The organism is Enterococcus sp. C63 (assembly GCF_040887215.1).
Classification (GTDB): Bacteria; Bacillota; Bacilli; order Lactobacillales; family Enterococcaceae; genus Enterococcus_B; species Enterococcus_B hirae.
The window spans coordinates 173,014-213,618 of the sequence record NZ_JBFOFI010000006.1 but is presented as its reverse complement, the minus strand read 5'-3'; the positions used below and the strand labels follow the sequence as shown (position 1 = coordinate 213,618).

At 36.7% G+C, this 40,605-nt stretch carries 37 protein-coding genes, 1 other RNA gene and 2 pseudogenes (1 of these 40 only partly in view); 8 read left to right on the top strand and 32 right to left on the bottom strand.

All coding sequences use genetic code 11. The features are described from left to right. Positions 1 to 511: 511 nt before the first annotated feature. The gene (locus tag AB3H90_RS10580) at positions 512 to 874 is read right to left on the bottom strand and encodes a hypothetical protein (protein WP_010720718.1); all 363 of its coding nucleotides are present in this window, start codon (positions 872 to 874) and stop codon (positions 512 to 514) included. Between the two features lie 73 nt (positions 875 to 947). Beyond that, positions 948 to 1,328, bottom strand: a complete 381-nt coding sequence (locus tag AB3H90_RS10575; protein ID WP_010720719.1) for a CvfD/Ygs/GSP13 family RNA-binding post-transcriptional regulator — start codon at positions 1,326 to 1,328, stop codon at positions 948 to 950. Positions 1,329 to 1,419: 91 nt separating this feature from the next. Here AB3H90_RS10575 and AB3H90_RS10570 point away from each other — a divergent pair, with 91 nt between their 5' ends. After that, positions 1,420 to 2,586, top strand: a complete 1,167-nt coding sequence (locus AB3H90_RS10570) for a MalY/PatB family protein (protein WP_010737204.1) — start codon at positions 1,420 to 1,422, stop codon at positions 2,584 to 2,586. Positions 2,587 to 2,727: 141 nt separating this feature from the next. Here the strand turns inward: AB3H90_RS10570 and AB3H90_RS10565 are convergent, their stop codons facing one another. After that, positions 2,728 to 3,312, bottom strand: coding sequence for a peptidylprolyl isomerase (locus AB3H90_RS10565; RefSeq protein ID WP_010720721.1), 585 nt, complete (start codon positions 3,310 to 3,312; stop codon positions 2,728 to 2,730). 327 nt (positions 3,313 to 3,639) lie between these two features. Between AB3H90_RS10565 and AB3H90_RS10560 the strand changes: the two genes are divergently transcribed. Next, positions 3,640 to 4,638 (top strand): NAD(P)/FAD-dependent oxidoreductase, encoded by a 999-nt coding sequence (locus AB3H90_RS10560; RefSeq protein ID WP_368016694.1) that lies wholly within the window; start codon positions 3,640 to 3,642, stop codon positions 4,636 to 4,638. Positions 4,639 to 4,758: 120 nt separating this feature from the next. Beyond that, the gene (locus tag AB3H90_RS10555; RefSeq protein ID WP_368016693.1) at positions 4,759 to 5,268 is read left to right on the top strand and encodes a phosphatidylglycerophosphatase A; all 510 of its coding nucleotides are present in this window, start codon (positions 4,759 to 4,761) and stop codon (positions 5,266 to 5,268) included. A gap of 332 nt (positions 5,269 to 5,600) precedes the next feature. Here AB3H90_RS10555 and AB3H90_RS10550 read toward each other — a convergent pair whose 3' ends face one another. The 10 genes and pseudogenes from AB3H90_RS10550 to tadA all read right to left on the bottom strand — a co-directional run bounded on the left by AB3H90_RS10550 (position 5,601) and on the right by tadA (position 13,841). Continuing rightward, the gene (locus AB3H90_RS10550; RefSeq protein WP_034700571.1) at positions 5,601 to 6,242 is read right to left on the bottom strand and encodes a TIGR01906 family membrane protein; all 642 of its coding nucleotides are present in this window, start codon (positions 6,240 to 6,242) and stop codon (positions 5,601 to 5,603) included. 1 nt (position 6,243) lies between these two features. Further along, a complete protein-coding gene (locus AB3H90_RS10545; protein WP_368016692.1) occupies positions 6,244 to 7,008 on the bottom strand; it encodes a TIGR01457 family HAD-type hydrolase in 765 nt (254 codons plus the stop codon). Positions 7,009 to 7,010: 2 nt separating this feature from the next. Further along, positions 7,011 to 7,670 carry a YutD family protein gene (locus tag AB3H90_RS10540; RefSeq protein ID WP_010720726.1) on the bottom strand — a complete coding sequence of 220 codons (660 nt, stop codon included), beginning with the start codon at positions 7,668 to 7,670 and terminating at the stop codon, positions 7,011 to 7,013. 36 nt (positions 7,671 to 7,706) lie between these two features. Next, positions 7,707 to 9,092, bottom strand: a complete 1,386-nt coding sequence (locus AB3H90_RS10535) for a bifunctional metallophosphatase/5'-nucleotidase (RefSeq protein WP_240273616.1) — start codon at positions 9,090 to 9,092, stop codon at positions 7,707 to 7,709. A 450-nt stretch (positions 9,093 to 9,542) separates the two neighbouring features. Next, positions 9,543 to 10,010, bottom strand: a pseudogene (locus tag AB3H90_RS10530) (hypothetical protein); the annotation flags it as partial. Between the two features lie 660 nt (positions 10,011 to 10,670). Further along, a pseudogene (locus AB3H90_RS10525) lies at positions 10,671 to 11,474 on the bottom strand (phage tail tip lysozyme); the annotation flags it as partial. A 293-nt stretch (positions 11,475 to 11,767) separates the two neighbouring features. After that, a complete protein-coding gene (locus tag AB3H90_RS10520; RefSeq protein WP_368016691.1) occupies positions 11,768 to 12,139 on the bottom strand; it encodes a phage holin family protein in 372 nt (123 codons plus the stop codon). Positions 12,140 to 12,572: 433 nt separating this feature from the next. After that, positions 12,573 to 13,019, bottom strand: a complete 447-nt coding sequence (locus AB3H90_RS10515; protein ID WP_010720730.1) for a type II toxin-antitoxin system HicB family antitoxin — start codon at positions 13,017 to 13,019, stop codon at positions 12,573 to 12,575. A 205-nt stretch (positions 13,020 to 13,224) separates the two neighbouring features. Next, an RNA gene (gene ffs, locus AB3H90_RS10510) (signal recognition particle sRNA small type) lies at positions 13,225 to 13,309 on the bottom strand. A 40-nt stretch (positions 13,310 to 13,349) separates the two neighbouring features. Beyond that, positions 13,350 to 13,841: a tRNA adenosine(34) deaminase TadA gene (gene tadA / locus AB3H90_RS10505; protein ID WP_249509796.1), complete on the bottom strand. Its 492-nt coding sequence runs from the start codon at positions 13,839 to 13,841 to the stop codon at positions 13,350 to 13,352. A 108-nt stretch (positions 13,842 to 13,949) separates the two neighbouring features. Between tadA and AB3H90_RS10500 the strand changes: the two genes are divergently transcribed. Then, positions 13,950 to 14,810, top strand: a complete 861-nt coding sequence (locus tag AB3H90_RS10500) for a helix-turn-helix domain-containing protein (RefSeq protein ID WP_368016690.1) — start codon at positions 13,950 to 13,952, stop codon at positions 14,808 to 14,810. A gap of 106 nt (positions 14,811 to 14,916) precedes the next feature. On the opposite strand, the gene AB3H90_RS10495 is transcribed toward AB3H90_RS10500, so the two are convergent. Both AB3H90_RS10495 and AB3H90_RS10490 read right to left on the bottom strand, forming a co-directional pair. Beyond that, positions 14,917 to 15,252 carry a hypothetical protein gene (locus AB3H90_RS10495; RefSeq protein WP_368016689.1) on the bottom strand — a complete coding sequence of 112 codons (336 nt, stop codon included), beginning with the start codon at positions 15,250 to 15,252 and terminating at the stop codon, positions 14,917 to 14,919. 159 nt (positions 15,253 to 15,411) lie between these two features. Further along, positions 15,412 to 15,954 carry a TetR/AcrR family transcriptional regulator gene (locus AB3H90_RS10490; protein WP_368016688.1) on the bottom strand — a complete coding sequence of 181 codons (543 nt, stop codon included), beginning with the start codon at positions 15,952 to 15,954 and terminating at the stop codon, positions 15,412 to 15,414. Positions 15,955 to 16,398: 444 nt separating this feature from the next. Between AB3H90_RS10490 and AB3H90_RS10485 the strand changes: the two genes are divergently transcribed. After that, a complete protein-coding gene (locus AB3H90_RS10485) occupies positions 16,399 to 17,862 on the top strand; it encodes a helix-turn-helix domain-containing protein (protein WP_368016687.1) in 1,464 nt (487 codons plus the stop codon). 201 nt (positions 17,863 to 18,063) lie between these two features. On the opposite strand, the gene AB3H90_RS10480 is transcribed toward AB3H90_RS10485, so the two are convergent. From AB3H90_RS10480 to AB3H90_RS10410, 15 genes are all read right to left on the bottom strand, one after another. After that, complete coding sequence (locus AB3H90_RS10480) at positions 18,064 to 18,771, bottom strand: zinc metallopeptidase (RefSeq protein WP_010720736.1); 708 nt, start codon at positions 18,769 to 18,771, stop codon at positions 18,064 to 18,066. Between the two features lie 77 nt (positions 18,772 to 18,848). After that, positions 18,849 to 19,181: a zinc ribbon domain-containing protein YjdM gene (locus tag AB3H90_RS10475; protein WP_010720737.1), complete on the bottom strand. Its 333-nt coding sequence runs from the start codon at positions 19,179 to 19,181 to the stop codon at positions 18,849 to 18,851. A gap of 140 nt (positions 19,182 to 19,321) precedes the next feature. Further along, complete coding sequence (locus AB3H90_RS10470; RefSeq protein WP_010720738.1) at positions 19,322 to 20,272, bottom strand: bifunctional oligoribonuclease/PAP phosphatase NrnA; 951 nt, start codon at positions 20,270 to 20,272, stop codon at positions 19,322 to 19,324. A 14-nt stretch (positions 20,273 to 20,286) separates the two neighbouring features. Continuing rightward, positions 20,287 to 21,618, bottom strand: a complete 1,332-nt coding sequence (locus AB3H90_RS10465) for a DRTGG domain-containing protein (protein ID WP_010737191.1) — start codon at positions 21,616 to 21,618, stop codon at positions 20,287 to 20,289. Positions 21,619 to 21,627: 9 nt separating this feature from the next. Further along, a complete protein-coding gene (locus AB3H90_RS10460; RefSeq protein ID WP_010720740.1) occupies positions 21,628 to 22,308 on the bottom strand; it encodes a metal-dependent hydrolase in 681 nt (226 codons plus the stop codon). Between the two features lie 153 nt (positions 22,309 to 22,461). Continuing rightward, positions 22,462 to 22,935 (bottom strand): YbaK/EbsC family protein, encoded by a 474-nt coding sequence (locus AB3H90_RS10455; protein ID WP_096708778.1) that lies wholly within the window; start codon positions 22,933 to 22,935, stop codon positions 22,462 to 22,464. Positions 22,936 to 23,089: 154 nt separating this feature from the next. Next, positions 23,090 to 24,769: a ribonuclease J gene (locus AB3H90_RS10450; protein WP_010720742.1), complete on the bottom strand. Its 1,680-nt coding sequence runs from the start codon at positions 24,767 to 24,769 to the stop codon at positions 23,090 to 23,092. Positions 24,770 to 25,527: 758 nt separating this feature from the next. Beyond that, positions 25,528 to 25,752, bottom strand: coding sequence for a CsbD family protein (locus tag AB3H90_RS10445; RefSeq protein WP_010720743.1), 225 nt, complete (start codon positions 25,750 to 25,752; stop codon positions 25,528 to 25,530). 96 nt (positions 25,753 to 25,848) lie between these two features. Continuing rightward, entirely contained in the window at positions 25,849 to 27,033 is a 1,185-nt protein-coding gene (iadA, locus tag AB3H90_RS10440) for a beta-aspartyl-peptidase (protein ID WP_368016686.1), read from the bottom strand. 235 nt (positions 27,034 to 27,268) lie between these two features. Further along, complete coding sequence (gene yfcC, locus AB3H90_RS10435; RefSeq protein ID WP_367010554.1) at positions 27,269 to 29,008, bottom strand: putative basic amino acid antiporter YfcC; 1,740 nt, start codon at positions 29,006 to 29,008, stop codon at positions 27,269 to 27,271. A gap of 680 nt (positions 29,009 to 29,688) precedes the next feature. Then, the gene (locus AB3H90_RS10430; protein ID WP_010737187.1) at positions 29,689 to 30,288 is read right to left on the bottom strand and encodes an SIS domain-containing protein; all 600 of its coding nucleotides are present in this window, start codon (positions 30,286 to 30,288) and stop codon (positions 29,689 to 29,691) included. 780 nt (positions 30,289 to 31,068) lie between these two features. Next, positions 31,069 to 31,425, bottom strand: coding sequence for a hypothetical protein (locus AB3H90_RS10425; RefSeq protein ID WP_010720747.1), 357 nt, complete (start codon positions 31,423 to 31,425; stop codon positions 31,069 to 31,071). A 169-nt stretch (positions 31,426 to 31,594) separates the two neighbouring features. After that, positions 31,595 to 32,464, bottom strand: a complete 870-nt coding sequence (gene galU, locus AB3H90_RS10420; protein WP_034700586.1) for a UTP--glucose-1-phosphate uridylyltransferase GalU — start codon at positions 32,462 to 32,464, stop codon at positions 31,595 to 31,597. Between the two features lie 31 nt (positions 32,465 to 32,495). Continuing rightward, entirely contained in the window at positions 32,496 to 33,515 is a 1,020-nt protein-coding gene (locus AB3H90_RS10415; protein WP_161651982.1) for an NAD(P)H-dependent glycerol-3-phosphate dehydrogenase, read from the bottom strand. Between the two features lie 561 nt (positions 33,516 to 34,076). Further along, positions 34,077 to 35,810 (bottom strand): glycosyl hydrolase family 18 protein, encoded by a 1,734-nt coding sequence (locus AB3H90_RS10410; protein ID WP_368016685.1) that lies wholly within the window; start codon positions 35,808 to 35,810, stop codon positions 34,077 to 34,079. Between the two features lie 217 nt (positions 35,811 to 36,027). Here AB3H90_RS10410 and AB3H90_RS10405 point away from each other — a divergent pair, with 217 nt between their 5' ends. The 3 genes from AB3H90_RS10405 to AB3H90_RS10395 all read left to right on the top strand — a co-directional run bounded on the left by AB3H90_RS10405 (position 36,028) and on the right by AB3H90_RS10395 (position 38,680). Continuing rightward, the gene (locus AB3H90_RS10405; protein WP_368016684.1) at positions 36,028 to 36,900 is read left to right on the top strand and encodes a helix-turn-helix domain-containing protein; all 873 of its coding nucleotides are present in this window, start codon (positions 36,028 to 36,030) and stop codon (positions 36,898 to 36,900) included. Between the two features lie 132 nt (positions 36,901 to 37,032). Beyond that, positions 37,033 to 37,692 carry a lytic polysaccharide monooxygenase gene (locus AB3H90_RS10400; protein WP_096708774.1) on the top strand — a complete coding sequence of 220 codons (660 nt, stop codon included), beginning with the start codon at positions 37,033 to 37,035 and terminating at the stop codon, positions 37,690 to 37,692. A gap of 343 nt (positions 37,693 to 38,035) precedes the next feature. Beyond that, the gene (locus tag AB3H90_RS10395) at positions 38,036 to 38,680 is read left to right on the top strand and encodes a lytic polysaccharide monooxygenase (protein ID WP_368016683.1); all 645 of its coding nucleotides are present in this window, start codon (positions 38,036 to 38,038) and stop codon (positions 38,678 to 38,680) included. A 170-nt stretch (positions 38,681 to 38,850) separates the two neighbouring features. On the opposite strand, the gene AB3H90_RS10390 is transcribed toward AB3H90_RS10395, so the two are convergent. Both AB3H90_RS10390 and AB3H90_RS10385 read right to left on the bottom strand, forming a co-directional pair. Beyond that, complete coding sequence (locus tag AB3H90_RS10390; RefSeq protein WP_368016682.1) at positions 38,851 to 39,852, bottom strand: SIS domain-containing protein; 1,002 nt, start codon at positions 39,850 to 39,852, stop codon at positions 38,851 to 38,853. A gap of 12 nt (positions 39,853 to 39,864) precedes the next feature. After that, positions 39,865 to 40,605: the 3' portion of an SIS domain-containing protein gene (locus tag AB3H90_RS10385; protein WP_368016681.1), read on the bottom strand. It continues 309 nt past the right edge of the window; only the last 741 of its 1,050 coding nucleotides appear in the window; its start codon lies beyond the right edge, outside the window; the stop codon is at positions 39,865 to 39,867.

The following is a 40,605-nucleotide window of genomic DNA, read 5'->3' as shown; positions in this document are numbered from 1 at the left end:
CAACTTTTATATCATATCAGAGTGACGTTTGTTTGTCAACTCTTTTTTAAAAGTTTTTTAACTTCGTTTTTCAGAAGTGTTTCAGCAACTCATTTATCATAACTCGTCGTTTGTTATTTGTCAACAACTTTTTTGAAGTTTTTCTCGATAGAATCAAGCTTCGTAAGCTGTCGTTTTTAACGACTTAGTTATCTTATCATGTGTTTTTAGAAACGTCAAGAACTTTTCTGCTATTTTTTTAGAAAGTTTCATTACGCTGTTTCTTAAATCAACGTTAATAAATTTATCACGTAAACCAAGGTACGTCAACAAACATTTTCACTTAATTTTTCAAAAGAATATTCAAGCAAAAGATCATCATTCGCTTTTACTTCAAAAGAAGCATAAAAAAGTTTGCATTATCGAATATAATCCATGATAAACTGAACGTTTCATCCTTTAAAGAGGGCCGGTTACCATAAAAAAAGAAACTTGAATTTTTTTCAAGTTTCTTTTGGTGTCTAATTCTACATTAAAAGAAAGGAACTCCTTCCACTTCGTAAGTGCCAAGGACAGAGCGCATTTGATCTGGGTCTTCCCAAAGATAGCCTTTACCTAAGTCTTCACTTTGACTTTTTTGCTCAGTTTCAAAAACAAACAATGGAACATTTTCGTGATTAATATGTGTATTGGTCAACTCCATCAAATTAATTTTGCTAACATCAATATGAACGATTTCTTTTAAAAAGCTAAGTATGTTTGCTAACCCCGTCTTTTCTTCTGAAAGCTCTGCTAATGCAAACTCCAGCTTGTCATCAATTGAATGGACTAAAAATTTTTTTGATCCATCCTCCAAATGCAACATGATTGTACCAGCTACTTTTTTGCTTGCCAAAATTTCCACCTCGATCAACTTGTTCTGTGGTTTACATAAAAATTCTAGCACATTTTCAGAAAAAATACACTTTTTATTTCTTATTTTCTTTCTGTTCTAGTTCTTCTAGTGCTTCGTCCACCCATTTTGGTAGTTGTTCCGCAATCGTGGCAAACCCGATCTTTTTATTTTTATTCGTAAAGTATCTTTTCCTTCGATAAGGAATAACAGGGCTCTTCTTCTCCAACGTACGTAACGACAAACTAATTTTTTTTGAATATTCATCAATATCAATGATTTGAACAGTTACTGGTTGACCAACTTTTAACAATGTGTGAATACTTTTCGTGTAACCTGATTGTACTTCTGATACGTGAATCAAGCCTTGTGTTTCCTCGTCTAAAGACACAAATGCACCATAAGGCTGTATTCCAGTTATTTTTCCTTTAATTATTTGTCCAATTTTATATGTCATGTACTTCCCTCTCTTTGCATTTATCATTATACTGTAAATGATTTAAAAAAAGAAGTTTTGAAAATACTCAATAGAAAAAGGGGTCCTTTAGATGAGTGAATTTGACAAGAAAGTTTCAAGAAGACATACCGATAGCGTAAAATGGGATTCAATTAAAGAAACCTATCAAAGAGACGACTTATTGCCTTTATGGGTTGCAGACATGGATTTTTTATCACCTGTTGGAGTAAAAAAAGCTTTTGAAAATTATGTTTCTCAAGGTCTTTTTGGTTACTCTACCGTTTCAGAAAAATTATATCACGCAGTCATCAATTGGGAAAAACAACAGCATCAGGTATCTTTAACAAAAGAACACATTGTCTTTACTAGCGGTGTTTTATCTAGTTTAGCTGTTGCAATTCAAACTTTTACTGAACCAGGTGACAGTGTGTTGATCCATGACCCCGTTTACCCACCTTTTTCTGCAATCGTCGAGAGTAATCACCGTCAGCTTATACGGAGTCAATTAATTGAACAAAACAATAAATTCATGATGGACTTTCAAGATATGGAAAAAAAGATCGTTGAACAACAAGTAAAAGTGGTAATCCTTTGTAATCCCCACAATCCAGGGGGGCGTGTTTGGACTAAAGAAGAATTATCACAACTAAGCGAACTATGTTTGAAACACAAAGTGCTGCTTTTTAGTGATGAAATTCATCAAGACTTAGTTTTTTCAACGAACCATTTTAACTCGATGTTAACGATTGATGAAACCCTAAGTCAGTCTTTAATCACGTTTACTTCGGCAACCAAGACCTTTAATTTAGCAGCGATTAAAAACTCAATGGTGTTTATAAAAAATCCTAAATTAAAAGAACAATTTGAACAGCGGTTACTAATGAATCAGCAACAAGATATAAATACTTTTGGTCTAATCGGCACACAAGCTGCTTACGAAACGGGTAGAGAATGGCTTAGTCAACTGCTTCCTTATATAGAAAAAAACGCGGCCACTGCCACTTCTTTTTTTGAAAAACATTTACCTCAACTAGGTGTGATGACGATTGAAGGAACGTATTTGATGTGGTTAGATTTTTCTGCTTATGAAGCGAATGACGAGTTGCTAGAACAAACATTGATTACCAAAGGAAAAGTTGTTTTAAATCCTGGCATCTCATTTGGTCCTGCCGGTCATGCTCATATGCGATTGAATTTAGCTTGTCCGGAAGAAACACTACTAGATGGATTGATGCGGATAAAAAAAGCCTTCACATAAAAAACAAAAGCACTTTTGACGACTTTTAAACGAGGTTCTATTCTAATTAGAAATAAAATAAACCAACTGGGTCAATGATTGAAACCAGTTGGTTTATTTTGTGATTAGTTAATAATTAAAATGTCTTACTATTGCGAGTGATTATTCTGATACTTCAACTTTCTCGATCACTACATCATGTACTGGACGATCTTGTGGACCACGTTGTACGTTAGCAATTTCATCTACGGTAGTCATGCCATCAATCACATGACCAAATACAGTATGACGGAAATCTAGCCAAGGTGTCCCACCACCTTTGTATGCTTCGATGATTTCAGCCGGGAAGCCTGCACCTTCTAATTGATCTAGCATATTCGCTGGTACATTTTCATTATTCACGATAAAGAACTGGCTACCGTTTGTATTTGGTCCAGAGTTAGCCATCGATAACGCCCCACGTAAGTTGAACAACTCACGACTAAATTCATCTTCAAAACTTTCACCATAGATGCTTTCGCCACCCATACCTGTACCAGTTGGATCGCCACCTTGAATCATAAAATCAGGGATGACACGGTGGAAAATTACTCCGTCGTAATATCCTTTTTTAGCAAGTTCAATAAAATTTTTAACTGTTTTAGGCGCTAATTCTGGGAATAATTGGACCGTAATGTCACCACGGTTTGTTTTTATTACTGCCTTTGGTCCTTTTTCATTTTCTAAGCTTAATTGTGGGAATACCATATCTTTTTCCTCCTAAAAATTATTCCTTCATTGGTAATAATAACATATTCTCTCTATTCGCTGTTACATGAAACTTAAGAAAACAAAAAGACTCATCCTTATGTAAAAATGATTATATACTTTTTATCAAATGATAGATACTTTTCTGCGTTTCTCTGACTTAAAAAATAATCCACGAGTATTTTTAAATATGTGAATCAGTAGATTTCACGAGAGATCGTTTTCGCTTCTGCCCCAACCTCCTTAAGAATTAGAAATAAATCATTTGTTTGAGAAGTATTCTCAATTAAATTCTGCTATAGTGTGGGTATGAGGAGGAAGTTTTCTATGGAAATCTATGATATTACAATTATCGGTGCAGGACCAGTAGGGATGTTTGCAGCGTTTTACGCAGGTATGCGTCAAGCAAAAACTAAGATCATTGACAGTTTACCTCAACTAGGTGGGCAATTAGCAACGCTTTACCCAGAAAAATATATTTATGATATTCCCGGCTATCCCGCCGTGAAAGCCAGTGACTTAGTAGCAAATCTGGAAAAACAGTTAACCACATTCAATCACTCTTTTCATTTGAATGAGGAAGTTCTTTCTATTACTAAAGAAGATGAAATAATTGAGATCACAACTACTAAAGGAATCCACTATTCAAAAGCAGTCATTTTGACTTTAGGAAGCGGTTCTTTTCAACCTAGAAAATTAAATGTACCAGAAGCAACAACTTATGAGCATCACGGTCTCGATTATTTTGTGAACGATTTAATGAAATATGCTGGTAAAAAAGTAGCAATTGCAGGTGGTGGTGATTCAGCAATTGATTGGGCGTTGATGCTAGAACCGATTGCGAGTGAAGTTTATCTTATCCATCGCCGGCCAGAATTTAGAGCTCATGAGCATAGTGTAAACTTATTGAAAGCTTCATCAGTCAATCTTTTAACTCCCTATCTCATTGATGAATTATCTGGAGAAAATGGGGAATTGACCGCTGTTCGCTTAAAACAGGTAAAAAGCGAGGAAACAATTGAATTGCTGATTGATTCATTGATTGTTAATTATGGGTTCACCTCAAATCTAGAACATCTTTCAACATGGGGACTTGAAAGTACCAGAAATGCAATTTCAGTAAACTCAGATATGTCAACCTCGATACCAGGCGTTTATGCTGCTGGCGATATCTGTTCTTACAAAGGAAAAGTAAAATTGATCGCTACTGGATTTGGCGAAGCACCTACAGCTGTCAATAATGCATTACACTTTATTAACCCTAAAGAACGCACACAACCTGGACATAGCACCAGTTTATATGATAAAAAAGTTCCTCCGAAATAGGATAGCTTGTATGATTTTTGACCATTTTGTCCAAAGCAGAGGAGACAACATTTGTTTCTTGCTTTTTTATTTGGTAGGCTAACAATATAGTTGATTCACAGAAGCAAAAGGAGGAAGAAAATGGTTATCAAAACTGAAATGCTAGAAGAAAAAGCACGTGAATTGCTCAATGAGCGTGGAGTAACCCTTGAAGACATTGCTGAGCTAGTGATGTTTTTACAAAAAGATTACATTACTGATCTTACTTTAGCAGATTGTATCCAAAGTGTTCACGCTGTCTTAACCAAACGTGAAGTCCATAACGCGATCATAACTGGGGTTCAATTAGATATTTTAGCAGAAGAAAATAAATTGATGTCACCGCTCCAACATATCATTGAAGATGATGAAGGACTGTATGGGATCGATGAAATACTAGCCTTATCAATTGTAAATGTCTATGGGACAATCGGTTTCACTAATTATGGCTATATCGATAAAGTAAAGCCTGGTATTTTACAAAAATTAAATAGCCATGACGGAAAAAATGTGCATACTTTCTTGGATGACATCGTGGGTGCAATCGCTGCCTCTGCTGCCAGTCGTCTTGCTCACCAAGAGCCAGAAAAACGCAGTCGTTTGACTCAATAAGAGGTTGTGAAAGAAGCGATCAGCTCCGAGCGAATAAGAGAGGATTTTTTAAAATAGCTTCTCATATTTTAGAAAATCATCGCTTATTGCTGAGGAGTTGCTTCTTGAACACCGTGAATCAGAGGTTGTGAAAAGAGCGACTTGTCCTGAGTATTAAGGATGAAAATCTCGAAACAGCTTTTCATGTTTTGAGATTTTTTGACTTAATACCGAAGGACAGCTCTTTGAACACCGTTTAAAGCAAAAACCCGAGACAATCTCCTTGTCTCGGGCTTTTTTTATTCTGTTGAAACAAAATAGGCATTATGATTTGTTCTATTCTATGTTTGATTTTAACTTCTTTTTAGCTCTCTTTTTCCAATGATCACAAAAAAAGCAAAAAAGAGTTCAATTAAAATAAAAAATAAAATAAAACTATGCATAAAAAATTGTTCTGGTAAGACGTTAATGATTGGATCGGTTGTCGGATCAAACAGCCAATCGTCGTTGTTAAAAAATGTTTCATGGAACAAGATAAAAAAGCGATCAAATCCTACCAACATAAAAAAACCAAAAACAATCGGTACGAGCATTCCAATCTTAAACGGTTGAACTAAACGCCAAAAACGCTTATGACGTTTCAGATAAAAGAGATAGTAGATACTAGGTATCAACGTCAACAGCAGCACAAAATAGTTAAGTAAAAAAAGTTTTTTGACTTCATAAAAATGATGTGCCCCGCTTGCAGAAATAGGAAAATTTTGCAAACTTAATTCCTTCTGAAAAGGATTATTTAAATAAGCCATTAATTGATCAAAATTTTTCAATAAAGTTTCTTGATCAAGCGTAGTATGATCCAATATGTTGAGATATTTGATGTCTAGTTCGTAGAGAAAGCGAAAATTGATTGTTATCGCGATCGCCAGACTGATCAGCATGAAGAATAGACAAACCAAACCAGCATATTCTCCCCACACCCATTTTGTTTTTCTCATTCTAGAAACTCCACTCATCTAACGAACGGAGAACGTGTGTAGCAGGTACCGGTAATAAAGGTACATCCTCAGCTTTCGTAAATCCTGAGAGCACCAACAACGTATCAATCCCATTTCGAATCCCTGCTTGGATGTCTGTTTCATAGTTGTCTCCAACCATGATGACATCTGCTTTCATTAAACCTAATTTTTCTACCGCCTTATCCATAATGATCGCTTCTGGTTTGCCAATATAAATTGGTGGCGTCTGCGTAGCTGTTTCCACAAACGAAATAACCGATCCTGCACCTGGCAGCAACCCACGCTCAGTTGGAATATTTTTATCTGGATTTGTTCCAATAAATGTTGCCCCTTTTTGGATCGCAAGAGTCGCTTTGACTACTTTTTCATACGTCAGATAATTATCTAGACCGACTACTACATAATCGGGATTTTCTTCGTCCCAGACAAATCCTGCTTCTAAAATCAAATCGATCAAACCAGCTTCACCTATGGCATAAAACGTGTTTCCTTTCCCGGCAGCGTGCATAAAATCGATCGTTGCTAAAGAAGCTGTATAAACAGTTTCTGGGCTAACGTGTATATCAAATTCATCTGCCAAGCGATTTGCTACTGCCTGTGGACTTTTTGTGGTGTTATTCGTAACAAACAGAAAAGGCTGTTTTTTTGCCTGAAGAGCCTCCACAAAACGTTTCCCAGCAGGTATAGGTTCAGTCCCCCGATAAATCGTTCCATCTAAATCAATCAAATATCCTTTATAATCCATCTTTACTCTTCCCTTTGTCTTATCGTAAAATTAGTGTTGGCTTTTGGTTTAGTTGATGTTTTTTCAGTCTTTTTTTGTTCTGTTTTTCTTTTTTTGATGACCGGTTTTTTGTGATTTGAAGAAACGGGTCCTTTTTTCTCATCAATGTACGCACGATGTTGGTTTTGATTTTTCTTTTTTCTTCGGCGAGGAGTATTTTTTTCCTTCTTACCTCCGATTTGTTCAATCACAAAATAAGCGCAACCAAAATTACAATACTCATACAAATAATCTTCCAAAGCATCAATTCGTTGGTCGGGATGAGCACGTCTGTTATCTACTCGGAAAAATCCTTTTAATCTTAATTGTTCATAGCCCCAGTCACCAACGATATAGTCATAACGCGACAAGACTTCACTATATCTTTCGCCAAGTTTTTCTGGATTGAACCCCTCTCGATGATCCTTTACTAGGCGATAGTGCTGTTCGCCAATCAAAAAATTCTTCTCATCGATGAAAGTAATGATTTCTCCTTTTACTTTCTCCGGTTTGGGTTCTTCGATAATTTCTTCTAACACGGCGGTGATTTCTTCTGTCACCGTATGGTCCTCGACATTTTTCGCTGTCTGTTTTTCTTTTGTTTTAGCTTCAACGGCGTGTTGCTCTTTTTGTTTTGCCGACATGCTTTCACCACCTATCGTTCCTATTATACCTTGTTTTTATTTTATTGGATAGTGAGCATTTAAGTATTCCCCTACTACGCTACGAATAAATTCCGGAAATAAAAATTCATTTTCACCAGCAATCTCAATCGTTGGAAAGAAAGGTACAAACATAAAATGATCCACTGTTGTAAATGTATATCGACGCTCGTTATCTATCGGCTGATTCAGCCAGTGAACTTGATGATTCACTGCATCATAAGAGATCCCACTATAAACCACTTGTCCAAAAATTTTTCCCCGAAATCCCATACCTCTGATTGGGTAATTGCGTAAAAAGGCACGATTTTTTTCGATTTCTAATACCAATCGAATCAAATCACTTCCTTTAAGTGTGACATTCAGTAAATGCATTGGATGAGGTAATGCCGTATGCAGTTGATCCTGATTGATCAACCCTGCTGGTAATCCAGTTAAAAACAACCCACTATTTAGCATTGCGCCTTGTGTTTGCCCACGATACTTGACTGCTTCTAACGCCTCATAGATAAAAGAATGTTCTGCAAAAATATCTACTGATAAATCATAAGGTAACTTGGCTACTTTTTTTGCCGCTAATAGTTCGTGCCCTTTAGTTAAATAATCTTGGCTTTCCTGCTCATCTTCAATAAACGTCGTCATCGTTTCTGTTGGGATAGCCCGAGCTGATTTTTGGATGATGTTTTTATGCTCATCAACGGTGAGGTGAACCTCTCCAACGTATTGTCCATATTTTCCCGCTGCTGCAAGCTGAACACCATTAACGATTTGACCATCAATCAGCAAATGATGCGTATGTGAGCCTAAGATTACATCGATTGACGGAAGTTCTTGGGCAATCTGACGATCGTCTTGGATACCTAGATGGCTCATCAATACCAAGATGTCTACTTTTGGTCTTAGTTCTTCCACCAATTCAGGTAAAATATCATAAGGGTTTCTGATATCCCAACCATTTGGACTATATGTTAAGGGAAAAGGAGCCGTCAAAGCCAGTAAGCCGATTTTAGTCTGTTGAGGAGTTTCAATGATCTTATACTTTTTTGCCCATTTCGGCGGTTGCAACAGATGTTTATCAAACAAATTATCCAATAAAATATCAAAGTTTGCCTGATCATAAAGATGATTCAATTGATCCTTGGCATTACCCACGCCTTCATTATTACCTATCGTCACAGCATCATAGCCTACGTTATTCATTAGTTCAACATTGGCTTGTCCATCGGTTGCTTCTGATAGCGGGTGCCAGCGATCAACAAAGTCACCTAAATCAACAGTGATGGTCGTGGTATTTTCTTTTTTTTCGTTTTCACGCTTTTTTTGCTCAATAAACCTTCTGATTTTAGGCCAGTTTTCTAGATGCGAGTGTAAATCATTCGTATGTAATAGAACTATTTTTTCCATCTTATTCTTTCGCCTCACTTTTCTTTATCATACCATAGGCTTTTTCTTTGTTCACTTTGAAAGATTTTAAAGAAAATCAAATTCCTCCGCTGTGAATAGACCCCATTCTAAACGTTAGCCTTGTGGATAATATCGGATTAAGCTAATAATCAGTCTATCCCTAACTAGCGATTTAGGGTAGAAAAGTAATGAAAAAATACGTTACAGCAAAACATGATCAATAGACATAATTCTATTGGCATTGCCCATTCATTCGTCAGCTAACTTTCAATCAAATCGACAGAAATAAGCCGTAGAATTTCCAATATACGCAGGACGAATGTCGGAATTCTTCGGCTTATTTCTTAAAACTAACTCTTCTATCACTACTTCTTCAGTAATAATCAAGTAGTAATCAAGTAGCAATCAGTTTCTCATTTTTCTCTTTTCAGACAACTAATTGAAGTTTTTTTAATCAAAAAATTGATTAGATGCAGCTATCCCGATTTGTAGACGATCCAATGGTTCGCCAAACATTCCTGCCCAGCCATCATAGCCAGCGATAGAGGTGCCATCATCACAACATACTCCTAGCCAACCAGCTCGGGCGGTCGTTTGAGAACGGTAGTAGGCTTGCGATAATGTCTTACCTGTAGGTGTTGTATAGTAAAGTTGCACACCATCGATGGCTTCACCAGGATTTCCTGCACATCCATTGACCATATCATTTGGATCACCTTTGCTGACCCAATCTAACCAACCACTTTTTACTGTATGGACTCGATAACGAATCGTTCCCGCATCTACTTTGATATAAAGCATGTCATGTTGATTATTTGGCAATCCTGAAAAACCATTGGAATCTACATCATTGAAATTGGTAATTTCTCCTAACCAACTTCCGCCCAAAACACGTAACCCATAGTGAACATTGGTAGAAAAACTTCCCCCATTATTTACCCCTGGTGAATAAGTAAATAAAGGATTGGATTTCGCAATCCCGATTTGCAGACGGTCTAGCGGTTCGCCAAACATCCCCGTCCAACCATCATAACCGACGATCGATGTTCCATCATCGCAACAAGTTTGTAACCAGTCAGCACGAGCGGTCGTTTGTGAACGGTAATATGCTTGTGAATAAGTTTCTCCAGCAGGTGTTGTGTAATAAATTTGTACACCATCAATCGCTTCTCCAGGATTCCCTGCACATCCATTGACCATGTCATTTGGATCACCTTTACTAACCCAATCTAACCAACCGCTTGTCATCGTGTGTACTCGATAACGTAATGTTCCTTTATCAACCTTGATGTATAGCATATCGTGTTGATGATTCGGTAATCCTGAAAAACCATTAGAATCTGAATTGTTAAAGTTAGTGATTTCTCCTAACCAAGCTCCCCCCAACACTCGTAAACTATAATGAACATTTGTCGAAAATGAAGGTGGCGTTGGGTCATTAGTCATTCCTGTTGAACTTGATTGATTAAAACCGCCAGAAAAACGCCAAACTTCATAATAATGAAACCCATTTGCAACGATATAATTTTTATCAAAACGTAATTCTTGAATCGCAGTATTTTTTTCTCCTTGCGTATAGTAACAAGTTGAAGTGATGTTTTTACCACCACCAGTAATCACACCTGTATGTCCAATCGCACCACCTGAATCAGCCATCGAGAACCCACCAGAAAGTAAAACAATATCCTCATCTTTCAGCTGAGAGAGATTGGAAGCGTTTGAATTTCCGACTAAAACTAATATATAACCACATCTTTGGAGATAACCACCAAGGGTAACCGTATTATATAAATAGCTATAAGGAATTCCAGAGCTGTCTTTGACTGCTTGAGTAATACTTCCAGAACAATCTGCCGTTCCATCTGTACCGTTTCTTGAGCCAGTCATGGAATAGGTTATCTGTCCACGATGTTTATTGAACCAATCCACGACTTTTGTTCGGTTTAATTGTTGGTACCAGTATCTAGCTTGTTGCGCTCTTGCTGGTTGGTTTGCATTTGCCGGTCTTTCATAATATTGAATGAAAATATTCGCCAGTTCTTCTGGAGATTTGTTACTTGTCTTAAATTGTTGAAACGTCATAGATATATTATAAAATTGTTGATTGTTTGCTACCTCCCACTCAATACGTTTGCATTGAGAAATGACGTCTTTGTAATTTAATCCATTCGCATTTGCCCAATTGATATATTTAGATGCTGGTGTCCATTGCACTAGTCCGTATCCACCAGACATATTTCCGACAATGTCGCTCTCCCATCGGTCGGCAATAATGCCACTTTCTGATTGCATGTTCCCTAATAATCCAGCAACTGCGGTTTTTGACCAACCTTGACTGACCAAGTAATCCCAAATTGTTTTTGCTGTTTCAAATTGTCCCATAATAGTTGTTCGCTCCTTACTTTCAATCATTTTTTCATATTAGTTGCGCCTTTAAATGTACACAGTTTATTACTTACTGTTATCTTTCATCCTCCTATAAAATTATTTTGATCATTTGATTCGAATCACATAGATATGTGAGCTATTTTAGTGATTTGTGACAGAAAAAATAAAATCTTTCACTTTTTTCTAAAAAGCTGTGCCTAGGTTGCTTTGTTAGTAAATAAAAAAGTCATTATCACGTAGTATCTCGGTAAATTCACTTTGATCCTTCCTAATCGTTCTCTGTTTCGTTATTGTTTTGGTTTCATTTTGTCTTGAATTGATTTTAAAATCCCCTCAAAATAAGTCGTTACTTCTGACTCAGCAATATTGGTCAAAATGCTCCCAATCTCAGTGAAAATCAGGCAAGTCGTAAAAACCTTTACTAACGTAAATTCAAAATGAACGCCGTTTTGGATCAACACAAAATCAACGACTCCCGTCAGGATCAATAACACAAAATGACTGAGTTTTTTCCAAAGTCCTCGCCAACTTAGCGTTGAATACCAAACATGATTGACTTTTGCTTTGAGCCAACCTGTTATGAGATCTAATAGAACCACTAGAAAAAAACTGTGAATTAATGCTTGATCACTAGTAAAGACTTTCGTTAATGCCGTCATACTAACACCTCCTTTTAAACGTAATGACTGCGAAAGAAATGCCCTCCATAACAGACATTAGTTTGCAGTTTTGAGTCCCTTGCTTTTAGCTTTCATCATTTGTTTGATACACTATTCTTCTTTTTACATTGTCAGACCTTCCTTTCACTACTTTGCTAAAGATTTTTGTTTCCATTTAGATATGTTGGAAAATAATAAAATTTGTGACAAAAAAAAGAATCATTTGAGCAAAATCACTCAAATGATTCTTTCAACTTTTCACTGTTCTTAAGTCAATTTATTCGTTCACTATTAAATTTAGAGCTGTCATTTTATCAAGTTCTCTGCTTATTCAAAAAAAGAATTTTACAAAATATTCGTTGTGAATATTTGTAAAATCCATATTTTGGACTAAAGTTAAATTTTATTCCAGGCTTTTTTCTTGTCATTTATTTTAATTATTTTTTACTTCTTCTGCTTTCTTTAAAATCGCATGTGTCAATGTTTCAGAAAAATTGATCTTCAATTCTTTGCCTAATTTATCTGCCCACTTAGGAATAGACACATTTTTACGTTCTCTCTTTTCCATGTCCAGATACTCTTTTATATTAACTGAAACAAGCGTGACAAATGAATCCTCTTTATTGTATGTATTCGTCTGCTCAAAAGGGAAATAGTTTTCTACATTAATATTGTTTACACTTGAGCTAGACGGCAATTTATTTTCTTCCTCAATATAATAAGACAATTGTAGCCCAAGATAGTCACTAGCCATCTGCATACCGTCGTTTATATCATTTGCTTGTGTTCCGTTTCCATCAATATCAGGAAAATGTATAAAATAGTATGGTTCTTTATCATCGGTCATTAAATAAAAAACAGCTGGATACGTTAATACCATCAATATGTACCTCTTTCGATTATTTATTTTTAGGTCATTGGTATGAAACTGTATCTTTCTACCAATAACAATTATACTCTCTATAGCTATTTACTTCTCTATAAAATACAAATAAAGTACCTAAAAAACTAAAGAGGCTCTGGTTCATTAGACAAAAAAAACGTAACAAGTAGTAAAGTACCACCTATCACGCTTTTAAGATTCGTTTTAATCAGACACATGGCGGATCCTGCTTAGTGCTGCTTCCTTCCAGATCTGACACGCTTCACAAGCCCGCCATTGTCCTAGCCTTTCGGCAAATAATAGTATACCTGATTTTTTTTTATTTGGCTAGCCTTTTTTTAATTTCTTTTTTCTTAAGCGCAACTCTCTAAAAAAATCCGTTAAAAGTTGGCCACATTCCGTTTCCAAAACGCCTCCTACTACATGGGATTGGTGGTTAAAGCGTTCATCTGTCAACAAATTCATTAATGTTCCCGCTGTTCCGCCCTTTGGATCATAAGCACCGAAGTATACTTCTTTGACTCGAGATAAAATCATCGCACCGCTACACATAGGACAAGGCTCGAGCGTCACATATAATTGGGCTTCTTCTAAACGCCAACTTCCAACATTTTGACAAGCTTCACGGATCGCAATCATTTCCGCATGCGTGGTTGCGTCTTGCGTGGTTTCTCTTAAATTATAGCCTCTTCCAATTATTTCATCATTTAAAACAACAATAGCCCCAATTGGTACTTCCGCTAATTGTTGGGCTTTCTGAGCTTCTTCAATGGCTAAACGCATCCATTTTTCATGTTTTTCATTATCGATTTCCTTCATTTCCAATCGATCCCCTACTTTTCGTTTTCTTGCTTAACTTTAGCATAAGTCAAAAAGGTTGTAACTAGCTTTTTGTCTTATGGTAAAATAAAACATGAGGTGACTTTGATGGACTTGACAAAACTGATAACACTTTATCCTAATGCACAGAAAAAAAATTCCCCTGCTTCCGATAAAGGAATTCTCTCTTTAGCAATTGATGATTATTTTTTATGGATCGATCAATCGACGATTTCGACACAAGAAACAAATCTTTTGAAAGCGTTATTCCCTGTAGCTACTGTCGAAGAGAATCATCCGTGGTATCATTATCTATTTGAAAATAAACCGCTAGTAGCAGAAGAAAGCTTTCGCATGATTCAATTTCACATTGATCCAAGAGGAGAATTTCTTAAGCGCCAATGGCAAGAAACAATCGGTGAAATGTTTTTCCACTTAGAAGATTTTTTCTTTTATACAGAAACCGATGCTGTACTGATTGAAAAAAAATATCCTAGTTATCTAGAAATTTCTGAGCTAAGAGGTATTTTTCTTTCATTAGATGCAGACTTTGAAATTACTACCCAAGTATTTATTGGCTCATTTCATTTGCCTTCTCCCAATTTTTCAGAACTGTTTTTTGAAGAGCGGAAAATATTTTTTGAAGAAAAAAAGCACTTTGCTTTACATGGTGGCGCAATCTCATTATCGGAGGTGGCTTTACATCATTATACGAAAGGAACAATGAACAACAATCAGTTAATTGCAAGTTATCAGGAGATGGTCAAACGGACAGAAATGGAAGAGATCATTTCAGTGTTATGGAAAAATTTAGGTAATATTAGTTCGACAGCTAAATCACTCTTTCTTCATCGAAATACATTGAAATACAAAATCGAAAAATTCCAAGAACAAACTGGGTTCAACTTAAAAGAAGCAAATGATTTACTGTTTTGTCATTTGCTCTTACTGCAAGAACAAACACATTGAACACAAAAAGCGAAAGTATTCGTTCATGAGACAAACCAATAAGGTTTGTCCCATTTTCTAATACTTTCGCTCTTTTTGTACTTTTAACTTTACTTTTTTTGTTGCATCACATGATTTTATCAACGTAATGGAGTAAACGGTCTTTCACATCTTCCGTTGATCCTTTTAGAGAATCTCCGTAGACAGAAATTTTCTTTTTGCCTGACTTGATCTTCGCCAGGATTCCCATCAAAGAATCTAAATCACTATCCGATAAATGTTCAACGATATCTAGTAGCTTTTCGTTTCCATCAAATGTCTCATTAACGAACTTTTTTACTTTTGCCCGGTTCGTCAAATGATGGATTTTTTCAATGACTTTTCCCGAAACAACTACTGCTGTCGTTACGCTTGCTGCTGCTGCGACACCTAATCCAATTGTTACTTTTGTTGATGTTTTCATCATTATCAGCTCCTTTTATCTATATTAATCATAGCATAGATAAAAAGATAAACGAACTATTTACCCTTTTTCACTTTCAATATCGCCGAAAGATAAAACGCTACCACCAATTTTTCTGATCATCTATATGAAAGGACGCTTCAGCATCGTTTCATCCATTTACTTAGGGGAATATTCAATATTTGTTAATACTTCAGGCAAGTTCTCTTCCAACTCAGCCAATTTATTCCAAATCAATGTCATTGTTTCAAAAAATTCATGAGAAGATCGATCTGAGTTCAAACTGCCTAATGCATTGAGCCAAAGTAATTCTAATAAGTAAGGCTCTTTGATCCCAGTATGTTCTTTGACATATTCTGAAAACGCACGTTTAAATAAGGAAGCCATATCTAACTCAGACTTAATCACTACTCCACGAATGCTTTCATGGATTGAAAAGAACTCTTTTAGTAGATGGACGATACTGAAGAAATCATCAATGACATATTCTGATAAATAGAGATCAAAACAGATCGTTATTTCTTCAAGTATTTTTTCTTTTAATATACGTATTGATTTAAAGTGGGCATAAATCGGATAAGTGGAACAGCCACAAAAAGAAGCTAAACTCCTAGCTGTTATCTTTGATAAGCCATTTTCTTCAGCATATACCATACTTTTAAAGAGTAAATACTCTTTGCTAAAATTTGTTACTCTACTCATACAATTCTTCCTTTCTCACTTTTGATCATTTTTTTTAAAAAGACATTATTTTTAGTCATCTCTAAATTAAAGGCATTATTATTTAGAGGACAGTACTAACCCCCCATTAAAAATAACAACATAACATCAAAAAAATATATTTAGGTACAATTTCAACAAGAAGCTTATTTTATTAATAACTTTCTTCAGTACTCAAAACCCAACATAACAAAATCAGCTAAATAACAATGTTTTTGTTATATAAATTGATTATTTAATCTGTTATAACTTGACAAAATGAGCGAAAAAAACAACAATAGAATAAACGATTGTTATATACCATTTAAATAACAACATGTACATACAACAACTACTACTATGTGAGAATAACATACATTAAAAACTCTTTCCACTCACAGTTTATGTCCTCCCATGGACAAAAAATAAAAGGAAAAGGAGCCACTTATGTTAACGGACGCAAAAAAGAAAGAATTGTTAGTATTCTATACCATTGTTCAAACCAATAAATGTTCCTTACGTGAATTATCTCAGGTTCTATCAATCCCTAAGAGAACGATCAAAGAAATCATCCGCAAATTAAACGGGACTATTTTTCAACAACTAAGTATCCCTAGATTCATTTACTCAACTGCCAAAGGCGAATTGAAATTAGATTCACAACATAAAGATGAAAAAATGGCGATCTTTCATTATATAAAATTGTTTTTCCTACGCGAATCAAATCGTTTTAATTTTTTATTGTTACTTTTTGATTCGCCACACAGCCGTGTTTCAAAAAAAATATTATTGGAAAAGTTGTACATATCTCCTTCTTATTTAGAAAAACTAACTAATCAATTAAACAAATCACTTAAAAAGTTCCATCTGCAAATCATCTCTCGCCAAAATTGTTACATTTTGAAAGGCGATGAATTATCGATTAGAATTTATATGTATTTCTTTTTTTCTGATGCTTTTCAGGGGATTGATTGGCCTTTGACAAATATGAAACTTTCCCAAGTAAAGCATACTCATTTATCCAATGAGCTTTTGATGACCAAGAAAACATCAAAGATACAAGAAAAAGTTTACTTATTAGTGGCAATCTTTTTAATGCGATCTGCTCATCATCAATTACCAGATGCTAGCCTCTTAGAAAGCTATGAAACAATGAAAATTTTAACTTCTACAAAAGATTTTAGCGGCGAATTGAAAAAACAATTGTCCCAATCCTTGCCTGAAAGTCTTGTCCAAAATGAAGTACTATACTTTAATTTTTTACTTTGCTATTTTTTTCCTAACCTCATTCCCGAACAACAAAAAACACTCTTTGGCTATGAGTTTTCTAAAAGTAATCATTCGCTTTATCGACAAGTTTCTTTTCTGATCAAAAAAATAGCTGAGTCATTCCCTTCGATATCTGCTGGTGAAAAGAAATATTATTACCATTATTTGATTATGATGCTGACGACGTTTATTTTTTTATTCCAAGAAAAAATCGATTACTTCCATGCACTTTATTATCCTTCTGAAAATATGAAAATCGATGCCTCGGATCAACGATTAAAAAAAATACAAATGATCATCGCTGACACGTTTACTTCTCAACCAAGCCAAAATTTACTGCACGAACATCTTAGTCGCCTGATCTATACACTTTTAAAATCGGAAGAAAATAAAAAATTAGCGATACATCTACAGATAAGCAAGGTCTTTTCGGGAAACTACCACATCGAAAAATTATTAAAAAATATTTTTAATCATCAGTTTTTACAAATCACCGAAAACCCTGAAGAAGCTGATTTAATCGTCACTGATTGGTTCGATACCCAACAACAAACGGCAGATATCTTTTATCTTGACCCTGAACGTGAAGATGAACTTTGGCTCCATTTATTCCATCTGATACAAAGACTCCACCAAAAATAATCCTTTTGTTTCCTTAAGCTGGAAAATAGCTGAAACAAGCCAAAAAAGTATAGGACAACCTGTTGTCCTATACTTAACTATTATCTTGATAGATAAACCTATCTTATTCAACTCTTCACGTTTGAACCAGGTCAAAGCGGTTTAACGATAATTACTTACGATTTTTCATTGCTAGTAAGGACCTTAATAATGTCCCATGTACTAGTCTCTACGATTACCACCGAATAATAAGATCAAACGAAGCAATTGTAAGAAAGTGGCAAGTGCTGCAGCTACGTATGTCAATGCTGCGGCAAAGAGTACGTGTCTAGCCATTGGTACTTCTTCTGCTGTCAGAAGACCACCTTCGCTTAGAATTTGAATGGCTCGTCTGGATGCATTAAATTCGACTGGTAATGTAACTAGCTGAAACAAAAGCGCAAGTGAAAAAGCAAAAATACCGATGTTGATCAATGTATCATTCCAGCTCAGTAAAACACCAATCAAAATCAATGGAAATGAAATCATCGAACCAAAATTAGCCACTGGAACCAGTGCGGCACGAATCTTTAGTGGCGCATAACCAACAGCATCTTGTACCGCATGCCCACATTCATGGGCAGCAACACCAATTGCAGCTACCGAAGTAGACTGTGCCGTTGCTTGTGATAAGCTCAACATTTTATTTCCTGAATTATAATTATCGGTCAAATCTCCTGCAATTTGTTGGACACCGACATCATTAATTTGTTGACTTTGTAAAATGTATTGCGCTGCTTGAGTACCCGTCACGTTATTCTTACTTCTGATTTTGTCATATTTACGAAAAGTACTGTTCACATAAGCTGAGGCAATACCGGAAATAACTAATCCGATGATCACTAACAAAAATGTAGGATCAAAAAAGCCATACATGCCATATCCATACATGATAAATCCACTCCTTTTTATTTTAACTTATTTTACCATGAGTGATCTAAAAAGAAGGTGAAAATACCTTGAGTGTATTAGAGCTTTTTAACAAATTCTGATTTTAATTTCATCGGTCCAAATCCATCGACTTTACAATCAATGTTATGGTCGCCTTCCACTAGACGAATATTTTTCACTTTTGTTCCTTGTTTGATGGCACCAGATGCACCTTTCACTTTTAAATCTTTGATCACTGTCACACTATCGCCTTCTGCCAAAGGATTACCATTAGCATCAAGAACGATCAAGCCATCTACTTGGTCCTGTTCTTCATTTGTCCATTCATTTGCACATTCAGGACAAATAAATAATCCTCGATCTTCGTAAGTGTATTCAGAGCCACATTGTGGGCAGTTTGGTAATGTCATCTTCTTTCTCCTTTAAAAATAGCGTTGAGCATTATTGTAACGGATAACGTGTCTTTTGAAAAGAGAGACTTGTGATTTTTAAAACAAAGTTTAGTAAAAATCATTTTTACAACGAACACCTCTCTCTTCTAAAATAGTTACTATCTTTGATACGCATGACAAATCTCTTTGATTTCGTCATAAATTTCTGCCACTTCCGCTAAATCTTTCGCACTTGCACCACTTGCAAGCGGGTGGCCACCACCATGATGCTTTTTCGCTAATTCATTAATGATCGGGCCTTTCGAACGTAACCGTACACGGTAATATCCTTCAGGTTGTTGCACAAAGATTCCCCAAGCTAATACCTCATCAATGACACCAGGCAAGGAAACAACAGCTGCTGTTTCAGAATCATCAATTCCGTATTGCGAAAGGAGTTCTTGTGATAAAATCACTTTTCCTGCGCCATTTTCATCAACCTGGATATTTTGGTATAAATAACCTGAAAGTTTAGCAACTTTCATCGGCATTTGTTCAATTTCACGATTCAATGCACTGGCATCAAAAGGATAACGTCTTAAATCTGCTGCAATTTCCAACGTCCTGGCGGTTGTAGCTGGATATAGGAAGCGTCCTGTATCTCCTACAATCCCAGCATAAAGCAAACGCGCTGCACTGGTATTCAACGTTAACTCATTTGGAAACATGAGGGCAAACTCCGTAATCATCTCACTACAACTGCTGGCTTTCGTATCGACCCAGACTAGATCACCATACGGTTCATCATTTGGATGATGATCAATTTTTATCAATTTCTCACCTAACTTAAAACGATCATCACTGATTCTAGGTGCATTTGCTGTATCAGTGACGATGACCAAAGCTCCTTCATACACTTGATCATCAACTATTTGCATTTCTGCTAAAAAGCGCAAGCCCTCCACAGTTTCCCCGACTTGGTAAATTTCTTTTTGAGGAAACGTTGCTCTTAAAATCTCTGCTAAACCTACTTGAGAACCTAAAGCATCTGGGTCAGGACGTTGATGTCGATGGATGATGATTCGATCATATGTTTTTATTTCTGCTAAAATTTCAGATTGGACAGTCATTATTTCCCTGCTTTCTATGAACGTTCCATTACTTGGCAAACAACGATTGCCTTGGAAACGATCGTATTTTCGATATATACTTCAATGTCTAGTTTGGCTGATCTCCGACCAATTTCAAGCACTCTCGGACGAATATCCAATTCGCTTTCAAGTTGGATTAAACGTAGATAATGGAGACTCATCTGTTCGATCATGATATTTCTGCGTTGATTTAATACCATGGTTTTTTGTGCAACATCAGAAAGGATCTCACTTAATACACCAAATGAAATCGTACCGACCCCATTGACCATTTGAGGGGTAACCATAAATTTAAACTTTGGATTTGCCAAAAGATTCCCGTCTCGGTCTCGATCGATCGTTTGGATTCCTCCTGAGATTTGGTCAGAGATCGTATCTGCAATTTGCGGTTGTCGCTGAACTAACTGCATGGCTTTCATCACATCTTGCCGAGTAATCAGCCCTTCAAGTGTCAAATCATCCGAAACGACTGGCATGACTTCTAAACCATCCCAGATCATTTGATGGCTAACAGAAGCAACACTCATGGTTTTTTTCACACTGATCGGGTCTTTTGTCATGACCCGCTCAATTACTTGTGTATCTGCTTTACCAAGTACATCTTTAGCAGTAATAATTCCCATCAAGCGCATGTGACGGTTCACTACTGGAAATCGTGAATGGTGCGTTTCCTCTGATAGTTTTTGATAATCGGCGATCGTATCTGTTTGTAGCAGGTAGTGTGTCTTTTCTGCTGACATATAGATATCACTGACAAGCATAATGTCTTTTTTAATCAATTGATCACTCAAAGCACGGTTGATCATCGTTGCTACGGTAAAGGTATCATAAGTCGTACGAAGAATCGGCATCGCTAATTCGTCTGCTAAGCGAGCAATCTCGGGGGTAGTGTCAAATCCACCAGTAATCAGCACGGCGGCTCCATCTTCTAAAGCTAATTTTTGAACTTCCGAGCGGTTACCGACGATCATCAGTGATCCTGGTGTGATATAGCGTTCCATCGCATGTTTCGTCATCGCACCGATCACAAATTTATTCAATACTTTGTCTAATCCTGTTGCGCCTCCCAATACATCTCCTTCAATGATCCTGACGACTTCCCCAAACGTCAGTCGTTCAATATGTTTTTTCAATTTCCGCTCAATCCGGATTGTTCCGACACGTTGGATCGTTGAAACTAATCCGATATTTTCAGCATCCTTGATGGCACGATAGGCCGTTCCTTCACTTACGTTTAATTCTTTTGCTATACTTCTGACTGAAATACGATTTCCAACCGGTAAGCTTTCGATATATTCTAAAATCAAGTCATGTTTCGTCGCCATATCTTTAACCTACACTTCCAGCGTTTCAGAAACGCTCATTATTTTTCCTTCGTTCCCTGCCAACTTCTCAATAAATAGTTGAGGGTCTTGTTGGATAACAGGAAATGTATTGTAATGGATAGGAACGACTAGCTTAGCGCCAATCCGTTTTGCTGCTCTCGCTGCATCTTCTGGTCCCATTGTAAAATTATCACCAATTGGTAAAAAGGCAACGTCAATGGTAAATTGTTCGGCAAGTAAAGCCAAATCACTAAAATCAGCGGTATCTCCTGCGTGATAGATCGTTTTTCCTTCCGCTTGGATCACAATCCCACTAGGTTCGCCCATATAAAGCGGTGTGCCAGCTACCTCATAACTTGAGCTGTGCTGAGCAGGAACAAATTTTACGATCCCAAATGGAAATTCATATTTTCCACCAATATTCATCCCATGTCCTTTGGCACCTAACTGTTCCGCATAATTTGTAATCTCAACAATGCTGATAATCGTTGCATCATTTTGTTTAGCAATCGGCACCATGTCTCCTACATGATCGTTGTGCCCATGAGTAACTAAAACCCAGTCTACTTCTACCTTATCCACTGTTAAATCTGTTAACGGATTGCCTGTAATAAACGGGTCGATAATCAAGCGTTCACCATTTTTCATTTCGATCGACACACATGAATGTCCGTGATAAGTAATTTTCACTTTTCTCACTCCTTTTACTTTCTTTCATACATTAAATAAACCGATTTCATTTAGAGAATAATCCTAAATAATAGTACAGTACATACGTAATCATTGTAACAGATAATACAGTTTGTACCAAGTGGCAAATCAGCTCAAACCACTCTAAGTACGCTACTCCACTAACTCTGCATACGTAAAAGGAACTATTTTTTCGAAGTCTGTTCTAGCGATCTTAATGCTTCTGCCAATTTCGCCACTTGACATGACCAACATTTGTTTTTCTTTGAAAGATGCATCAACTAAAAAAAGATAATCTGGGTGTTTACGATAAATGCCGATCGGTGTATTTGCACCATGTGGATAACCAGTAGATGCCATCACAAAATCCATTCCGGGAAAACCGACTTTGTGATCACCAGAAATTTTCCTGGTTTTTTTGTAATCTAAATGTTCCGACAATGGAACAACGGCAATGATTACACCTGTTTTATCCCCTTTCAAAACTAATGTTTTACAAACACTGTTTTGATCAATCTGTTTTCGCTTGAGTATTTTTTGAAAATCATTCAATTCTGTCTGATTAAATGTCAGAGCTTCGTAAGAAATTCTTTCTTTTTCTAAATATTCTTCTACTTTTGTTTTCATCTACTATCTTCCTTCCATTTCCATCTCTTTTATTTTACAAAAAAATAGAAAAAAAAGAACGAGCAAGAACTTTGGTTCAACTGATACAAAAAATGGTATGGAAAAGTCGCCTCTTTAAAAGATTACGACCTTTTCCACACCATTATTGTTTCAATTATTTTTTGCCTCTACGTTGTGTTGCTTCCATGATCACTGGTAAAATCACTGGACGACGTTTTGTTTGTTCAAATAGGTAGCGTCCTAATTGATCTCGAATGTCTTGTTTTAATTTACTCCATTCAAAGTCGTTACTTTCCAAGTGTTTTTCCACGATTTCTTCGATCATCGTCCCACTTTCTTTCATCAAATCACGACTAGCTTTGACATAAACGAAACCGCGAGATGTGATTTGTGGTTTTGAGACAATTTTCTTTTCACGGCGACTAATAGTAACTACAGCTACAAAAATACCATCTTCTGACAAGATTTTACGGTCACGTAACACAATATTACCAATATCACCAATTCCTAAACCATCGATCATCACATTTTCAGCACTGATCGTTCCAGCGACACTCATCCGTTTATTTTTATATTCCAACACATCACCACGTCCTGTGATGTAAATGTTTTTGTAAGGGATCCCGACGGCATGAGCTAAATCAGCATGAGCAGCTAATTCACGATATTCACCTTGAACAGGAATAAAATAAGTTGGTCTCATCAAATTAAGCATCAACTGAAGATCGTTAGGGTTCGCATGTCCAGACACTCGCATGTTCTCAGAGATCAATTTGACCGTACCACCTGCACGATAAATGATATCTTCTGTTTTAGCTACCATCGTTTCCATCGCAATACTTGGAGTAGTTGTGATATAGACTAAGTCGCCTTCTTCGATTTTGATATTACGGTGGGTTTTATTGGCCATTTTTTGCAATGACTTAATTGGTTCACCCATCCGTCCAGTTTCTAAAATGATGATTTCTTCTGGTTTGTATTTCTTCATGTCCTTCAAGGTCACAAGCAAATCTTCACTCGGAAGTTGTAGTTTTTCCAGACGCATTGCTGTTCGGATGATCCGTTCAAAATCTTGCCCTGTCAATACTACTTTTCTTTGTGCCTTTTCGGCTGCATCCAAGACTTGTTGAACCCGCTGTAGATTACTTGCCACACAAGCAACGATGATTCTACCTTCCCAATACTTGATCGTATCGAAGACTTCATCCGCAATCTGTAGCTCTGATGCTACAGGAACTGAGTTTTCAGCGTTCGCTGATTCACTAAGTAATGCCAATACGCCTTCTTTACCGATTTCTGCCAAACGAGCATAATCAGTTTGATACATTGGAATAGCTGTCTGATCGAATTTAAAATCGCCTGTGTAAACGATACTGCCCTCTTTGGTTTTCAAGTTGATCCCGACTGAGTCTGGAATCGTGTGGGTGGTTCGGAAAAAGCTGACGATCGTCTCGCCAAAATCAATCTCCGTGTGTTCATCGACTACATGGAAATCTTTGAACCCTTTCGCTGCATCATTTCGTCCCACACTCAATTTAGCAAGCTCGATCGTTAACTCGGTTCCAAATACTGGTACAGAGAGCTTAGAAAGTAAATAAGGTAACGCTCCGATCGCATCTGCATGTCCATGTGTCAAAAAGACTCCCGCTACCCGATCAATGTTTTCTTCCAGATACGTAAAGTCAGGAATGACTACATCAATACCTAACAATTCGTTTTCAGGATATTTTAAACCACAGTCTAAAACAAAAATATCTTCTCCCACTTCAGCGATGTACATATTTTTTCCATTTTCACGTACGCCGCCTAAAGGGATAATTTTAATGGTACTCACAAATTTCACCTCTTCTTATGATGTCCAAGTTTAAAGACATCGATTCTCTTCTTTAACTAAATAGATGATTCATCTCAATGAGCAACTCACAAAATTTTAGCTGACTTCTTCTATTGCTTAGCAAGAAAAAGCAGCTGATTGACAGTCCTCTTGTTTATCTTCTGCCATTTTTGAATAAGTTTCATTAAAGCGATGAATCGATTATTTTTAACACAAAAGTCGAAAGCAATGGATTCGACTACTCCCCATCATTATACAACAAATTAGATAAATCGCTAGCATCTGCTATTTTCAAGAAAAAAAGCCTGGTTTTATAAAGCACAACCAATCTTGCCTCAAGTCGTTGATTAAAACAGTCTCAATTTAACAAACTGTCTACTTTTATCCGTTCTTCTGTTACAAACATACTCCGTCTATTTTACCATATTTTTAGGAATAACTATAGTAGGATTTTCGATCTCAATAAAAGCTTTCTTACTACCAATCACTTCAAAGCTCTATTAAGTTCATTGACTTATAATTATACTTATCATAATTCGAGAGAGTACATCGATAGATTTGCTGGAACGCATACTAAAAAAAGACGGTAGAATTGGTATCGTGGCGCACCTCAAAAGTTCGTTTACTAACTATAAGAGGTGCAAAACACAATAAACCAAATCTATCGTCTTTTACAATCAATCTTCCTTAAGAACTCGCTTTGGACAAAACCAGAGGATCATTCTCAAAGTTTTAACCAAACTTCTCTTTTGGAGAAACTATTTTTTATCATCTTTTTTGGAGAATTTTTCTTTGACATCTTCAAAGCCTTCTTTGATATCATCGCCTAAATTACGAGCTTTTTCTTTGATATCAGCACCAAGTGATTGTGCTTTCCCTTCAGCTTCTTTGCTTTTATCATCTGTTGCTTTACCGTAAGCTTCTTTTCCTTTACCAACTACTTTGTCTTTTGCATCTTCAGAACGTCCTTTTAAATCTGCCATCTTAATTCCTCCCTTAAATTTCTCATTTCTAACTATCTAACTATCTAACTATTATCAGGGTATCATCAACTTGAAAAACAGACAAACAGTATGCTCTTAGATCGTTTTTTCAAAGGTTCCCCACACTTTAACTTCTTTGTTTTCAACCATTACTTGTCCTTTGGCGATCACTGTTTCGATGGCTAAAGTTTCTTTGTCAAGTATACATAAATCAGCATCGTTCCCTACTTTGATTGTTCCTTTTTGCTCCAGCTTTAACACACGAGCGGGATTGACTGTGATTGCTCGCAAGGCTACTTCAAGTGGAATCTCTTCTTTTTCTACCGCTTCTTTGATACCTACCAGTAGTGATTTTGCGCTTCCGACACCCATACCAAGAAAGTGATTTTTTTCATCAAAGTAAGGTAAACTTCCTTGTCCATCAGATGACATTGTAAAATGATCAAGGGAAACGCCAGCTTCGATCAACTGTTTTAAAGCTTTACTAAAGCGGACTTCCCCATCTGTTCGTTCCCAAAAATCAGGATCTTCGCTCGCTGTGAAGTCAATTGTCCCACCTTTTTTCGCAAACTCGATACAAGCTGTTAAAAGTTCTGGCGTGCGGTTGGCATGGGTAGGTAAAAATTGCGTAATCGGAATCTCGGTTTCCTCAACTACCCTTGTTAATAACTCTAGTTTACGTTTTCCTCCACCTAAATGGACATTGACGATACCAGCTTTACCAGACAACATACCTCCTACTCGGGCATCAGCAGTTGCTCGAGAAAATTCTTCAAATGTAGGCTGAGATGATCGATGGTCAGAAACAGCAATTTCGCCAATTCCGATGATTTTATCAATTGTCAAAAAATCTTTGATGATTGAATCCGTAACCGTTTTGAGTGGTAACCGATAAGAACCTTCATAGACGTAAGTTGAGATTCCTTCTGCTTCTAAGCCTTTTGCCTTACTGATAAGTGCAGTCATGTCACGACCTTCACCATCTGTTCCCAAACACCCAACAACTGTTGTTACACCCGCTGTCGTCAATTGACTTAAAGTTACTTCTGGCGTACGATTTTGAAAACCGCCCTCTCCACCTCCACCTAAAAGGTGAAAATGGCAATCAATAAAGCCCGGTGTCAACACTTTCCCACTACCGGAAATTTCTTCCACTTCTAACTCAGCATAGCCACCGGTCAACGCTTCTTCAAGCGCAATAATTTTATCTCCGGCAATCAATACATCCATGACCCCTAAATAATCTGGTGCATAGACCTCAATTTGACGAATGATTTTCATTTGACTTCATCCTTTCTGATACCGATATTTTGATTTTCTTTGTTTCAAAAGTAACTATTTTTATTATAAAAAAGCCGAAGAATAATGAAAATAAGACAAACTATTTTCAGTCTCTTCGGCTTGCTTTCTATAAGTCAACTTTTTGGCTAGTAAGTTTGAAAAAGCATCTAGTTCCTCTGTCATCAGAAAAAACACGATTCGTGGATTCTTCACTAGCCTTAACTTTATTGCTTCGCTATTGTAAGCCGATTGCTATCGCAATCATGATAAAGATAGTACCTAGGACAAAAAAGAAGCCTTGCATTTTGATTTGGAATCTTGCCCATTTTGCCCACTCGATACGTGCAACACCTAAGACACCAATCAAACTAGCTGATACAGGGGTAAAGGCATCCATAAATCCAGCGCCTAATTGATAAGCTAATACAGCTACTTGACGAGAGACCCCTACTAAGTCAGCAAGTGGTGCCATGATTGGCATCGTTAACGCCGCTTGACCAGAATTGGATGTCACGACTAAATTAAACAGGCTTTGGAAAATATACATTGCCCACGCTCCGATAGCCGCTGGTACTCCTGCTAAAGCTGTACCGATGCCATGTAAAATGGTGTTTAAAGCAGAAGGAACAGAAGCATCTGAGCCACCTAATACTAATAAGATCCCTTTTGCCATCCCTACAACGATTGCTGTTCCAGCTAGATCAGCAGCACCCGATTGGAAAGAAGAGGCAATATCATTGATCCGCATGCCATCCAATTTGAAGATTACTGCAATGATCCCTGCGACTAATCCCATAACAAAAAATTGTGAAGCAATTTCTGGGATATAATACCCTTCTTGCGTAACACCCCAAACGATCCAAACCAATACGATGAGCATTTCAATTAAAATCAATTTGTGTCCCAACATAAACGCTTTTTTCTCGTCGGTTGTTTTTTTCAAATGACTTCTGAAATAATCATCTGATTTATACGTCAATGAGCTTTCAGGGTTTTTACGGATTTTCTCCCCATAAATCATCAAATAGCCAGCAGATAACGCTGTGATAACGACCCACATGATCAATCGGAACGTCGCACCCGATAACACTGGAATGCCAGCGATCCCTTGAGCAACTGCTACACTAAACGGACTCATCCAGGAAGTCGCATTTCCGACTTGAGAGGCGACATACGTGACTGTTACTGCAACGATCGAGTCATAACCAAGAGCTATCACAAATGGGACCATCACCATAGAAAAAGGAATGACTTCCTCTGCCATGCCGAATGTCGCGCCACCGAATGAAAAAGCAAAAAATAATAGCGGTAAGGCTAAACGCTCCAGTCCCCTTGTCTTACTGATGAAAGCATAGATCCCTGCATCAATTGCCCCGGTGCGCATGATAATTCCAAAAGCACCACCAACAACTAAAATAAGTGCAGCGATTCCGACAGCCGATCCATACTTGTCTCCTGAAACTAACCCTTCAAAGACAAAATTCAAAAATCCGAAACCACCAAAATCATCGGTCCCCCATACTCGAGCCGTTTTATGGAGTTTTTTTGAAGTATCATAAATGCGTTCGCCAAATTGGTCATAAAGTACATCATCTGTTAAAGAGATTTCATCTAACTTTTCTTGCGTTAATTTCTTTTCACCTTCAGAAATCACTTCTTCTAACCCTTTTTCAGGGACTTTTAATTTCTCTCTTTCCGTCGGATCATTTTGTAACTTCTCTAATTGATCAAATACATAGGAGCGATCCAAGGCATAAGCATAACGAAATGAATCTTGGCGTAATACAGTTCGCGTACTTGTTTCTCCATTTGCATCTTGGTATTCGATATCTTGTGTACTAAATTTTCCTGCTGGTACAATAAATGTCAGCAACCAAGCAAGGATGACCACTCCAAAAATGATGACATAAGTATGGGGTGTCGTCATTTTTGTGAGATCCCGTTTGGATTTCCCCGAAGACACTTGCTTCTTCACTATGAAGTCTTCCTTTCTATCTTTAAATTTTTATGAATAAAACAATCAATATCAGATTAGATTATACAGCAAAAAAACGCTAAACACATTAATTATCTATTAAAGCAATCTTTTTTATTTTTGTTAAAAGCAACCAAAAAAAGTTAAATAATTCTCTTGTATTTTGTGATGCAAGGATATAATCAATTAGTTTCATATGATATCTTTACTTGTTTTATTATTTATGAAGAAAAACCAATTATATTTTATCATTTTTAAAATATGTATATTTTTTCAACATTCGATATAAATAGAATTTTTTATTCATTATTTATCCGAAAAAAAACGAATAAAAAAACAGATAGTCTATTAGAAAAAATAGCTGCTTCAGACTTTTTTTAATCTATAAACAATCTTCATTGCAATAATCATAACTAATGTACTATAATTGCAATGTAAAGAGTTTTGGGGAAGACTCTTTCATCAACGTGTATTAAGAGACAAAAAAGAATTCAAGTGAATTCTTTTTTGTCTCTTCTTTGTGATATTTTGCTTGTTTAACTATTGAAAAAAAGAGGTTACCTTGCTCTACTTTTTACACTAACACTTAGAAATCGCCGAATGTTCCTAGTTTTATTCAAAGGTGTCCCTTTTTCATCTACTTCAAGGCAATGTTTCCATTCATTCTATTTTTACGTTCCCTAACGAATCAGCTGGCAGACTGTAAAATATAGGGTTTGCTGCAATAGTAATATGGTAGCGATAGAGGAACTATCACAAAGAGCAAGCTCAACTTCTGACAATGATAAAGCGGTATCATTCATTTGTGCATGGTTATCCAATACTAGGTCAGCAAATTCAAACAGTCGCAACCCATTACTGTGTTGTGATTTGATACTTCGCGAGAGATCAAATCCAGTAACAATAATCAGTAAATGACCATTTGACTTTATCCATTGAGCTAACTCCACAATACTTGGATCCCTGCCTTCATTGGAAAGAAGTAGAAAAATATCTGCTTGTTTGACAGAGAGCTGATCAATGATCGCTTTTCCTGTTCCTTCCAAAGTTTCATATATCCCATTTGCCGGATTTTCAATTAACTTGCCCGGTATCATTTCAGGTAAATGCTCCCAAAACTCAAATGCTATCCCGCTTAGTGTACGACTAGCAAAGATTTGTAAACGTCCACCTAATGAAACTTGACGAGCAATTAAAGAAGCAGCTTGAACCATCAAGGGTTCTTCGATTCTTAATTTCTTTTCTAGTTGCTGATAATAATCAAAATAGCGTAAACTCATTTATTTCTCCACCTTTAATTTCACAACAAAAACAGCAAGTGCGCTAAAACATAAAAAAAGAAATCAATTAAGACGTATCAACCTTTTGCTTGAAAATGAAAGATAAAAAAAGGCATTGAGCATACTGCCCAATACCTTGACATAGTAAATAAACGAGCTACCGACCATCGAAAAACCGACACAAGGGTAGAAATCTCCCCAGAAATTAGGTACAATAAATACGGTCGATGCCTTGCATTGACTATGGCAAATGATCGGTCAGGGTGTATACGTGTGACTGGTCATTCCCTGATAGTTAGTTGCCGCTAACTATTAGGGAGCCTTTTTTTATTCTGCTGTTTCTATCTTCAATCATTTTAAGTAATCTATCAGACAAGTGCAAGTCCGAAAAAATAAAAAAACCATGGTCTGTTTTCTTGACATATAAATCAACTTTTTTAACTGAACAAGAATCCTATCACGATAGGATTCTTGTTTTTAGATTTATTTTTTGTCAATGATAACAGCCAATATCTACTTAAATAAATAAATTTGCCATCCACAATTAAACATGTCATGATCATTTTTTTGTTTAGCCTACCAAGATGACTCTCCCCTACTGCTTTTCGCTAACTCCCATTCCTTAAATGGCATACTCAGACCCTAAAACCAGACAAAAAAGCAACCGCTCATCCAAATAAAATGGATTTAATCAGCGGTTGCTTTGTTCTAACGAAAAACTCAAGCGAGCAATAACCGTAGTTGCAAGCTACATGGATCAACTTTCTTAACTCACTGCTTTTAGCGTTTATCTGATCGTTTTGTTCTGCGATGAGAAGCCGTGTGTCTGCCTTTTTTGCCGATATGGACGCCTCTAAAAAAATAAGGGATAAAGATGATGAAATAACCTATGATAAATATCAAAGCAAAAATCATAGCTTCCCACGCACCTAAAGCAAGTTCAAGCATAACACTTAAAATAGAAATTGTTGCTAAATACCAGATAAAAATCAATAATTTCTCTTTTTTTCTAGCCATTTGAATGAAAACATATCCACAAATTAGCACCAATGGAGTCAAAAACAACCAGTTATTTCCTTCCATCAGCCATTTCAATCCATCAAGAAGTGTTTGACCGATTGTAATCAATTTTCCCATACAAAGCTACACACCTTTTCTGTATTTAAAAGTCAATTTTGCCATAACTCTTTTATATTACTACATAATAAGAAAAATGACGTTTATTTTAATAGCTAACAAAAAGTATTTTACTAAAATTTAAGCAACAAACTAGATAAGACCAAGTAAAAGTACCTTAGTTTAGAAATTATAACTCTTTACTAAGTTGTATCAGATACTCTTTAAGGGCAGCGCCGATTTCTGGATGTTGTAACCCATAATCAATATTGGTTCGCATGTAACCATATTTATCACCAACATCATATCGTCTCCCTTTAAAATTTCTTGCATAGACTTTTTGATGGCGATTTAATGTATCAATCGCATCCGTTAATTGGATTTCATTGCCCGCACCTGGTGTTTGCGTTTCGAGTATTGGAAAAATGTCTGGTGTTAATAAATAGCGTCCAATAATGGCAAGGTTACTAGGCGCCTCTTGAGGAGTAGGTTTTTCTACCATTTTTCTTACTCGATATAACCCAGTTTTTTCTTCCTCTCCAGGATCAATGATTCCATATTTTCCTGTATCTTCTGGCAAAACTTCCATCACTGCAATCGTTGATGAATGAGTTTCCTCGAAGTCCATCATTAGCTGTTTTGTCAAAGGGACTTGATCCACCATCAAGTCGTCCCCTAACATGACAACAAATGGTTCATCTCCTACAAATGCTTTGGCCTGAAGAACTGCATGCCCTAATCCTTTAGGGTAAGATTGTCGGATAAAATGAAGATTAACAGCTTCCGTTTCCTTGATGGTACTTAATAAATCGAGTTTTCCCTTCTCACGCAGATTTAATTCCAATTCAAGGTTAGCATCAAAATGATCTTCGATAGGACGTTTTTCTTTCCCAGTAACAATTAAAATATCTTCAATCCCAGATTTTAACGCTTCTTCAACAATGAATTGGATCGTTGGTTTGTCAACAATAGGAAGCATTTCTTTAGCCATTGCTTTTGTCGCAGGTAAAAAACGCGTGCCTAAACCACCTGCAGGTATGATTGCTTTCTTAACTTTCATACACCCCGTCCTTTCATTTCAATATAAGCCCTTAGCTTAATGAAAATTCATTCTCTATTTTACCATCTCGCAACATGATTTCTTTGGCTGCTTGTTTGATGTCTTCTCCATTATATAATACATTGTAGATTGTCTGTGTGATCGGCATCTCTACCCCTAGTTGTTCCGCTAATTCAACCGCAGCTTTAGTGGTAGAGACTCCTTCAACCACCATTCCCATATTCTCAAGTACTTCTTCTAATTTATGTCCTTGACCAAGCAAATTTCCTGCTCGCCAGTTACGAGAATGAACACTTGTACAAGTCACGATCAAGTCACCTACACCACTCAAGCCAATAAATGTCAATGGATTGGCACCCATTGCCACTCCTAGACGGCTAATCTCCGCTAATCCTCGAGTCATGATCGCCGCTTTTGCATCATCACCAAAACCTAATCCATGGATGGCACCAGCACCGATAGCAATGATATTTTTTAAAGCCGCACCCGTTTCAACTCCGATGACATCATTATTCGTATAAATTCTAAAATAATCATTCATGAACAGATTTTGCACATAGATTGCCGCTTGCTGATCAATGCTTGCAGCAGTAATGGTCGTAATATCATGAACAGCAACTTCTTCCGCGTGGCTTGGTCCAGAAAGCACGACGATTGCCTTTCTTTTTTCCTCTGGAATCTCTTCAGCAATAACTTCAGAAATGCGTTTATGTGTTCCTTGCTCTAACCCTTTACTTGCATGAATGATGATTGGTTTAGTATTCATTTTCTCAATCAATTCTTGAGCAACTGAACGAATGGCTTTCGTTGGTACAACGAATAAAACCGCATCGACATCCTTCACTGCTTCTGCTAATTCTTTATAACCGATAATCGTTTCGGAAATTTTTAGGTTAGGTAAAAATTGTTTATTTGTATGATACTGATTAATTTCATCGATTTGTTCAGGAACATTTCCCCAAATACGAACATCATGTCCGTTTTCTGCTAAGGTTTGCGCTAAAGCAGTCCCCCAAGAGCCTGGGCCTAAAACTGCAATTTTTTGTTTCATTGATATTCCTCCAAATAGTTGATAGTAACTATTATAGTATAGATACTCTAAATGTTGAAAACTATTTTTCCCGTTTTAACAGTTTGTTTAACACTTGACATTGTTGTATTAAGATACATTTTAATTTTATGTCATTCAAAGCGTTATAATTATCGTATAAATAATCATTGAATCAACTAGAAAGGGGGGCTAGAATATGTGGTCTGTTACACCGCCATTTTAATTAATGTTTCAGTTATTTTTATTCCAGCGATATGGGTTGCATCGTTTGTCCCATCACTTTTGTACGATCGTTACTAAATGATAAAAGAAGAAAACACCACAATTCAGATTGAACTGTGTGTTTTCTTCTTTTGTTTATTCTCTCATCCTGAACAACTGAAAATAACTATTTAGATCAGAGCATGTAAAATGGTTGCGTGGCTTATCTTATATTTTGATTCTGACAATTTTATGTAAAAAAATCAGAGTGCGCTTTATATGTGTATGTCCTCATTACATCCTCATTGTAATAGCCCTGACATACTGCACTCTGACTCTTTTTTTATTTTGTTAACTTTATTAACTGATCTTCAGCCATAATGCTAAAGCCACATCAGGTTCCCAACCGATTTGTCCCATGTGGATGTTACGACAACGGTAAAGATTTCCTTTATAGGTCACAATATCACCAATATTATATAATTTCCCAATTTTCCATTCTTCTGCTTGATTATCTGCTGTCGTTTTCGCTGTCACTTGTTGACTTTTCTTAGAAATACCAGAAGAATTGACTGCTGCGATTTGATAAGTGTATGTCGTATCAGACATTAATCCCTTGTCTATAAAATCTGGTGTCATCGAGGTTGTTAATAGAACGCCATTTCGATAGATTTCATAGCCGATGACCTCTTCTTTCGGATCATTTGCAGACCAACCGAGTGTCACAGAGTTTTGCGATACACCTTTTACTACTAGACCAGTTGGCATCGAAGGGGCTGGTAATTGTGAACCAGCTTGTGTTCTGATCGTTAATACATCAGACGATGTTGAGCGATTTCCTGATGTATCGACTGCTTCAACCGTAAATGAATAGGTTGTGTCTGGGGATAAATTGCTCACCGTATAATTGGTTATGTTACTAGTGCCAATGAGTTGTTTGTTTTGATAAATATTATAATGAGAAACACGCACATTATCAGTAGAAGCTGACCAGCTTAATGAAATGCTTGATTGCGTTGAAGTTCCTTTTAAATTTTCTGGTTTAGAAGGTTTCTCAGTATCTGGTACTTGCTCTTTGAACAATCCTTGATAAGCATTCGCAAACGACTGATTATAGGCAATCCCAGCTTTATTTCTGCCCTCGTCCCAATTGACACTCCATGTCATGATTCCTTTTAATGGCGTTTGATCTTTTGTCATTTGTTCAAACACTTGATAGACCTTTGAAGGATCTTTAACATAGCCATTCGCTGCGGCATCTTCGTTAGCTGGGATCCCTAATGCTAGTTTACTTGCAGGAATTTGGATAAAGCCACCGCTTCCTTCATTAAATGATTTTGAAATCCCGTACAAAAATTCATACTTTTTATTGTCATTGTTTTGGGCAATCCATTCCGTCCCAACACTGATCCCATCGCCTGCTTGATTATACAATTGAGGGGCAATAAAGTCATATTCATTTTGTAAAGCTGTAATGTATGGTACATATGCCCCATTTGTTCTTAAGTATGGAAATTCAGGCGCCATTGAGATAATAAAATGTTTGTTTTCTTTCTTGTAATGCTCACGAACGATTTTTAATGCCGCCGGAATGACTGTTTGATTATCCCCAGCAGCCACCGCAGTTTGTTCCAAATCAATATCTAATCCATCAAAGCCATATACTTCTACTAACCGAATGATTTCATTCGCAAAAGCTTGTTCCTGGCCACGATGTAATTCAATATGTGAATCTGCTCCTCCTAGAGAAATAATGACTGCTCGCCCTTGCGCATTCAATGTTGCTACTTTTTCACGAAAGGCCTGATCCGTCATATTATAAGGTTTAAAAGTAGGAATCCCTTCTCCTTTCATAAACGAAACCGTCACTACATTGTAAAAAGGATTTATTTTGGCCAAATCAATGTCGGCTGGACGACCTCCTTGATAGCCTGCGCCTTGTTCCGCTTGCCAGTTATGATAGTATCCGACTGCAATTTGTTTATTCGTGAGGTCAGGCATCGTGTCTGCTGCATCAGCTGCAAAAACCGTCGTACCTCCACTTACTATTGCACTAAACACGCCTACAGAAAATAATACTAGTTTTTTCTTCATCAAACCGCCTCCATTATTCTTTATTACATAACATATTACACCACCAATTAAAACGATTACAATTATTTGCATAGTATTGCAACACCCAAATAATCGATTACGCACTTTTTCTTTAAAAGCGCGCAAAAATGACGCTTTATTTAAATTTTATTACATTTGTGATATATTTAAAAAAACATCTACAATATATATAAAAAAACACTAGGAGGATAAAAACATGACTAACCATTCGTCTCTGATTCGTAAGTTAAGAAAAGAACGTGGCTTAACACAAGAACAGTTGACACGAGGTATCTCACAACGAGGAACCCTTGCTGCGTTTGAATCAAGAGGAACAAAGATCAGTTTTGAACTATTAGTTAACTACCTTGAACGAATGAACATTACTTTAGAAGAGTATCAATTTCTTCTTAATAGCAATTCACTTACGAATAAACAAAAATTAACCAACTATCTCATCTCATCCAAAAAAATCACTCACGAACAAGAATTAGAACTACTAAACGAATACGAAAAAACAGGCAGCATCTACTATCGTTTGATTTATGCCCAACGAAAATTGATTATGAACTACCTCTACGACCATACTGATACCACTTTGAAAATAGAAGAAGAAATTTTTGTGATCAAAAATTATCTTGAAAAAATTGAAACCTGGGGACATTTTGAACTAACGATTTTTTCAAACTGTTTGTTTATTTTTGATGATCAATACATCATCCATCTCTTTCAAACCAGTGTATCAAAAATGAAAACGTACATAGACGCTACCTACTATTCAGAACTTTTCTCTAATTTTATTCTAAATGGTTTACGCCTCTCATTTAACCGTCATTCTGCGATTCTTAGAAAACTTTTTCTATGCGAACTGAAAAGATTAACGCAAAATCACAAACAGTCAATTGATCTTGCCCAGTATAAATTATTTGCGGCTTTGGATCGATTAGCAGATGGCGATCATTCAGCCATCCCGGAAATCGAAAAGGGTCTTCGTTTTTTTGAGTGGTTAGATTTGACTAATGCTAAAGAATATTTTAGTAATCTCAAAAATTCATTGATTGAAAGCAGTTTACAAAACAAAGCTAATTAACAATTACGAACCGGAAGATGTTATTTTTGTTGTAATGCTAGACAAACAATCTAAGCTTATTGTTCTCCCCGTTATACTAAATCCATGAAAAGAAAATCTTTTCATAAAAATTATTTGGAGGAAAGTTATAATATGAAAAAAAGTTCTTTATTAGGGTTAGGTTTGGTTTTAGCAACGACAGGATTGACAACATTATCTTCCGTCAATGTTTCAGCACATGGTTATGTTATCTCGCCAATTAGCCGTGCCTATCAAGGTCAATTGGATAAAGAAAACATTGGCTATGATTTCGCAGTTCAAAAATATGGTCCGATCATTAATGAACCACAATCACTAGAAGCTCCTCAGGGATTCCCTAAAGGTGGACCAGCAGATGGAAAAATCGCTTCTGCAAATGGTGCAAGAGGATTTGAATTAGATAAGCAAACTTCTAGTCTATGGACGAAACAAAATTTAACAGGGGGAGCGACAAAATTCACTTGGAAGTATACGCAATCACACCCAACTAGTAAATGGCATTACTATATCACTAAACCAGGTTGGAATCAGAATAAACCACTTTCTCGCAATGAACTTCAATTGATCGGCGAAGTCCAAGGAAAAGGTGCGCAAGCTAGCACGAGTCCAACTCACACCATTACGATCCCAAATGACCGGATAGGGTATCATGTGATTTTAGCAGTTTGGGATGTAAGTGATACATCAAATGCCTTCTACAATGTCATTGATGCGAATATCCAACCTCGTAGTATCTTAAATGATTTAAATGAATCCTTAAATGAATCCATGTGATTCTCTTTAACTGAACAATCAATCATTCTTCATTTTCTTTACTGTTTATTGAAAACATTTGCTCATTCTTTCCCACGATGGGTAGTTCTAGTATTGCTAGGCTCAACATCGTGGGATCTTTTTCGTTTCACTTTTGCCACTCATCAATAATAAGAGCGTATCAGAAAGAAGTTATCTTTTATCGAATGCTTTTTCATGATATCGAACTGAGTTTACTTTTTTAGGAACCATACTTTTTTTGTTGCAATAACAAACAATATTTAACCCTCTTCTCCTATCGTTTTATACTATTTTTGTGAAAAAATTTATTTCACATAATAAGCAATTGATGGAGGGAATCAAGATGAAAAAAAGTTTAGTCGTAGGATTAGGTCTCGTTTTAGCAACAACTGGTTTAACTGCCTTATCGACAGTTAATGTGGATGCTCACGGTTATGTGGAGAAACCTATCAGTCGTGCCTATCAAGGAGAATTAGACAGTAGGCAGAATTGGCATGCAGCTCTTGAAAAATACGGTGAAATAATTACTGAGCCACAATCACTAGAAGCACCTAAAGGATTCCCAAATGGTGGACCTGCAGATGGAAAAATTGCTTCCGCAAATGGTGCCAAAGGATTTGAATTAGACAAACAAACTGCTACTATTTGGACAAAACAAAACCTTTCAACTGGTCCAACGAAATTCACTTGGTCTTATACTGCCGCGCATAAAACAGCTAAATGGCATTACTATATCACGAAAAATAATTGGAATCCAAACAAACCATTATCCCGCGATGAATTTCAATTTATAGGTGAGGTAGACGGTCACGGGAAAGATGCCGACACAAATCTAACACACACGATCACTATTCCAGGTGATCATCTCGGTTATCATGTCATCTTAGCCGTTTGGGATGTGAATGATACTTCAAATGCCTTTTACAATGTGATTGATGCGAATATCCAACCTCGTAATCTCTTAACTGACTTATCAAACAATTCATAAAAATTCTTCTATCAACATATCAATACACGGATCAAATCGCTCACTTGATCCATGTCATAACAAAAAAACATACCAGCATGAACCGTTTATTTCACTGACAGACGATTCATATTGGTATGTTTTATTTTATTGTTTTACGAAATCGTTCCTCTTAGAACTGAATGTGTCGCTTAATACTCAAATTGACGGTAATATCTTCTGATTTCTAAGGGGTGACAATTTAATTGCTCGATATGCGCATCGATTCGTTGCGTCACCGCATGCATCAGCAAATAAGAAAGGACACGTCCACGATAACTTTCGTCAATTCCTTCAATTGGATAGTCTTTTGTATCAATCAATGTATAATTTGCACAGATTTTTGGTAATAGGTTTGCGACTCTTTCTGCAAGTACACGTTGTTCATCTTCTCCTAAGAACAACGTCACTGGTGTCGTTTCTTCAATCACTTCTAGCGTACCATGTAAAAATTCAGCAGCGTGGATCGATTTAGAAGGCAACCAACTTTGCTCTTCCCAATAACACATCGCATAAGAATAGACAGCGCCCCATTGGTTCCCAGCACCGATAAAATAGTGCATCGAATCATGACGATGTTTTTCAGCAAACGCTAATCCAAAAGCATCTGCTTGTTTTTCGGCTTCGGCTAAGCCAACTGCTAAGTGCTCTTCTAATTGTTGATAATAGGTTTCGTAGTCTTCAAATTCGCCATGATTATACATCAAACGATCTGCGACCATAAAGAATTTGATTTGTTCGGTTCCAGGTGCAGGATAAGTGATCGTATGGTCACAAAGTTCAGCGAGAATACTCTCTTTTGTATCAATAAACCCGATCAGTGTCGCACCCACTGTTTTGATTTCTTTGACCGCTTGCACGACTTCTTGCGTGGTACCAGTAACTGAAGACAAGACAACAATTGATTTTTCTGTTAGGCGTTTGTTGCCAGTTGTGTAATATTCTGCTGCATGTTGGACATAAACAGGCAGGTTACTTTTACCGTTCATATAAGTCACAGCTTGCATCGCTGACGCGTAGGTTCCGCCGATTCCTAAATAATAAATTGCATCGAATCCCTCTCCCAATCCGTCAATGATTTGTTCCACTTGCGGACGTAAAGCTAGCGCCCCATTGATATCCTCGATTTGTTTTTGTTCATTGAATTTTAACATAGTCTCCACCTCTTAAATTTTACTTTTTAATACTTCATCAAAATCATCAAAAATTCTTTGACCTAAATCGATCCCTTTGATAGTCGCAATTTTATAAGCCAAAACTTGGATCGGTACAACTAAAGCTAAAACAGAAAGATCTTCTTCGCTAGTGATTCCCAGACTAAGCTGATTCTCAGCAGTTTCTCCTTCAGTCGTTACAACAATGACCTGTCCAACATATTGTTTCATGTATTGTGCTAATCGCTGGGAACGTTTTTGACTATCACTGTTGGTTTCCAGGAAGAATAGGATGTGACCAGGATTGGCTTCTAAATACGGACCGTGCATGTATGCCTCTAATTCAAAGCCTTGGGAAGGTTCCCGAACAGTTTCCGTAAACTTGGTTTCAAACTCTTTCGCTGTTCCCCAATTCGGTCCATACCCGATCGCAATAAATCGTTTTGCTACACGAAAGAGTGCTTCATTTTTTTCAAAAAATTGTTCTGTTTGCGCAATGATCTGAGGAATTTTCATCACGATTTCTCTTAGTTGAACTAGTTTTTCTTCTTTTTGCGCTGCTGTTATTCTGTCTTTACTGGTTCCAATCGCTAGACCTAAGAGAATCAACTGAAGAACGGTTGCTGAATAGCCCTTGGTAACAAACCCCACTTTTTCCACGCCCATATTCAAGTCAATCACTTGATCCACTTCTTTGGTGATCGGACTTTGATCATCTCCAGTTAAAGCGATCGTCCGTCGTTTTGATGATCG

What these genes read in the sequence shown, in the direction of transcription:
- galU (WP_034700586.1), bottom strand. Translation starts at nt 32,464, where the DNA reads ATGAAAGTTAAGAAAGCAATCATACCTGCAGGTGGTTTAGGCACGCGT.
- AB3H90_RS10465 (WP_010737191.1), bottom strand. Translation starts at nt 21,618, where the DNA reads ATGGCGACGAAACATGACTTGATTTTAGAATATATCGAAAGCTTACCG.
- AB3H90_RS10535 (WP_240273616.1), bottom strand. Translation starts at nt 9,092, where the DNA reads ATGGAAAAAATAGTTCTATTACATACGAATGATTTACACTCGCATCTA.
- AB3H90_RS10405 (WP_368016684.1), top strand. Translation starts at nt 36,028, where the DNA reads ATGACTAACCATTCGTCTCTGATTCGTAAGTTAAGAAAAGAACGTGGC.
- AB3H90_RS10415 (WP_161651982.1), bottom strand. Translation starts at nt 33,515, where the DNA reads ATGAAACAAAAAATTGCAGTTTTAGGCCCAGGCTCTTGGGGGACTGCT.
- AB3H90_RS10565 (WP_010720721.1), bottom strand. Translation starts at nt 3,312, where the DNA reads ATGGTATTCCCACAATTAAGCTTAGAAAATGAAAAAGGACCAAAGGCA.
- AB3H90_RS10470 (WP_010720738.1), bottom strand. Translation starts at nt 20,272, where the DNA reads ATGACTGTCCAATCTGAAATTTTAGCAGAAATAAAAACATATGATCGA.
- AB3H90_RS10395 (WP_368016683.1), top strand. Translation starts at nt 38,036, where the DNA reads ATGAAAAAAAGTTTAGTCGTAGGATTAGGTCTCGTTTTAGCAACAACT.
- AB3H90_RS10500 (WP_368016690.1), top strand. Translation starts at nt 13,950, where the DNA reads ATGGACTTGACAAAACTGATAACACTTTATCCTAATGCACAGAAAAAA.
- AB3H90_RS10485 (WP_368016687.1), top strand. Translation starts at nt 16,399, where the DNA reads ATGTTAACGGACGCAAAAAAGAAAGAATTGTTAGTATTCTATACCATT.
- AB3H90_RS10495 (WP_368016689.1), bottom strand. Translation starts at nt 15,252, where the DNA reads ATGAAAACATCAACAAAAGTAACAATTGGATTAGGTGTCGCAGCAGCA.
- AB3H90_RS10520 (WP_368016691.1), bottom strand. Translation starts at nt 12,139, where the DNA reads ATGACGGCATTAACGAAAGTCTTTACTAGTGATCAAGCATTAATTCAC.
- AB3H90_RS10540 (WP_010720726.1), bottom strand. Translation starts at nt 7,670, where the DNA reads ATGTCGGCAAAACAAAAAGAGCAACACGCCGTTGAAGCTAAAACAAAA.
- AB3H90_RS10390 (WP_368016682.1), bottom strand. Translation starts at nt 39,852, where the DNA reads ATGTTAAAATTCAATGAACAAAAACAAATCGAGGATATCAATGGGGCG.
- AB3H90_RS10430 (WP_010737187.1), bottom strand. Translation starts at nt 30,288, where the DNA reads ATGAGTTTACGCTATTTTGATTATTATCAGCAACTAGAAAAGAAATTA.
- AB3H90_RS10400 (WP_096708774.1), top strand. Translation starts at nt 37,033, where the DNA reads ATGAAAAAAAGTTCTTTATTAGGGTTAGGTTTGGTTTTAGCAACGACA.
- AB3H90_RS10550 (WP_034700571.1), bottom strand. Translation starts at nt 6,242, where the DNA reads ATGAGAAAAACAAAATGGGTGTGGGGAGAATATGCTGGTTTGGTTTGT.
- AB3H90_RS10490 (WP_368016688.1), bottom strand. Translation starts at nt 15,954, where the DNA reads ATGAGTAGAGTAACAAATTTTAGCAAAGAGTATTTACTCTTTAAAAGT.
- AB3H90_RS10480 (WP_010720736.1), bottom strand. Translation starts at nt 18,771, where the DNA reads ATGTATGGATATGGCATGTATGGCTTTTTTGATCCTACATTTTTGTTA.
- tadA (WP_249509796.1), bottom strand. Translation starts at nt 13,841, where the DNA reads ATGAAGGAAATCGATAATGAAAAACATGAAAAATGGATGCGTTTAGCC.
- AB3H90_RS10570 (WP_010737204.1), top strand. Translation starts at nt 1,420, where the DNA reads ATGAGTGAATTTGACAAGAAAGTTTCAAGAAGACATACCGATAGCGTA.
- AB3H90_RS10515 (WP_010720730.1), bottom strand. Translation starts at nt 13,019, where the DNA reads ATGGTATTAACGTATCCAGCTGTTTTTTATTTAATGACCGATGATAAA.
- AB3H90_RS10555 (WP_368016693.1), top strand. Translation starts at nt 4,759, where the DNA reads ATGGTTATCAAAACTGAAATGCTAGAAGAAAAAGCACGTGAATTGCTC.
- AB3H90_RS10575 (WP_010720719.1), bottom strand. Translation starts at nt 1,328, where the DNA reads ATGACATATAAAATTGGACAAATAATTAAAGGAAAAATAACTGGAATA.
- AB3H90_RS10545 (WP_368016692.1), bottom strand. Translation starts at nt 7,008, where the DNA reads ATGGATTATAAAGGATATTTGATTGATTTAGATGGAACGATTTATCGG.
- AB3H90_RS10455 (WP_096708778.1), bottom strand. Translation starts at nt 22,935, where the DNA reads ATGAAAACAAAAGTAGAAGAATATTTAGAAAAAGAAAGAATTTCTTAC.
- iadA (WP_368016686.1), bottom strand. Translation starts at nt 27,033, where the DNA reads ATGAAAATCATTCGTCAAATTGAGGTCTATGCACCAGATTATTTAGGG.
- AB3H90_RS10560 (WP_368016694.1), top strand. Translation starts at nt 3,640, where the DNA reads ATGGAAATCTATGATATTACAATTATCGGTGCAGGACCAGTAGGGATG.
- AB3H90_RS10475 (WP_010720737.1), bottom strand. Translation starts at nt 19,181, where the DNA reads ATGACATTACCAAACTGCCCACAATGTGGCTCTGAATACACTTACGAA.
- AB3H90_RS10445 (WP_010720743.1), bottom strand. Translation starts at nt 25,752, where the DNA reads ATGGCAGATTTAAAAGGACGTTCTGAAGATGCAAAAGACAAAGTAGTT.
- AB3H90_RS10425 (WP_010720747.1), bottom strand. Translation starts at nt 31,425, where the DNA reads ATGGGAAAATTGATTACAATCGGTCAAACACTTCTTGATGGATTGAAA.
- AB3H90_RS10410 (WP_368016685.1), bottom strand. Translation starts at nt 35,810, where the DNA reads ATGAAGAAAAAACTAGTATTATTTTCTGTAGGCGTGTTTAGTGCAATA.